The organism is Kitasatospora sp. NPDC093806 (assembly GCF_040683335.1).
Classification (GTDB): Bacteria; Actinomycetota; Actinomycetes; order Streptomycetales; family Streptomycetaceae; genus Kitasatospora.
Window position 1 is genome coordinate 1 of record NZ_JBFBDO010000030.1, and the last position, 57,196, is coordinate 57,196.

Below are 57,196 nucleotides of genomic sequence, written 5' to 3' on the forward strand. Positions count from 1 at the left end.
GGCGGCGCGGACGGGGCGGCGGAGGCCGGCCCGCCGGCCGGGACCGACGGCGGCCCGCGGATGCTCGGGGAGGTCCGATGATCTCCCCCTGGTCCGTGCTGGCCGGCGCCGCGGCGGCCGGCGGCCTCGCCCTGCTGATCTCCGAACTCCGGCCCTCGCCGCCCGACCTGGGCCAGGCCCTAGACCGGCTGCACCGCACCCCCGCCGACCGCGCCCCCGACCCGGACGAGCGGCCGCGCTGGTACGACCGGATCGGCGAGCGCTCGGTCACCCTGCGCGGGGTGCGCATCCCCGAGCGGGAACTCGCGCTGATCGGCCGCACCCCGGCCCGGTTCATGGCGCACAAGCTGCTCTTCGCCCTGCTCGGCCTCGTCCTGCCGCCCTACCTGGCGGTGACGGTGCTGCTGCTGGACATGAGCCTGCCGTTCGCGCTGCCGCTGGTGGCCGGACCGCTGCTGGCCGGCCTGCTCTTCTTCGTCCCGGACGCGATCGTGCGCGGCGAGGCCAAGGAGGCGCGGGTCGAGTACCTGCACGGCATCGCCGCCTACCTGGAGCTGGTCGCGCTGGAGCGGGCCGCCGACCTGGGCCCGGCCGAGGCGCTGCGCCGGGCCGCCGCGGTCGGGCGCGGCGCGGTCTTCCGCCGGATCCGGGACGCGCTGGACCGGGCGGCCACCGACCGGCTCCCGCCGTGGGCCGGACTGGACGCGCTGGCCGTGGAGCTGGGCCTGACCCCGCTCCAGGACGTGGCCGACATCATGCGGATCTCCGGGACGGACGGCGCCGCCGTCTACGACACGCTGCGGGCCCGGGCCAAGGGCCTGCGCGGCGAACTGCTGGCCGAGGACCTCGCCCGGGCCAACGCCGACAGCGAGCGGATGGTCGCCCCCGGCTCCGCGCTCACCCTGCTGATGACCGTCCTGATCATCTTCCCGGCGCTGCACAAGATGCTCAATTGAGGCACCCGTCGCGGAGGTCAGCTCCCTCCGTCACCACACCACTCCCCTGGAGCACCCGATGAAGAGTCACCTCAAATCCCTGGTCAACCTGGTGGCCGGCGCCACGCTGCTGCCGATCCAGTTCGCCCTGCTGCTGTTCCACTTCCGGATGGGCCGGGTCAAGGCCGCCCGGGCGCGCGGCGACAAGGGCGCCATCAGCATCGAACTCGCGCTCGCCATCATCGCGCTGGTGTTCGTCGCGGGCCTGGTGACGGTCGCGCTGGTCGGCCTGAAGGACAAGGTCGTCGAGAAGGTCAACCAGGACCCGCAGTACCCGGGGGCGGGTGGCGCGACCAAGTGACGCAGCGCCGCCACCGCCTCCGCCACCACCCCCGCACCGACCGGGGGTCGATGAGCCTGAGCCTGGCCATCGTGTTCCCGGTCGTGCTGATCCTGATCCTGACCGTCGCCCAGACCGGCCTGTGGTGGTACTACCGCCAACTCGCCCTCAGTGCCGCCCGGGAGGGCGCCGACGCCGGACGGCTGCAGGGCAACCAGATCGACGCGGTGAAGGACGCGGCGGCCCGCAGCCAGGCCGAGGCCTTCCTCGTGCGGCAGGGCAGCACGGGGCACGTGGTCAGCACCGACGGCAGCACGCCGGTGCTGGTCCGGGTGACGGTGGAGGTGGCGGCGCCGGTCGTCGTCCCGTTCATCACGCCGCCGACCGTCCGGCAGCACGCCGAGGCGCCGCGCGAGCGCTTCGTCCCGCCGCCGGTGGTGGGTCCGTGAGGGCGATCCGGGCGGCCGGGCGGCTGCCGCTGCGGCTGCGGCGGCTCGCCGGACGCCGGGTGGCCCGGTCGACGCACGGGCCGGACGGCGGCGGCGTGGCCGTCGAGATGGGCTTCCTCGCGCCCGCCATCGCCGCGCTGATCCTGGCCACCGTCGCGGTCGGCCGGGTGGAGACGGCGGCCGGCATGGTGGAGGCGGCGGCCCGGTCGTCCGCCCGGACGGCCTCGCTGGCCCGCAGCGTGGCCGGGATGGACGAGGCCGCGAAGAAGGCCGCGAAGGACTCCCTGGAGCAGCAGGGGGTCCGCTGCGCGAACGCGAACGTGGCCTCGGTGGCGCACGGCGAACTGGTCAGCCACGGCGTCGCGATGGCGACCGTCGAGGTGACGGTGCGGTGCGAGGTCGGCCTGAGCGACCTGGTCGGCGGGCCGGACGTGCCGCTGACCAAGACGCTCACCGGGCGGTTCGTCTCGGTCGTCGACCGCTACCGGAGCCGGTGAGGATCTCGTGAGGACGAGGTGGCCGAAAGGGGATTGGCGAGCCGTCGGGCGGGGGAGACGCAAGCGGAGAGCGCCCGGGGGAGGGCGGACGGACGGGCCGGCAGGGGGTGCCATGGTGCGGGTGCGGGGGGCGTCGCCGTTGCGTTCCCGGCTGCCCTACCGCCTGCGGACCCGCACCGACCGGGGCGCGCTCTCGATCTTCGTCGCGATCTGCGCGGCCTACGTGGTCCTGGTCATCGCGCTGGTCATCGACGCCGGCGGCAAACTGCGGTTCGCCGAGCGCCTCGACGGCTACGCGCAGGAGGCCGCCCGGGTGGGCGGCCAGCAGCTCGACGAGGCCGCCCTGTTGCAGGGCGCGGGGTACAAGGTCAGGCGGGACTACGTCGAGGAGGCCGCCAACGGCTACCTCAGGCTGTACGGCCTGACCGGCCACGTGGAGTTCTCGCTCGACGGGGCGTCCGTCGAGATCACGGTGCAGGGCACGTACACGCCGGTCCTGCTCGGTGAGCTCGGCGCAGGGATGGTGACGGGCCGGGGCAGCGCAGTCCTCGCCCACGGAGTCAAGGAAGCGGAGACCGACTGATGGCCGCGCCACGCGCCAAGGACCAGAGCACCCGGGCCGGGCGGCCGGCCCGGGGTGTGCCCGCCACCCCCGCGTCCGGCCGGCGGCCGGCGCCGCGACCGTCCCGCCGGGGCGGTGGCGGCCGACGAGGCCGCGGTGGCGCCGTGCTCGCCGCGATCGCGGCCCTGATCACCCTGCTCGGCCTGCTCGTCGGCGTCCCGGCGCTGCTGCTGTACGGCACCCGGGCGGTGCTCGACATGGGCCCGCTCGCGCCGGACGGCCTCGGCGCGCTGCTGACCAGCCCCGACGACGGGCGGCTGTTCCTCTGGCTGCTGGTGGTGGTCGGCTGGATCGGCTGGGCCTGCTTCGCGCTCTCCGTCCTGCTGGAGGTCCCGGCGCAGCTGCGCGGCCGGGTGGCCCGGCGGCTCCCGGCGTTCGGCTGGAGCCAGCGGGCCGCCGCCGGGCTGGTCGGCGCGGTCATCGCGCTGCTGCCGGTGGCCGGTTCGGCCTTCGCCGCCACCGCCGAGCACGCCCCGGCGGTCGCCGCGTCGGCCCAGTCGGTGGCCGGGGTGCAGCGGGCCGCGCTACCCGCCGCGCAGGCCGCGCCGGCCCTCGCCCCCGCCGCCGAGCAGCAGCCCGGCTACACCGTCCGGGACAGCCGGCCGGCGGACAGCCTCTGGTCCATCGCCGAGCGCCAACTCGGCTCGGGCGAGCGGTGGGTGGAGATCGCGAAGCTCAACGACGGCCGGGTGATGGACGATTCGGGCACCCGCTTCGACGCGGAGCGGCCGATCCACCCCGGCTGGCAGCTGCTGATGCCGGCCGACGCCAAGCCGGACGAGGCCAAGGCCCCCGCACCCGCCCCTGCGCCCGTGCCCGCTCCCACCCCGACGCCCGCCCCGGCCCCGGCTCCGGCCGGGACGCCGCAGGGCGCCGGCACCGTCACCGTGAAGCCCGGCGACAGCCTGTCGGCCATCGCCGAGCGGGAGTTGGGGGACGCCGAGGCCTGGCCGAAGCTGTTCGAGGCGAACAAGGGCGTGCAGGCGCCGGACGGCGAGCGGCTCACCGACCCGGACGTCGTGGTGCCCGGGATGGTGCTCAGCGTGCCGGGGGCTGCTGCCCCCGCCCCCGCGCCCGCCCCGACTCCGGAGCCCGCGCCCGCGCCCGCTCCGGCCCAGGAGCCCGCGCCCGCCCCGGCGCAGCCGGCCCCCGCGCAGCCCCCGGCCGCCCAGAGCCCGGCCCCGGCCCCCGCCCAGGCCCCGGCCCAGACCCCCGCGCCGCACGCCGACGCCCAGACCCCCGCCGCCCACGCCGAGCAGGCCCCGAGCGACGACTACACCGTCGCCCTCGCCGCCTCCACCGTCGGCGTGCTGCTCGCGGCGATCATGGTCGGCGCCGTCGCCCGCAAGCGCGGCGGCCAGCTGCGCGCCCGGCGCCCCCGGCACCGGATCGCGATGCCCGCCGCCCCCGCCGCCGCCTTCGAGGCCGAACTCCGGGCCCGCCAGGACGAGGCCGGCCTCGACCTGCTCGACCGCGCCCTGCGCAGCATGGCCCGCAACACCGTCCGCGGCGGCAAGCGGCTGCCCGCGATCGTCGCCGCCCGGATCACCCCCACCAAGACGATCGAGCTCCACCTCTCCGGCGCCGCCGAGCCGATCGCCCCGTTCCGCGCCGCGCACACCCCCGACATCTGGTGGTGCGCCGCCGACTCCGACGGCCTGCTCTCGCCCGGCCAGGCCCGCAAGACCGCCGCCCCCTACCCGGCGCTGGTCACCCTCGGCTCCTCGGCCGACGGCTCGGTGGTCCTCGCCGACCTGGAGACCGTCCGGCTGCTCCACCTGTCCGGCCACCCGGACGACGCCCGCGACGTCCTGCGTACGCTGGCCCTCGAACTCGCCCACAGCCCGCTCGCCGACCGCCTCCACCTGCACCTCGTCGACCTCGCCGAGGAGGTGCCGATCAGCGGCCCCGCCGCCGAGCGGGTCCACCGGCACCCCACCCTGGAGGCCGCGCTCACCGCCCTCGGCCCGCGCACCGCCAAGGCCCGCGCGACGCTCGTCGCCGCCGAGGCCGTCAGCCCCCGGGACGCCCGCAGCCGGGGCCAGGCCGACGAGTCCTGGACCCCCGAGATCGTGCTCTGCGCCCACCAGCCCGGCGGCGAGGTCCCGGCCGAACTCGGGCGGCTGCTCGACGCCCGGCCCCGGACCTGCGTCGCCGTGGTCACCCGCGCGCCCGAGCGCGGCACCGGCCCGGTCGCCCGCTGGACCCTCCCGGCCACCGGCCAGGCCACCATCCCCGGCCTGCACCTCACCCTGGAGCTCCAGCGCCTGACCACCGGTCAGTACGAGCAGGTCACCGAGCTGCTCCGGGCCGCCGACGACGGCACCCAGCTCCCCGCCCCCGCCTGGACCCTGGACGGCGAGGAGCTGGAACCGGCCGAACTCCAGGTCGCCGTCCCGGTCCTCGCCGCCGTCGGCGCGGCCGGGGGGCCGGGTGCGGACGGGCCGGCGGGCGGCTTCCCGTTCGCCACCCTGGACGCCGCGCTCGGCAGCGCGCTGGGCACCGGGGCGGACCGGGACGAGGACGACGCGGACGGCCCGGACGCGGCCGGTCCGCGGCTGCTCGCCCGGGTGATCGGCACGGGCGCCAGCCCGTTCGCGGGCACCGACCCGGCGGCGCCGGCCTCGGCCTCGGTGGCGCCGTCGCCGTCGGGTGCCGCCTCGCCGTCGGGGTCCGCCCCGGCCTCGGCGCCGGCCTCGATCGTGCCGGTCGGGCCCGCCGCGCTGCCCGGCCAGCGTCACCTGATCAACGGCCTCGGGCGGCAGGCCGGCGCGTCGCCCGCCGTACCGGTCGGCCCGGCGGTCCCGGCGGTCCCGGCCGGCCCGGCCGCGGGTTACCCGGTCGGGACGCCCGTGACCCCCGAGCCGGCCGGCGGTGCTTCCGACGGCTCCGGCGCTTCGGACGGCTCGGACGGCCCCGGCGCTTCGGACGGTTCGGACGGCGAGGAGACCACCCAGAACCTCGGGCTGCCCACCGCGGTCGCGCCCGTCCAGCCGGTGACCCCGGTCGCCCCGGCCACCCCGGCCCCCGTGCCAGCCGCCGAGCCCGCCCCCGTTCCCGCGCCCGTCCCCACCCCCGTCCCCGAACCGGCGCCGACGCACGACCCGGCCCCGGCCCCGGCCCCCGCCGCCCTCGCCCCGCGCGTCCCCGCCCGGCCCGAGCCCGGCCCGGCCGCCGCCCCGATGCCCCTCCCGGCCGCCCGCACCACCCCCGGCCGCAGCGACAGCGACGACCTGCTCGCCATCCTCCGCTCCCCGGAGGCGCACGCCACCCGCACCGCCCCCCGGATCCGCCTGCTCGGCCCGGTCGACGTGGCCGGCACCGGCGGCACCGCCGAACCCGGCGCCGTCACCCGGCTCACCGAGCTCGCCGCCTATCTGGCCCTGCGCCCCGGCGCCGACCACACCGCCCTCGACCACGACCTGCACCCCGGCGCGGCCCACCTCGACCCGCACCCCACCGCCGCCGACGGCCGCAGCCCGCTGCCCGACAAGCTCGCCGACCTGGCCGCCTGGCTGGGCACCTCCGCGGAGGGCCGGGCCTTCCTGGTCACCGACTCCACCGAGGGCTACGCCTTCGCCCCCACCGTCACCTGCGACTGGGACGAGTTCCGCAGCCTCTACCGGCGCGGCATGCGCAGCACCAGCGCCACCGCCGACGCCGCGCTCGCCCACGCCCTCGCCCTGGTCCGGGGCGCCCCGTTCGCGGAGGCCCCGCCCGCCGCGTACGGCTGGGCCGAGGCCGAGCGGCAGGACATGATCGCCGCGATCGTCGACACCGCCCACGAACTCGCCGCCCGCCGCCTCCAGTACGGCGACCACCGCAGCGCCGAGGCCGCCGTCTTCCGCGGCCTCGCCGTCGCCCCGGACGTCGAACTGCTGCACCGCGACCTGTTCTACGCCTACGCCTCCGCCGGCGCTCGCGACCAGCTGCTCCGCGCCGTCAACCGCCTCGACGCGCTCAGCCGCCGCACCGGCCGCGACCTCGACGCCGACACGGTCGCACTGCTGCGGGACCTGCTGGCGGGCTCCTGAAGTCCCGCCGGAAAGTATTGATGTGATGATCCCTTGAAGTTTCCGTGATGATCAGTAGCATCACCGCATGACCAACAGCCTGATCATCGTCGCCAGGTCCAACAACCCGCTCGGCCACCTCGCGTCGGCGGCACAGGCCCCGGGGGAGGAGTACGAATTCGGCCTGGGATGGCGGATGTTCGTGACGGAGACCGACATCCCGGGGACCCTCCCCGAGATCGCGAAGGCGGTGTACAAGGAGACCGGGTACCCGGCGATCATGGCCTTCGCCAACAGCGACCCCGGGTACCTGGGCATCGTGTTCTGCGAGAAGGGCAAGACCGACCTGACCTACGTCACGGGAGTGGACGAGGCCAAGGCCGACGGGTTCGTGGCGCCCAAGTTCAAGCACCACCCGATGTCCGCCATCGGGGCGGCCGCGAGCTGGTCCAAGAAGGCCGGTCTGAGCAGCGGTTACGACGCCCTGAAGGCCGCCGCCAACCGCTCCGGCGGCCCCGGCGCGCCGGGCATGGACCTGCTGCTGACCTGGCTGGTGGGCCTGGGCATACCGGGCTGCGCGGACGTCGACCCGTACTGGAACGAGATCGGCGACGCCGCGATCGCGCAGCGCCAGGCGTTCTGGCAGCCGAACGTGGAGGTCCGGATCGACCTCTGACCGGGGCCGCCGGCCGGTGGTCGCCGAGCCGCCGGCCGTGGTGCGCCCGGCCGGGAGGCCCCCGGCCGGGCGCACCCGCTCAGCCGCGCATCTCCGCGCGCTCGTACCACACGGTGAGCAGGGTCGGCACCAGCGCCACCCAGAACAGCACCTGGGGGACGGTCCGTTCGGTCCACGGCACGGTCACGATCACCACGGCGGTGAGCGTGCACCACGCCGACTGCCCGACGATCAGCCGCGCCCGGCCGACCCGCCGGACCAGCGACCACAGGCTCATCCGCACGCCGCCGCGCATCGCCCGGTAGCGGCGCCAGGCGCCGAAGCCCCAGACGGCGGCCATCAGCGCGAGCGCGTAGAGCCGGGTGCCGAGCGGTCCCGGCAGCGCCGTCGGGTCGTCGCCGGTCGGGAACACCCGCCCGGCCAGGGCCGCGAGCACCAGGCAGAGCAGGCCGAGCCAGCGGGTCCCGCGCAGCATCCGGAACACCGTCCGGTCCAGGCCCTGGCGCAGCCAGGTGCCCTGCGGGTCGACGGCGAGCGCGGTGGCGAACGCGTCGGCGGCGGCGGGCAGCTTGGCGCCCGCGCCGGTCAGCGGCGGGGAGGCGGCCTCCGCCGCGACGTACCCGGCCCACTCGGTGAGCGCCCAGGCGTTCTGCGGGTCGATCCGCAGGGTCTCCCGCACGGCCTGCCGGCTCACGTCCAGGCGGCCGTTGAACAGCGCGGCCTTCCACAGCGCGTAGTGCGCGCCGACCTCCTCCGGGCCGAGCCGCACGGCCGTCGCCGCCGCGTCGAGGGCCTCGGGCCAGCGCGGCTGCCAGGCGCCCAGCGCCTCCGAGAGGGCGATGAAGCCCCGGAAGCCGTTCGGGGCCAGCCGGATCGCCTCGTGCGCGGCGGCCAGCGCCTCGTCCGGCCGGCCGAGCCGGCGCAGTGAGATCGTCCGCACGTACTGGGCGTAGGAGGTCTCCGGGGAGAGGGCCGCCGCCTCGCCGGCGGCGGCGAGCGCCTCGTCGAAGTCCCGCAGCGTCAGATGGCAGGTGGCGAGGTGCAGCCAGGCGTTCGCGTCGGACGGGTCCTCGGCGATCCGCCGGGCGAGCAGCGCGCGGGCGTCGTCGTGGCGGTCGAGGTCCATCAGGGCGGACGCCTGCTCGACGAGCGGGTTGAGCACGGTCACAGCTTTCGCGCCTTCTTCAGGTAGGCGAGCAGTTCGTCGTACACGCCGCCCTCGTTGGCGAACATCGCCACGTTGCGGGCGGCCGCGAACCACGGCTCGGTGGACGGTCGGACCGCCTTCGCGGCGGCCAGCAGGTCCTTGGTGTTGATCATGCGGACGGTGCCGGTGCGGGCGGAGTCGAGCAGGGCCGACTCGGCCGCGCTCTCGCAGACGTGCGCCAGGTCGGCGCCCGAGAAGCCCTCGGTGACCTTGACGAGCTTGGCCAGGTCCACCGACTCGATCGGGCGGTCCCGCAGGTGGTAGCGGAGGATCGCGTCGCGGGCCGGGCCGTCGGGCGGCAGCACCAGCAGCGTGCGGTCGAGCCGGCCGGGGCGGCGCAGCGCGATGTCCACGTCCCAGGGGACGTTGGTGGCGGCGAGCACGAACACCCCGTCGTTGACGTCGCCCACGCCGTCCAGCTCGGTCAGCAGCTGGTTGACGGTGTTGCGCATGCCGGTGTGGGCGGTGCGGCTGCGCTTGGCGCCGAGCGCGTCCAGCTCGTCGAGGAAGACCACGCACGGCGCCTGCCGGCGGGCGGTCTGGAACACCTCGTGCAGGTTGCGCTCGGAGTTGCCGAGCCACATGTCGAGCACGTCGTTGATCGAGACCGAGATGAAGTTCGCGCCGAGCTCCCCGGCGACGGCCCGGGCGATGAACGTCTTGCCGCAGCCGGGCGGCCCGTACAGGAGCAGGCCGCCGCGCAGGCTCTTGCCGTACAGCTTGCGCAGTTCCGGGTTGCGCATGGGGGCGAGGAAGGCGGCCTCCAGACGGTCCTTCACCTCCCGCATTCCGCCGACGTCGGCCAGCCGCACCGCGCCGGGGCGGTCGGGGGCCTCCACGTCGTACGCGCTCGCGTCGCCGGGGTCGCCCGCCGCGCCGTCGACGGGGAGCGGGGCCTCCTGCGGGCCGTTGTTCCGGTAGCCGGCGGTGAACCGGGGCGGGAGGACATCCTCGACCTCCTGCGCGGCCGCCGCCCAGTCGAAGCCGCCGCCCTGCTGCGGGGGTTGCTCGGCGGGCTGTTCGGTGGGCTGCTCGGCGGGAGCGGGAGCGGGAGCGGGGATCGGGGCAGAGGGTGGGGGCGTCGGGCCGGCCAGGGCCCGCGCCATCAGGGCCTTCGCCTGCGCGTCCTGGGGCGCCCGGCTGAGCGCGACGGCCGCCTCCGCCACCGCCGCGTCACCGTGCCCGGCGGCGAGCAGCAGTTCGGCGAGGTGCAGCCGCAGCGGCACATCGCCGGGCGCCGCGGCGACGGCCGCGCGCAGGCTGCCGATCAGCGGGGACTCGGCGGCCGCCGGGCCGTCGGAGGTGTCAGGGGTTCCGTCGATCATGCCCTCACCCTACGAACCCGCCGCGCGCCGCCGGAAATCAAGTCCCGCCCGGGGTCAGGCCTCCTCGGGGTCCGCGGCCCGGGTGACGAGGCGTCCGGCGGCCTGGAGCCGGGCCAGGCGGTGGTGTTCCCGCTGCACCCAGCGCCGGACCCGCTCGGGCCGGAGCGGGACGCCGTGGCCGACGTGCAGCGTGGTGGGGTCGAGCGCGAGCATCGCCCGGAGGCTGGCGAGGTTGCGGACCGGATCGTCGTGGAACGGCGGGTTGGCGGGCTTGCCGGGGATGAAGCCCATGAAGGAGTTGGCGACCAGGTCGCCGGCCACCAGTTCGCCCTCGTCGGTGAGGACGGAGACCGAGCCCGCCGTGTGCCCGGGCGTGGGGATGACGCGCCCCTCGACCCCGAAGTCCGCCAGGCTCGTCTCGGCGCTGATCAGCACTTCGGGTTCGAACGGCTCGGTCCCGACGTGAAGCGCCGGGAGACGGTCCATGGCGCGGCCCATCGGACCGGTCGGCAGATGGGGTGCGCGGGCGCGCCCGGCGCGGTACGGCCCGAGGTCCGCGACGTGACCGGCGACGGGCGCGCCGGTCAGGCGGCTCAGCTCGGCCGCGGAGCCGAAGTGGTCGATGTGGCCGTGGGTGATGACGATCAGCGCGACGTCGGCGGGGTCCACCCCGTGCTCGGCGACCCGGTCGAGGATCAGCCGGCCGCTGCCGGGCGTCCCGGCGTCGACGATCACCGGCCGCCGGCCGAGCAGCAGGTAGGCGTTGACGGTGTGCCGGCCCACGACCGGGATCGGGACGACCTTCGTACGGGACATGGCGTGCTCCAGGGTGTCGGGGCGGCCGCTGGGTCGCGGGCACGCCGGAGGTCCGCCCGGCGGGGACCGGGGCGGGGTGGTGCGCGGGGGAGCCGGGGGGTTACCGGAAGCGGCGGCGGTACTCGGCGGGCGTGGTGCCCAGTCGGCGCTGGAAGGAGCGGTGCAGGGTCTCCACCGAGCCCAGGCCGCTGGTCCCGGCGACCACCGGCAGGCTGTGGTCGCTCTCCTCCAGCAGCCGCCGGGCCGCCTCCAGCCGGGCGGCCTCCACGTAGCCGGCCGGCGTGCTCCCGGTGCGCTGCCGGAACGTCCGGGAGAAGTGACGCACGCTCAGGTGCACGCGCGCGGCCAGGACGTCGACCGAGAGGTCGTCGGCCAGGTGGTCGGCGATCCACCGGCACAGCTCGTCGATCCGGTCGTCCACCGGCGCCTCGGCCTGGGCCTGCGCCTGCGCGGTGAGCGGCACGCTGAACTGGCTCTGCCCGCCCGAGCGTTTGACGTACATCACCAGCGTCCGGGCGGCGGCCAGTGCCACTTCCCGGCCGTGGTCCTCGGCGACCATCGCGAGCGCCATGTCCATCCCGGACGTACCGCCGGCGCCCGTCCACACCCGGCCGGAGCGGAGGAAGATCGGGTCCGGGTCGACGGTGACCAGCGGGTGGTCGGCGGCCAGCCGGGCCGCGCTCAGCCAGTGCGTCGTGGCGCAGCGCCCGTCGAGCAGCCCGGCCGCCGCCAGCAGGTGCGCGCCGGCGCAGACCGAACCGGTCCGGCCGGCCGCGGGCGCCGCCCGGCGCAGCCAGGCGGTCACCCGGGCGTCGACCACCGGCTCCGCCGCGCCGTCGACCAGGTTGATCGCGCCCGACACGAGCAGGGTGTCGACCCGGCCGGTCACCTCGTGGAGGGCCAGGTCGGACAGCAGGCGGACCCCGGCGGCCGTCGGCAGTTCGCCGCCGTCGGCCGTCGCGATCCGCACCCGGTAGCCGGGGCGGCCGGGGCCGAGCACCCGGGAGGCGACCGAGAACACCTCGGCCGGGCCGGTGACGTCCAACAGTTCCACTCCGGGAAAGGCCGCGATGACGACGTTGTGCGGTTCGGGCATGCCCCGATCATCGTGCCGGGGCCCGGACGGCCGCAATGACGGGGTTGTGGCAGATCCGGACACCGGCGGCGGGGGTCCCGTCGTCCGCCGCCGCAGCCCGGCGGCGCCCGGCGACGCAGCCCGCCCGCCTCCGCCGCCCCGTCACCCTCCGCCGGGCGTGGGCGGATCGCCCACCCGGCCTGGCTCGCCCGTGCCGGGATCTCGTAGGGTGGCGCCCACGGGTGTGGTGACCGGCACCACGCGGGGCAAGGCAGCAGACGCCGCTGAGCGGCGGGGCGGGGCGGGTGACCTGGAGATGGCGGAGACTACGGCGGTCCCCGGAGGTCCCGACCCCGCGACGGACGCGGGTCCCCGGGACGCCGTGCCGCCCCGGCCCCCGCGCAACCCCTACGAGGAGCACCCGCCCGGGCCGGCCGCGCTGTACGAGCCGCCGCCGGTCTCGGCCCCGCTCTCGGCCCCGCTCTCGGCCCCGGCCGCGGTCCCTGCCGCGGGGCCGGTGCCCGGACCGCCCGCGCCGTCCACCGGGTGGACCGTCACCGGGATGCCCGCCATGGGCGGTGCGGCGGGCGCGCCCGGTCTCCCCGGTCTCCCCGGTGCGCCCGGTGGGCCTGGTCTTCCGGGTGGGCCCGGTCTTCCCGGTGCGCCGCTCGCGCCCGGTGCGACGCCGCTGCCGTTCACCGTTCCCGGCCACCCCGGTGCCACCCCCGCGCACGGTCTGCCCGGCCTCGGCGGCGGCCTGGGCAGCGCCCCGCGCGGCCGGATCCTGGTCGTCGAGGGCGGCTACGGCACCTCCGGCCGCCGCACCTGGGGACGCGGCGGACCCGCCCAGGCCCCGGTGCTCTCCGCGATGCTCGCCGCCGTCTCCCCGCAGGTCCTGCTCGCCGCCGACGCCGTCGACGCCGTGCACCTTCCCGGCGCGAGCGACCCGCACACCGTCCTCGCCCACCTGCGGGCCGCCGCCCGCCACCCCGGACCGCTGCTCGTCCACCTCGGCGGCCACCTGCTCGCCGACAAGCGCGGCGGCCAACTCCACCTCACCCTGCGGGACTCCAAGCCCGGCAGCATCCGGCAGGACGGCCTCGCCTGGCAGGCGATCGCCACCGAACTGCGGCACCGCCCGGCCGACTGGCAGACCCTGGTCATCGCCGACCTGAGCGCCGACCAGAACGCCTGGCCGCTGCTCCAGGGCAACGGCGCGCCGCTCGCCGAAGGCCTGCCACTGTGGGCCGTGGTCAGCCCCGATCCGGAGCAGATCGGCACCTTCACCCGCGCCCTGATCGAGGCCCTGCACGGCGGCCGCCCGGGCGCGGACGCCGTCCTCGCCCCCGAGCAGCTGAGCGGGCAGGTCTACTCGGTGCTCCGCCCGGACGTGGTCGTCGTCGCCACGCACGCGCCCGACCGCCCGCTCTTCCGCAACACCGCGCGGCGCGGCGACAGCCCGTACGAGGGCCCGACCCCGGCCGCCCTCCTGCCCCGCCCGGCCGCGCCCGAGGACGTCGCCTGGGACGACGCGCCGTGGGGCGACGCGCCCCGGGACGCGGTGCCGCAGGAGGCCGTCCCGCAGGACGCGGTGCCGGACGTGGTGGCGGGCGCGGTGCCCCGGCCGAGGCCCGCCGTGACGCTGGACAAGCCGGCCGCCGACCTCGCGCCCGCGTCTGCGCTCGCGCCCGCGCCGGAGGCTGAGAGCGCGCCGGTGCCGTCGGCCGAGGGCCCGGTGGACCTGATCAAGCCCGGAGTCCCGGCCACGCCGCCGCTGCCGCCGAAGCCCGTCGACCTCGTGAAGCCCGACGCCTGGCAGCCCCCGGCCGACGAGCCCGCCGAGGTCGCCGAGGCTGCCGAGCTGCCCACCGAAGAGCCCGCGCCCGCGCCCGAGCCCGAGCCCGAGCCCGAGCCGGAACCGGAGCTCGCTGAGCCGGCCGAAGCCGAGGCCGACCCGGAACCCGCCCCCGAAAGCGCCCCCGAGCCGCCCGCCGACGAATCCCCCGTTTCCGAGCCGCCCGTCTCCGAGCCGTCCGCCTCCGAGTCGCCCGCCTCCGAACCTCGCGCCGACTACCGGGAGGTGATCGGCCGGATCGTCCGCAGCGCCGACGCCGGCGACCACGCGGCCGCGACCGACCTGGCCTTCGCCCTCGAACTGGAGGCGATCGCCGAGCATGGCGCCGTCTCCGCCCCGGTCTTGCAGGTCCGCCAGGTCCGCGCCCACGTCTCCCGCCTCGCCGGTCGGACGGCGGAGGCCGCCGACATCTACCGCGAGGTGGCCCTCTCGCTGCTCCGCTCCCAGGGACCCGAGCACCCCGAGACCCAGCACGCCGCGACCAACGCCGAAGCCTGCTGGCGCGCGATCCCGGACCGCGCCGAGGCCCTCCGCATCGCCCCCGAGATCATCGAACTGCGCGCCTACCTCCCCGGCCCCGACGGCCGCAAACTCCGCGCCGCCGAACGCCACCTGACCCAACTCGCCGCCACCCAGCCCGACCAGTCGTAGCCCCGGCCCGCAGTGGAAGCCGGCAGATCCGCCGTCCACCGCACCCACCCGCCTCGCCCCGCGCGCGAGCAACGGAGTAGGAAGTCGGCGGGCCCGACTTCTGGCGCACCCTCTGCTTCGGCCCGCCCTCGCCTGGGCGGGCCGTCCGGGCCTCGGGCGGCGATCGGCGGAGTAGGAAGTCGGCGGCGACTTCTACTGCGCCCACCTCTCCGGCCCGTCCCGTCCCGGGGGCGAACGGCGGAGTAGGAAGTCGGCGGGCCCGACTTCTGGTGCGCCCGCTGCTTCGGCGACTCGCTTGCCCATCCCATCCCTGGCAGCAAACGGCGGAGTGGGAAGTCGGCGGGGCCGACTTCCCACTCCACACGGAGGTGCCGGTCCGTCAGCGGCCGGCGAGGGCGTGGACGAAGCGGGCGGCGTCGATGGTGCCGAGGCCGCTGGCCAGGTCGTAGCCCTTGGTGGCCTGGTAGCCGGTCACCTTGTCCCAGGAGTTGTCGCCGGTGGTCACGTCGACCAGGCCGCTCCACTGCTTCGGGAGCAGGTCGAGGCCGTACAGGCGCCAGTTGAGCTGGCCGAGGCGGCGGCCGGCGAGCTGGTCGGCGAGCGCGACGACGCCGGAGAAGATCGGCGCCGCCTCACTGGTGCCGCCGGTGAGGTGCCAGCCGGCCCGGGCGGGGTCGTAGGACTCGTACGTCCAGGCGCCGCCGTCGACGGCCGCGCTCATGCTGATGTCCGGGGTGCCGCGGTGGTTGCCGGTGACCTTCGCGACGCCGGCCTGGTACCAGGGCCGCTCGAACACGCCGGAGACCCCGCCGCCGCCCGCGCCGTACTGGTCGTGCCAGACCTTGTCGGGCGCGGTCCGCTTGCCCGCGTCGTCGAGGGTGAGCTGGGTACCGCCGATCGAGGTGACCAGCGGGTCGGAGGACGGCCAGGAGTTCACCCGGTACGGGTAGAGGTCGCTGCCGTTCTCCTGGGCGTCGGTGGCGCCGTTGTCGCCGGAGGAGGCGAGCACGGTGACGTCGTGCGCGGCGGCCTCCTTGAAGGCGTAGCGCAGGTTGGTGAGCGAGCTGAAGTCGCCCTTGGCGAAGCCGGGGAAGGTGTTCTCGGTGGCGCCGAAGCTCTGCGAGATCACGTCGGCGCGGCCGGACCGGATGAGGGCCTGTTCGGCGTCCATCATCTCGGGCAGGCCGGTGGTGCCCTCGGTCTCGGCGACCCCGGTCTCGACCAGGATGATGTGGGCGTCGGGCGCGATGGCGTGCGCGTACTCGACGTCGAGGGTGGCCTCGCCGGCCCAGCCGGTGTGGTCGGGGTTGGTGGGGTCGAAGGGCGGGACGTCGCCCCACTTGACCACCTCGACCTGGGTGTCGGGCAGGCCCCACTGCTTGTCGAAGACCTCCAGGTCGTGCTGGATGGTCGGCGAGCCGAAGGAGTCGACGATGACGATGGTGCGGCCCTTGCCGGTGACGCCCTCCTGGTAGAGGGGGTTCAGGTTGTAGGCCTCGCGGTACTGGAGCGGGGAGTAGCAGTGGATGCCGAGTTCGCTGACGCACTGTGTGGTGGACAGCGGCGCGGTGCGGCCGACGGCGTTGACGTGGCCGGCCGAGGCGGGGCGGACGTGGACGCCGGTGCGCTGGCCGGCGGCGTTGGCGTTGGCACCGGCGGCGGTCGGCGCGGCGGAGGTGGAGCCGGTGGACACGGTGCCGGCCGCGAGGGCGGTGGCCCCGACGGCGAGCAGGGCCAGGGCGCGGCGGAGGGTGCGGGAGCTGCCCATGGGACTCCTTGGGACGCAGGGCCCGGCCGGGATCGGACGGGTCGGTCCGGCCATCCCATCGAGTGCCGCATGATCATGCCATAGTCATTTCATACTGGCGACATGGTCGTCTTCGGCCACCGGAAAAGGTCAAGACCGTCCCAGGTGAAAGTAACCCACCACCGGGGACGGTCATCTGACCATCCGTCAGAAACGCCGATCGTGTCAGCGCGCCCCGCCGTTGACGTACAGCGTCTGGCCGCTGACGTAGGAGGCCTCCTCGCTCGCCAGGAAGGCGACCACCGAGGCGATCTCCTCCGGCTGCCCGACCCGCCGCAGCGGCGTCCGGGCGGCCACCTCGGTCTGGTGGTCCTCGGCCGTGGCGCCGACCCGCTCGGCCGTCGCGGCGGTCATCGCGGTGGCGATGTAGCCGGGGGCGACCGCGTTGACGTTGATGTTGAACGGGCCGAGCTCGATCGCCAGGGTGGCGGTCAGGCCCTGGATGCCGGCCTTCGCGGCGGCGTAGTTGGCCTGGCCGCGGTTGCCGAGCGCGGAGCGCGAGCTGAGCGAGACGATCTTGCCGTACTTCTGCGCCACCATGTACTTCTGGGCCACGTGGCTGCAGTTGTAGGCGCTGGTCAGGTTGACCGTCAGCACCGCGTCCCAGTCGGCCTTGGGCATCTTGAAGAACAGGTTGTCCCGGGTGATCCCGGCGTTGTTGATCAGGATGTGCACCCCGCCGAGGTCCTCGGCGATCCGGGCGAACACCGCGTCGACGGCGTCGTAGTCGGCCACGTCGCAGCCGTACGCCCTGGCGGTGCCGCCCTTGGCGGTGATCTCCTCGACGGTTCCGGCGGCCCGCTCGGCGCTGAGGTCGACCACGGCCACCGCCGCGCCCTCCTCGGCCAGCCGGCGGGCGGTCGCCGCGCCGATGCCCTGCGCCCCGCCGGTGACGACGGCGACCTTGCCTGCGAAACGAGTCACGGTGGTACTGCTCCTTCTGAGTGCGGGCTGACGACTGACAGAATCCGTCATCTGAAATCTGTCATCCGTCAGCTGTCATCTGATATCTGTTCGCTGTTATCTGTCAGTTGTCAGTTGTCAGTTGTCAGTTGTCAGCTGTCAGCCGCCCGCCGTCAGGCCGACTCCACCAGGACCGCCGTGCCCTGGCCGACCCCCACGCACATGGTGGCGAGCCCGCGCCCGGCGCCGGTGCGGCGCATCCGGTGCAGCAGGGTGGTGAGGATGCGGGCGCCGGAGCCGCCGAGCGGGTGGCCGAGCGCGATCGCGCCGCCGGTCGGGTTGACCAGCTCGGGGTCGAGCCCCAACTGGTCGACGGACGCCAGCACCTGGGCGGCGAAGGCCTCGTTCAGCTCCGCCTCCTCCAGCTGGTCGAGCGACCAGCCGGCCCGGGCGAGCGCCTTGCGGGTGGCCGGGACCGGCCCGATGCCCATCACGTCCGGGTGCACGCCCGCCGAGGCGCCGGCCACGTACCGGCCGAGCGGCTGGAGGCCGAACTCCCGCAGCGCCTCCTCGCTGACCAGGACGAGCCCGGCCGCGCCGTCGTTCATCGGCGAGGCGTTGCCCGCCGTCACCGTGCCGTTCGGCCGGAAGGCGGGCTTGAGTCGGGCCAGCTTCTCCAAGCTGGTGTCCTCGCGGATCCCCTCGTCCTGGCTGACGGTCACCCCGTCCGGCCGCTCCACCGGGATCAGCTCGGCGTCGAAGTGGCCGTCCTTGCGGGCGGCGGCGGCCCGCTGGTGGCTGCGGAGCGCCCAGGCGTCCTGCCGTTCGCGGCCGACCCCGTACCGGCCGGCCACCTCCTCGGCGGTCTCGCCCATGGAGAGCACGCCGTGCAGCTCCGCCATCCGCGGGTTGGTGAGCCGCCAGCCGAGCCGGGTGTCGAAGGTCTCGATCCGGTGCGGCAGCGCCTCGTCGGGCCGGGGGAGGACGAACGGGGCGCGGGTCATCGACTCGCAGCCGCCGGCGAGCACGACGTCCGCCTCGCCGGAGCCGATCGCCCGGGCGGCCATGGTGACCGCCTCCAGGCCGGAGGCGCAGAGCCGGTTGACGGTGGCGCCGGGGACGCTGTCCGGAAGTCCGGCGAGCAGGACGGCCATCCGGGCGGCGTTGCGGTTGTCCTCGCCGGCCTGGTTGGCGGCGCCCCAGTAGACGTCGTCGATCCGGGCCGGGTCGAGGGTGGGCAGGTCGGCGAGCAGGGCGCGCAGCACGGTGGCCGAGAGGTCGTCCGGGCGGACCGCGGCGAGCGCTCCGCGCAGCCGGCCGATGGGTGTGCGGCGGGCTGCGGCGAAGTAGACAGGACGCACGACGTCGGGCTCCTTGTCGAGAGGGGTGGGTGAGAGGGGAGGAGACGCTCAGAAGGCGTTGACGCCGGTGAGCGCGCGTCCGATGAGCAGGTGGTGGATCTGGCTGGTGCCCTCGTAGAGGGTCATCACCCGCGCGTCGCGCAGGTACTTGCCGACGGGGTACTCGTCGATGAAGCCGTAGCCGCCGAAGACCTGGAGCGCGTTGTTGGCGGCCCGGACGGCGGCCTCGCTGGCGAACAGCTTGGCGATCGAGGACTCGGTGGCGAACGGCAGGCCGCGTTCGATGTGGTCGGCGACCTTCCAGGTGAGCAGCCGGGCCGCCTCGACGTCCACGGCGATCCCGGCGAGCAGTTCCTGCACCAGCTGGTGCGAGGCGATCGGCGCGCCGAACTGCTCGCGCTCGCCGGCGTACCGGACTGCGGCCTCCAGGCAGGCCCGGGCGATGCCGACGCAGCCGGCCGCGACCGACATCCGGCCCTTGGCGAGCGCGGCCATGGCGACGGTGAAGCCCTTGCCGAGCTCGCCGAGCCGGGCGCCGTCGGGCACCCGGACGGCGTCGAGGGCGAGTTCGGCGGTGGCCTGGCCGCGCAGGCCGAGCTTGCCGTGGATCTCGGTGCGGGTGAAGCCGGGCAGGTCGGTGGGGACGAGGAAGGCGGTGACGCCCCGGTGTCCGGCCTCGCCGGTGCGGGCGAAGACGAGGGCGACGTCGGCCCAGGTGCCGTTGGTGATGAACATCTTGGCGCCGCTGATCAGCCAGTCGTCGCCGTCGCGGACGGCCCGGGTGGTGAGGTTGGCGGCGTCGGAGCCGGTGCCGGGCTCGGTGAGGGCGAAGCAGCCGAGCGCCTCGCCGGAGGTGAGCCGGGGCAGCCAGTGCCGCTTCTGCTCCTCGGTGCCGAAGGCGTTGACCGACTTGGCGACCAGACCGAGCGAGACCGAGACGATGCCGCGCACGGCGGAGTCGCCCCGGCCCAGTTCCTCCAGGACGAGGCAGTAGGCGAGGTGGTCGCCGCCGCTGCCGCCGTACTCCTCGGGGATGGTCAGGCCGAGGAAGCCGAGCTTGCCGAGCTTGCCGATGATCGCGCGGTCGACGGACTCGGCCCGGTCCCAGGCGGCCGCGTGCGGCACGATCTCGCGGTCGGTGAAGGAGGCCGCGAGGTCGCGGACGGCGGCCTGCTCCGCGGAGAGTTCCAGGTCCATCGGGACGCCCCCAGCTAAACTAGCGCTGCAAGTTTTACGAGGGACTGTAGCCCCGACCGGCCGCTCTGGGAAGGGCCGCCTGCCAGAATCGGTCCCCGCCCCACCCGACTGGACGCACGTACCGGAGGAACCGCGCCGATGGCCCGCCCGCGCACCCCCCTGCTCAGCCGCGAGCGCATCGTCGCCGCCGCTCTGCGACTCGTCGACGAGGAGGGCCTGGCCGCCCTCTCCACCCGCCGGCTGGCCGGCGAGCTGTCGGTGAGCGGGCCGTCCCTCTACAACCACTTCGCCACCAAGGACGAGCTGCTGGACGCGGTGGTGGACGGGGTGATCGGCGAGGTCGACCTGTCGATGTTCGCGGCCGGCGGGCCCTGGCCGGAGGCGCTGCGCGGCTGGGCCCGCTCGTACCGGGCCGCGCTGGCCGCCCACCCCAACATCGTCCCGGTGCTGGCCCAGGGCCCCGGACGGCGGCCGAACGCGCTGCGGCTGGCCGACGCCGTGTTCGGCTGCCTGGTCGAGGCGGGCTGGCCGCGCGGGCAGGCGACCCGGATCGGCGCGCTGATGCGGTACTTCGTCACCGGCTCGGCCCTGGCCTCCTTCGCGGCCGGCTTCCCGGAGGACGCCGGGCTGTACGACGCGGCCGACTACCCGCACCTCGGCGAGGCGCACCGGCTGGCCGAGCACCGGGCGGCCGTCGACGAGGGCGCCTTCGAGACCGGACTGGAGGCGCTCCTCGACGGGCTGGTCCTACGCTTCGAACGACTCCCGGAGCGGCCGCCCGTCCACCGGGACCCGCGTCACCGGGACCCGCGTGACCAGGACCCGCGTGACCAGGACCCGCGTGACCAGGACCCGCGTGACCAGGACCCGCGTCACCAGGGCTCCCGGGCCACGAACGCGGGCCGCGCCGAGGGGTCCACCGGGTCGTAGTACCGGTGGTAGACGGGGGTCAGCCCGCCGGAGACCGGCGGCACGATCCAGCTCCAGTCGGCGGGCGTCGGCCGCCCGAGCCGCCGCTCCTGGGCGATGTGCCGCAGGAACCGCTCGGACTCGGTGTGGTGGTCGGCCATCGTCACCCCGGCCTCCTGGAACGAGTGCAGCACCGCCACGTTGAGCTCCACCAGCGCGCGGTCCCGCCAGAGCGTGCGCTCGCTGGAGGTGTCCAGCCCGAGCCGGCCGGCGACGGTCGCCAGCAGGTCGTAGCGGTCCGCGTCGGCGAGGTTGCGGGCGCCGATCTCGGTGCCCATGTACCAGCCGTTGAACGGCGCGGTGGGGTAGCGGACACCGCCGATCTCCAGCGTCATGTCGCTGATCGCGGGCACCGCGTACCAGCGCAGGCCGAGCTCGGCGAACCACGCGTGGTCGGGGTGGAGGAGCCGGACCTCCAGCGTGGTGTCCTCCGGCAGCTCGTACCACTCGGGCCGCTCGCCGGGCCGCTCCTGGACCAGCAGCGGCAGCACCTCGAACGGCTCCTCCGCGCACTTCCAGCCGAGGTCCCGGGCCCGCGCGGTGAGCTGGGCGCCCGCCGGGTCGCCGGTCCAGCCGCCGTCCGGCCCGGGGTGGCCGGCGTACCGGACCAGCTGCTGGTTGAGGATGCGGGCGGCCGGACGGCCGGGCCGGTCGGGGGCGAACACCGAGACCACCGGGCGGATCCGGCCGCCGTTGGTGGCGGTGCGCAGGTGGGCGAAGCACTCGGCGGCGATGTCGTCGGCGGAGCCGAGGTGCCGCAGGTCGCGCACCACCAGGCTGCGCCAGTAGAGCCGGCCGATGCAGCGGGCCGCGTTGCGCCAGGCCAGCTTGGCGCCGTAGGCGAGTTCGGCGGGGGTGTGCTCGTAGGTGCCGGTGCGGTCGATCTCGTCCAGGACGGCGCGGATCCGTTCGGCGGGGTCGCCGGTGCCGGGCTGCTCCAGGTGGAACTGGCGGACGAAGTCGGCGGCCTGCCGGGGGTCGGTGAAGTGGTCGGCGAACCGGTCGTCGAGGGCGGCCGGGGCCGGGCGGCCGGGCGGCTCCTCGGGGACCAGGTGGCCGTGGACGTGGGCGTGCGAGTACGGGCAGGCGCCGCCGGGCACGGCGGCGGGTCGGCGCGTGCTGCGGGCGCCGCGGGTGCGAAGCCGGTCGAAGATCAAGGACATCCCTCCTGCCGCCCAGGGATACCGGAGGTGTCGCCGCCGCCGCAGGGAGTGAACGATTCGGCCCCCGCACCCGGCGGGTTGGCGCTAGGGTGCGGGGGCCGAGAGGTCCGGCCGGGTGGGGCCGAGGCCCGACCGCGGGGGTCGGGGGGCTCGTCCGCGGGGCCGGGATCCGGCGGGGGACTCAGCCCATGTCCTCCAGCCGGACGCCCTTGGTCTCCTTCATGAACTTCGCCACGAAGAGGATCGACAGCGCGGCGAAGCCCGCGTAGGCGAGATAGGTCGCGGAGAGGTTCCAGCGCGAGAGCGCCGGGAACGAGACGGTGATCGCCCAGTTGGCGATCCACTGCGCGGAGGCGGCCACCGAGAGCGCGGCGGCGCGGATCCGGTTGGGGAACATCTCGCCGAGCATCACCCAGACCACCACGCCCCAGGAGAGCGCGAAGAACAGCACGAAGGCGTTGGCCGAGATCAGCGCCACGGTGCCCTGGAGGTCGGGCAGGGTGACCTGGTCGCCGCTGCCGGTGGCGGAGGAGAACGCCCAGGCGCAGGCGCCCAGCGCGAGCGCCATGCCGGCCGAGCCGATCAGCGCGAGCGGCTTGCGGCCGATCCGGTCGACCAGCAGGATCGCGATCGCGGTGCCGAGGATGTTGATGACCGAGCCGATGAAGCTGATCAGCAGCGAGTTGGACTGGTCGATGCCGACGGACTGCCAGAGGATCGACGAGTAGTAGAAGATCACGTTGATGCCGACGAGCTGCTGGAAGACCGACAGCCCGATGCCGACCCAGACGATCGGCAGCAGGCCGAACCGCCCGCCGAGCAGGTCGCGGAAGCGCGGCCGGTGGTCGGAGTCGATCAGCCCCTGGATCTCGGTGATCCGGGCGTCGGTGTCGGCGTGCTCGCCCTCGACGTCGGCGAGCACGGTGCGGGCCTCGTCGAGCCGGCCGGCCGCGATCAGGAAGCGCGGCGACTCGGGGATGGTCGAGGCGAGCACGAAGTAGACCGCGGCGGGCACGACGCAGATGCCGAGCATCCACTGCCAGGCCTCCAGGCCGAGCAGTCGGCCGCGGGTGTCACCGCCGGCGGCGTCCGCCAGTACCCAGTTGACCAGCTGCGAGATGGCGATGCCGAGCACGATGGCCGCCTGCTGGAACGAGGCCAGCCGGCCGCGGTACTTGGTCGGCGCCACCTCGGCGATGTAGGTCGGGGCGATCACCGAGGCGATGCCGATGGCCGCTCCGCCGAGGACGCGCCAGAGCGCGAGGTCCCAGGCGGAGAACGGCAGCATCGAGCCGATCGCGCTCACCGCGAAGAGCAGGGCGCCGGCCTTCATCACGGTGATCCGGCCGTACCGGTCGGCGAACCGGCCGGCCAGCGCGGCGCCGACCGCCGAGCCCAGCAGCGCGGAGGAGACGATCAGACCGGTCACGCCGTCGCCGACGCCGAACTTCTCCTGGATGCCGGAGACCGCGCCGTTGATCACGGAGCTGTCGTAGCCGAACAGGAACCCGCCGAGGGCCGCGGCGGCGGTGATGAAGACGACGAAGCCGAGCCGGCCGGACGGGGCCGGCCCGGACTCCGCCGCGGAGGGCCCCGCGGGCTGCTGGGTGACGCTCACGATCTTGACTCCTGATACTCAACGCTGAGCTTGGTAGCCGAGATCGTAACCCCTCAATGTTCAAGTGTTGTACGCGGGATGCCCGTCAAATCCCTTTGCCAATTAGTAAGGTGAACTATCAAATAGCTCCCTGCGGGCGGCTAGGCCGGCTGCGCCAAGGAGAGGCCGAAGCGGCCCTGGTCGTCCGTCCACCAGGCCGCGAGCCGCAGACCGGCGGTGGCCAGCTCCTCCGCCACCCGCTCCCGCCGGAACTTCGCCGACACCTCGGTGCGCAGCTCCTCGCCCGCTTCGAAGTGCACCGGCAGGTCCAGCGCCGGGATCTTCACGGTCTGCGCCTTCAGCGAGCGCAGCCGCATCTCGATCCACTCCTGCTCGGCGTCCCAGAGCGCCACGTGCTCGAACGACTCGGGCTCGAAGTCGGCGCCCAGCTCCCGGTTGAGCACGTCGAGGACGTTCCGGTTGAACGCGGCGGTCACCCCGGCCGCGTCGTCGTAGGCGGCGACCAGCACCGCCGGGTCCTTGACCAGGTCGGTGCCGAGCAGCAGGAAGTCGCCCGGGTCGAGGGCGGCGCGCAGCCCGCGCAGGAAGGCGGCCCGCTCGACCGGCAGCAGGTTGCCGAGGGTGCCGCCGAGGAAGGCGACCAGGCGCGGGCCGCCGACGGCCGGCAGGCCGAGCCCGGCGGTGAAGTCGGCCAGCACGCCGTGCACCGAGAGCCCCGGGTACTCGGTGGCGAGCGCCTCGCCGGCCGCGGTCAGCGCGCTCTCGCTGACGTCCACCGGCACGTAGGCGTCCAGGGTGCCGAGGTCGCGCAGCGCGTCCAGCAGCAGCCGGGTCTTCTCGGAGGAGCCCGAGCCGAGCTCGACCAGGGTGCCGGCCCGGGTGGCGGCGGCGATCTCGCCGGCCCGGGCGGTCAGGATGGCCCGCTCGGCGCGGGTCGGGTAGTACTCGGGCAGCCGGGTGATCTCCTCGAACAGCTCGCTGCCCCGCGCGTCGTAGAACCACTTGGGCGGCAGCGACTTGGGATCGGAGGTCAGGCCGGTCTGGACGTCCTGCCGCAGCGCGGTGCTGAAGTGGTCCTCGGGCAGCAGTCGGGTGAGATCAAAGGTGCTCATGACGGATGGATCCTCTGTTCAGGAAGTGAAGTGAAGGGGGAAGAGCTGCGGCTTCGGCGCGGCGTCCTCAGAGCGCTGTGACGACGACCCCGTCCGGTCCGGCCCGCAGCAGTGACCGGTCCGGCACCGCCGTCCAGTCCGGAGCGTCGTCCGAGGGCTCCGAGGCCACCAGCACGCCGAGCCCGGGCAGGGTCCGGTGGTGCAGGGTGTCGCCCCAGGTCGTCGCCGCGAGTTCGCGGCCGTCGGTGAGCAGCAGGTTCAGCCGGCCCCCGCCGTGCGCCTCGGCGTCCGCGACGGTCGCGGCCAGCGCCTCGCCGAGCCCGGCGCCCGCCCGCAGGCGGTGCAGGACGAGCGCCCAGAGCAGCGCCGAGTCGGTGCGCGCCGCCAGGTCGAGCAGCTCGGCCGGCGGCAGCAGTGCGGCGAGCCCGCCGGACTTCCCCGGCCAGCCGGACAGCATCCCGTTGTGGCTGAACAGCCAGCGGTCGGCGGCGAACGGCGCGGCCGCCTGCTCGCCCTCCGCGCAGCCGTCGGTGGCCGAGCGGACGGCCGCCAGCAGCGCCCGGGTGCGCAGGACCCGGGCGAGGTCGGCGAACGAGGGGTCGGCCCAGACCGCGCCGGCCCGCCGGTAGCGGGCCGGGACGTCGTCGCCGTCCGCGTACCAGCCGAGGCCGAAGCCGTCCACGTTGACCGTGCCGTAGCGCTGCAGGCGTGGCGCCCAGGACTGCCGGTAGAGCCCGAACGGCGGGTCGACCAGCAGCTTCCGGGGCGCCACCGGCTCACCCAGGTACGCGAGGTGACGGCACATCAGTTGCCCCCCGCGGTCCGGTCGGCGGCTCCGGCGGCAGCGGCGGGACCGGCGGTACCGGCACCGTCCTCGACGTCGGCGGCGGTGCGGAAGCCGGCGAAGATCTGCCGCCGGACCGGGTAGTCCCAGTTGCGGAAGGTGCCCCGGCAGGCGACCGGCGCCACCGCGAAGCAGCCGCCGCGCAGGACCTTGTACTCCGGCCCGAAGAACACCTCCGAGTACTCCCGGTACGGCCAGGCCCGGAAGCCCGGGTACGGCAGGAAGTCGCTGGCCGTCCACTCCCACACGTCGCCCATCAACTGCCGTACCCCGTACGGGGACCGGCCCTCCGGGTAGCTGCCGGCCGGGGCCGGGCGCAGGTGGCGCTGGCCCAGGTTGGCGTGCTCGGGGCCGGGCGTGCCGTCGCCCCACGGGTAGCGGCGCGAGCGGTCGGCGGCCGGGTCGTGCCGGGCGGCCTTCTCCCACTCGGCCTCGGTCGGCAGCCGGCGTCCGGCCCAGCGCGCGTAGGCGTCCGCCTCGTACCAGCTGACGTGCAGCACCGGTTCGTCGAGCGGGACCGGCTCCAGCACCCCGAACCGGCGGCGCAGCCACTGGCCGTCCTCCTGGCGCCAGAACAGCGGGGCGGTCAGCCCGGCCCGGCGCCGGTGCGCCCAGCCCTCGGGTGTCCACCAGTGCGGCTCGTCGTAGCCGCCGTCGGCGATGAACCGCAGGTAGGCGCCGTTGGTGACCGGGGTGGTGTCCAACCGGAAGGCGGGCAGGTCGACGCGGTGGGCGGGGCGTTCGTTGTCCAGCGCCCACGGCTCGGTGTCGGTGCCCATGGTGAACGGGCCGGCCGGGATCAGCACCTCGGCGGGCAGCGCGGCGGCGTCGGCCGGGGCGGGCGGCGGCGGGGGAGCGGCCAGGGCCGGTTCGCCGACCCGGAGCTGATGGGTGATCAGCATGGTCTCGTCGTGCTGCTGTTCGTGCTGGGCGATCATGCCGAAGGCGAAGCCGTCGGTCAGCAGCGGCGCTCCCTCCAGCGGGCTGGCGGCGAGCAGGTCGAGCACCCGGCCGCGGACCTCGTGCGCGTACGCGCGGGCCTCGGCGGGCGGCAGCAGCGGCAGGCTCGGCCGTTCGGCGCGCGGGTGCTCGAAGGCGTCGTAGAGCGGGTCGATCTCGGGGTGCATCGGGTCCCGGCCGCCGACGTTGCGCAGCAGCCAGAGCTCCTCCTGGTTGCCGATGTGCGCGAGGTCCCAGACCAGCGGGGACATCAGCGGGGAGTGCTGGGCGGTGAGGTCGCGGTCGTCGACGCAGTCGGTCAGCGCGGCGGTCCGGGCGCGGGCGGCCAGCAGCTCGGCGGCGATCGCCTCCCGGAGGGCCGCCGGGGCGAGGGCCTCCGGCGCGAGGGTCTGCGGTGCGAGGGTCTGTGGTGCGAGGGCGTCCGACGCGGGACGGCCGGCCGGTCGGACCGGGCGGGCCTCGCGGGTGCCGGGGGCGGTTCCGGCTGCGCGGGTGTCGTCGATCATGGTGCGGCCTCCTCCGGGGGAGTGCGTCGGGTGCCGGCGCGCAGGGCGTCCAGCTGGTCGTCGGCGGGGCAGCGGCCGCGCGCGGGGTAGCGCTCGGCGAACCCGGCGACGGCGGCGCGCAGCGGCTCGGCGCCGGGCAGTCGGCCCAGCGCGGCGTCGGCGGCGGCGAAACAGCCCAGGGTGGCGCGGCGCAGCTCGGGGTCGGCGACGGCCAGGGTGGCGGCCCGGCGCCAGACGTCGCTGCGCGGCGCGCGCGGCCGTCCGGGGGCGGGCGGGGACTCCAGCGGCTCCAGCGGCTCCAGGGGCTCCAGCGCGGCGAGCGCGGCCTCCGCGGCGACCGGGTCGTCCAGCAGCGCGGTGACCAGGGCGGCGGGCACGATCCAGCCGTCGCCGGGCTGGGCGTCGATCATCCGCAGTTCGAGGTGGCCGCGCGGGCGCACCGGCGGGAACAGCGTGGTGCGGTGGTAGTCGAGGTCGGCCAGGGTCGGCGGGCGCTCGCCGGCGCCGCGCAGCCAGTCACCGAAGGTCAGTCCGGCGGGCGCGGTCCACGGCAGGCTGTCGGCGCGGCGGACGCACAGCACCTCGGCGTCCAGCACGTACCGGGTCCAGGCCTCGCGCGGGTCGCCGTGGTCGGGCGCGGGGGCGAGCGTGCGGGTGGGGTCCATCCGGGACCAGACGGTCTGCCGGGTGGACCGGTGGCCGGTCGGGCGGCCGTCCAGCAGCGGCGAGTTGGCGAAGGCGGCGACCAGTACCGGGCCGAGCCGGTGGGCGAGGCGCCAGCGGCGGTCGAGCGCCTGCGGGCCGCTCTCGGTGCCGGCGTCCACGCAGACCTGGAGTGAGGCGGTGCCGGTCATCATGATCCGGCCCCAGGGGCCGGCCGAGTCGAAGAACCGTTCCATCGCCAGGTAGCGCGGGTGGTTCAGCACCATCTGCCGGGGGCGGGCCAGCGGGTCGGTCCCGGTGCCGGTGAGGCGCAGGCCCTGCGCCGCGAAGGCGGCCCGCAGGGCGGCGAGGTCGCGCCGGGTGTCGGCGACGCAGCCGGTGAGGCTGTCGGCGGGCGGGGAGCTGAGCTCGACCTGACCGCCGGGTTCGAGGGTGAGGCGGGCGCCGGAGGGGAGCGAGGTCCCGTCGGGGCCGCCGAGCGGTAGTGCGTCCAGTGCGGCGTGCAGCCGTTCAGGGGGGACGGGCCGGGTGGGACATCGGTCGTCGTGGACGAACCACTCGACCTCCACGCCGACCAGCCTGGGCGGGCCGATCTTGAAGCAGACGCCCGCCATGTGGCTGCGCGCCGCCGACTCGGTGAGCGGGGTGACCGCCTCGGGGGGCGGATCGGCGCTCTGCCGGTCGGTCGGGCTGGTCGGTCGTACGGGTATCACCGGACTCACCATCCTCGGGATCACGATTGCGGCCCGGTCTACCCTGCCCAGTCTGCTACGGACCATGCGGGGGCGCCCCGCAAACATCTGGTGAAGAGCCTCCGCCGCAGGTCAGGGGCGGTCCGGGCGGGTGAATCCGGGTGGCCGGCGGGGCTGCGGGGAGGCCTGTGGCGACGTTGGCGGGGGAGCCGTCGGGGGCGCGGTGGGAGGGGGAGGCGGGGGTGCCGCGGGAGAGGGAGACGGGGGCGTCGGCGGGAGCCCGGCCAGGTACGCCGCGAGGCCGCGCCGGCCGCGCCCCATCATCACCGCGTGGTTGGCCCGGAACAGCGGGCGGGCGGGCAGTGCCAGGCGGCGCAGCAGCGGCTTCGCCGGGCGGGTGTCCTCCTCGAACAGGGCCAGGGTGCCGCCCGCGCCGTCCGCCGCGACGGTCCAGCGGGACCAGCCGGTGAGGTCCCCGGACATGGCCGCCTCCAGCACCCCGGCGCCCGCGTCCCGGCGGACCTCGGTGAGCCCGATCACCAGGTGGTAGGGGAGCAGCGCGCGGACCAGCGCCTCGCCGGAGTCCGGCCCGGTCTGCCGCACGGCGAGGATCTCCGGCCACCAGCGCGGGTAGGCCGCCACGTCGGCGAGCGCCGCGTACACCGCCGCCGGCGGCGCGGCCAGCCGCCACACGCCGCGGAACCGGTAGTGGTTGGGATCCACCGGACGATTGTCGCCCACCGCCCACCGCCCACCGCCCACCGCCCACCGCCCACCGGCCGGTGTCGGGAGCGGGACAGTCCGCTTGCACGCGTTCGGCGTGCAGGAGAGGATCTTTTGTGCTTGTAGTCTCATCAGTCACAGCCGCCTCGGCAGGCGGCTGGTTCACCAGAACCGGAGTGAAGGAGTCCCGAGGATGCGGCGACCGAACTGGGTACCGGAGGGCACGGACCTGGACAAACCGAACGCCGCGCGGGTCTACGACTACTACCTCGGGGGATCGCACAACTTCGAGGTCGACCGCGAGATGGCCCGCAAGGCCATCGCCCTCTGGCCGGAACTGCCGCAGATCATGCGCTCCAACCGCGCCTTCCTGCGCCGCGCCGTGCAGTTCACCGCCGAACGCGGCATCACCCGCTTCCTGGACATCGGCTCCGGCATCCCCACCTTCGGCGCCGTCCACGAGGTCGCCCGCGCGATCCGCCCCGAGTCCCGCGTGGTGTACATCGACCGCGACCCGGTCGCCAGCGCGCACAGCCGGCTGCTGCTGGAGGACGACCCGGCCAGCTCCGTCGTCCAGGCCGACGTGCGCGACGTCGACGACCTGATGTCCCGCCCCGAGGTGACCGAGCTGCTCGCGGACGGCGAGCCGGTGGCCGTCCTGCTGGTCGCCGTCATGCACTTCGTCCAGGACGCCGAGGACCCGTGGAAGCTGATCGCGGTGATCCGCGACGCCCTCCCGCCCGGCAGCGCCCTCGTCCTGTCGCACGCCTCCCTGGAGGGCCGCCCCGACCAGGCCGAGGACCATCAGCGGCTGTACAAGATGACACCCACCCCGCTCACCATGCGCACCCACGAGCAGATCACCGCGATGTTCGCGGGCTTCGAACTGGTCGAACCCGGCGTCGTCTACCTGCCGCAGTGGCGCCCGGACCAGCCCGAGGCCGTCGGCGAGCACCCCGAGCGGATGACCGGGGTGGCGGGCGTGGGGTTCCGTCCGTGACCCGAGCACCGGAGCCGAGCATCAGCGCCGAACGGTTCCACGAGGACTGGGCGCGGCTGCTCTCCGGTGACCACGGCACGGCGGTGCACCCCGGCCTGCTCGGCCGGTTGGTCTCCCGGACCGCCGGGCTGCTCCACCGCGCCCAGGTGGAGCTGCCCTTCGAGCCGCGCCTCGCCGCCGAGGCCGGCGCCGAACTGGTCGAGGCCCACTTCACCGACCCGGCCGTGCTGGCCCGGGCGGTGGAACTGCTCCAGCAACAGCCCGCCGCCGACGGCCGCGGACCCGCCCTGTGCGGCGCGTTCGCGGCCGGCTGGGCGGCCGCCCTGCGCGAACGCACCCTGCGCGAGCAGGAGGCCATCCGCACCGCCGCCGACCTGGCCCGAAAGGAGGCCGAACGGGCCCTGCGGGCCTCCGAGGCCCGGTTCCGCGCGCTGTTCGAGAGCGCCGCGATCGGCATCGGCATCGGCGACACCGACGGCAACATCCTGGCCGTCAACAAGGCCCTCCAGGAACTCTTCGGCGCCGGACCGGAGGACATGATCGGCCGCCGGGTCGCCGACCTCGTCCACCCCGAGGACGGCGACGGCGTCTGGGAGACCTACGAGGACCTGATCAGCGGCAAGCGCGAGTACTTCCAGTTCGACAAGCCGTACTACCGGCAGGACGGCGAGGTGGTCTGGACCCACCTGACCGTCTCGCTGATCCGCGACGACGACGGCCGCCCGCAGTACCAGGTCGCGATGCTGGAGGACGTCACCGACCGCTACCGGCTCCAGGAGCGGCTGCGCCACCAGGCCACCCACGACCCGCTGACCGGCCTGCCCAACCGGGCCGCCTTCTTCGAACGGCTGGAGAAGCTCTTCGAAGCCCCCGACCCGGGCGCCCGGTTCGGCCTCTGCTACGTCGACCTCGACGGCTTCAAGGTCGTCAACGACAGCCTCGGCCACGACACCGGTGACCAGCTGCTGTCCGCCGTCGCGGCCCGGCTGAAGGCCGCGCTCACCCCGCTCGGCCACCTGGTCGCCCGGCTCGGCGGCGACGAGTTCGTGGTGCTGCTGGAGAACAGCCGCGGCGAACAGGAGGCCGTCGCCGCCGCCAAGACCGTCCTCAAGGCGCTCGCCGGACCGGTCCTGATCGGCGATCACAAGCTGGCCGTCGGCGCCAGCGTCGGCGTCCTGGAACGCCGGGTCTCCACCACCACCCCCGGCGCCGCCGTCCGCGCCGCCGACCTGACGCTCTACCGGGCCAAGGAGGCCGGGCGCGGCCGCTGGACCCTGTTCGACCCCAAGGAGAACGCCCGCGCGGTCTCCCGCTACGCCGTCTCGGTGCGGATGCCCGCCGCCCTCGACCGCGGCGAGTTCTTCATCGACTACCAGCCGCTGTACGCGCTCGGCGACGGCCGGCTCGCCGCCGTCGAGGCGCTGGTGCGCTGGCGCCACCCGCAGCTCGGCGTGCTCGGCCCGGACGAGTTCGTCACCACCGCCGAGGAGACCGGGCTGATCATGCCGCTCGGCCGCTGGGTGCTGGAGCAGGCCTGCGGCCAGGCCGCCGACTGGATCAAGCGGTTCGGCGACGCCGCGCCCCAGCTCAACGTCAACCTGGCGGTCCGTCAGGCGCGCAGCGCCGCCCTGGTCGGCGACCTCGGCCGGATCCTCGACACGACCGGCCTCGACCCGGCCCGGCTCCAGCTGGAGATCACCGAGTCCACCGTGGTCGGCCCGGAGGACGAGGCGCTGCGCACCCTGCACGGGCTGGTCGACCTCGGCGTCTCGCTCGCCGTCGACGACTTCGGCACCGGCTGGTCCAACCTCGCCTACCTGCGCGACCTGCCGGTCTCCGGACTGAAGATCGCCGGGTCGTTCGTCGGTGACCTGCACGACCCGGCCAAGGACGAGGAGACCGGCTGGCGGATCGTCAGCGGCCTGGTGTCGATGGCGCACGCGCTCGGACTGACCGTCACCGCCGAGGGCGTGGAGACCGGCCGGGACGCCGCGCGGCTGCGCGTCATCGGCTGCGACTGGGCGCAGGGCTGGCACTTCGGCCGCCCGGTGCGGCCGGCCGAGATCGCCCGCCGGATCGCGGAGGAGCCGGAGGGGCGCCCGGTCGCGGGGCCGGGGCCCGTCGTGGGGTGAAGTCGCGGGGTGAAGTCGCGGGGTGAAGCCGACCGGTGCCGGTGGGTGAAAGGTGAAAAAGTGGACAGAACACCCTTGACGTGACAGACCGTACGGGCGCACGATGAGGCCCTGGTAGTCCTCCCGCCCACGGTGCGGGGACGTGAATCCAGTTCGACGGACCGGCGCCTCCCCGGCGCCCGAGGACCGGCGGTGCGCACCCCCATCGGCCGCCCAGCGCCCTCCAGGGTCCGACCAGCCCCCACGGGGGCTTCCCTCCGGGGCCCGCGCCCTGCGTATCCCTCGCGCACCGGGTCCGCCCCGTCACACCAGGGGCCGCGCCGTTTCGCGCCGCTCCGCAGTCCACGCTGCGGTCCGCGCCGGGCGCCCGCCCACCGCCTCCTCCTCGTCGAGAGGTCGGCCCGCGATGAGCACCACCCTGTCCCCGGCCGAGGACGCCGGCCGCCTCCCCGGAGGCGCCACGGCGGATCCAGCGGCTGCTCGTGCCGTCCGGGTCGTCGACCTGGACCTGGACGAGTCGAGCGGGCTGCGCTCGCCCGGGGGCCTCGGGGTTGGCGGCCCTGCTGTCGGGGGCCTTGGGGCCGGAGGCCTCGCTGCCGGGGAGCCGGGCGGCCGGGTGCTGGCCTTGGTGCGGCTGCACGGGCACCCGCTCGGCCTGGTCACGGCCACCGGGGCGGCCGGTGACACCGCGGCGTTGCGCCGGGCGCTGGTCGCCGCCGCCCATCGGGAACTCGCCGTTCCCGCCCTGTCCACCGCGACACCCGCGGCGCGGCCTCGTCGGGTCGACCGCGCCCGGGTGCCTGCGGGCCCGAGCGACGCCGGGGTGGCCGCCGTCAGTGTGGTCATCGCGACCCGCGACCGGGTGGACGCGCTCCGGCGGTGCCTCGACTCCCTGCTGCGGAACGGCCATCCGCGGTACGAGGTGATCGTCGTGGACAGCGCCCCCGCCGATGACGCCGCCGAACGACTGCTCCACGACCGCTTCCCGGGCCGGGTCCGCTACCTGCGCGAGCCGGTCCCGGGCCTCGCGCGCGCCCGCAACCGCGGCCTCGCCGCCGCCCGCGGCGACCTCGTCGCCTTCACCGACGACGACACCCTGGCCGACCCCGGCTGGATCGCCGCCCTCGCCGACGTCTTCGCCGCCGACGACCGGATCGGCTGCGTCACCGGCCTCGTCCTGCCCGCCGAACTCGACTCCGCCGCCCTGGACGCCCTCGAACGCCACGGTGGCTCCGGCGGCCTCGGGGACTTCGGCGGTCTGGACTTCGCGGCCCGCACCTGGACCCTCGACGACCGGCACCCCGGTCCGCTCCTCCCGTTCGCCGCCGGCCGCCTCGGCTCCGGCGCCAACATGGCCTTCCGCGCCCGCCTGCTGCGCGACTTCGGCGGCTTCGACCCGGCCACCGGCGCGGGCACCCCCGCCCACGGCGGCGACGACCTGCTCGCCTTCCTCCGCGTCCTGCTCGCCGGTCACGCCCTGGCCTACGCCCCCGACGCGATCGTCTGGCACCGCCCTCGGCGTACGGCGGACGCCCCGCCCGCCCAGGCCTTCCGCTCCGGCGCGGGCTACGGCGCCTGCCTCGCCGCCGCGCTCGTCCACGAACCCGCGATGCTGCCCGCCCTGCTCCGCCGCCTCCCCGGCGGACTCCGATACGCGGCCCGCCGCGCCCGCACCTCGCCGGACCCGGGCGCGGCGGACTGCCTCGGACAGCTCCCTCCGCCGGTCGGCCGCCGGTCGGCCGACCCGGTCCGGGCACCACACCCGTCCGGCCCGCTGCGGTCCGTCCGGCTGCGGTCCGGACCGCGGCGGCTCGCCCGGCTCGAACTCTGCGGCCTGCTCTACGGTCCGTTCGGCTACCTGCGCGGTCGCCTCCGCCGCGTCGATTCCCCCGCCCGCCCCGGGGCGGCTCCCGGAGGGGGCGCACGATGACCGCGGTGCCCGTCTTCCTCTACCACTCCGTCTCCGACGACCCGCCCGACTGGATCGCGCCCTACACCGTCACCCCGCGCACCTTCGTCCGCCAGCTCGACCGACTCGCCGCCGCCGGCCGCGACGTCATCCCGCTGCGCCGCCTGCTCGCCGCCCAGCGCGGCGGCCCCCCGGTGCCCGACCGCTGCGCGGTGCTGACCTTCGACGACGGCTTCGCCGACTTCTACTGGACGGTGGCGCCGATCCTCGCCGAACGCGAGCTGCCCGCCACCCTGTTCGTCACCACCGGCGCCGTCACCACCCCGGGCCACCAGGGGGAGGGCAGCCTGCTGCCACCGGCCGAGATGCTCAACTGGCGGCAGGTCGCCGGCCTGGACGGCTACGGCGTCGAGATCGGCGGCCACTCGCACACCCACCCGCAGCTGGACACCGTCTCCGAGCGCCGCCTCGGTGCTGAACTCGACGGCTGTAAAAGGCGGTTGGAGGAGGTGCTCGGCCACCCGGTGACCGCCTTCGCCTACCCGCACGGCTACTCCAGCCCACAGGCCCGGCGCCGGGTGCAGCGGGCCGGCTTCAGCGCGGGCTGCTCGGCGCGCGACGCGTTCAGCTCCCCGGCGGACGACCCGTTCCAGCTCGCCCGGCTGACGGTCATGGCCGACACCCCGGCCGAGCGCTTCACGGCCTGGGCGAACGGCCGGGGCGCACCGGTCGCCCCGTTCCCGGAACACCTCCGCACCAAGGGCTGGCGCACCTACCGCCGCCTGCGCGCCACGGTCGGCCGCCCGGTGCGGCTGACGACCGGCGGCTGACAGCTGACAGCTGACAACTGACAGATTTCAGCTGACAGATAACAGAGAACAGATAACAGCTGACAGCTGACAGACATTGAAATCCGTCAGCCGTCCACCCGCGCCCGGGTGTGCTCGCCCCGGCCGCTCAGCCCACCAGCCTCGACAGCTCGATCGAGTGCCCCGTCCGCTCCACCTTCGCCCGCAGGTACCGGACGTTGCTCTCCGACAGGTGCACCCCCGTCGGCACCCGGCGCTCGACCGGGACGCCGAGGGCGGCCAGCTGCGCGGCCTTGTCCGGGTTGTTGCTCAGCAGGTCGATCCCGCCGACGCCCAGCGCGTCGAGCATCTGGGCGGCGGCCGTGTAGTCGCGCCCGTCCTCCGGCAGGCCCAGCGCGGTGTTCGCGTCATAGGTGTCCAGCCCGGAGTCCTGCAGGGCGTAGGCGTCGAGCTTGTTGTACAGGCCGATGCCGCGGCCCTCCTGGCGCAGGTAGAGCAGGTAGCCGCCGGCCGCGCCGATCCGCTCCACCGCCTCGCGCAGCTGCGGCCCGCAGTCGCACCGGTCCGAGCCGAACACGTCCCCGGTCAGGCACTCCGAGTGAAGCCGCACCAGCGGCGTGCCGCCCTCCGGCACCTCGCCCAGCGCCAGCGCGAGGTGCTCGGCCCCGTCCGCCAGCCCGTGGAAGGTGAACACCTCAGCCTCGGCCCGGTACCCGTCCGGGAAGGTCAGCGGAATCCGCACCCGGGCCCGCACGGAGGCGCCCCCACCTTCCTGCGGGGAAACGTTCTGCTGCGGCGGCAGGGGGAGCTGCGACATGGGCGGGGCCTCCGTGACGGACGGGTCTTACTGGTGCTCGGCTGTCGACGGTACTAGGTAGTTCCAATTTGAACAACACCGTTCCCCTTGCAATACGGGGATGGTTGGAAACAGAACCGTTCAGTTTCCGAAAACGGGCGGACAGGTCCGGTCGGCGCTGCAAGACTTGCCGCCGGTTGCCGACCCGGTCTCCCCGACCCCGGTCTCCCTGACAACGGAAGGTTCCGAAGCGATGCCGGCCACACCGTTCGCCACCACGTCCCATTCCAGCGGAAACCCTGCCATCGAGTCGCTCTACGCCGAGGTGCTGCGCCGCAATCCCGGCGAGCCGGAGTTCCACCAGGCCGTGCGGGAGGTGGTGGAGACGCTCGGGCCGGTGCTGGTACGGCGGCCGGAGCTGGTCGAGGCGCGGATCGTCGAGCGGATCGTCGAGCCCGAGCGGCAGGTGATCTTCCGGGTGCCGTGGACCGACGACGCCGGGCGGATCCACGTCAACCGGGGCTTCCGGGTGGAGTTCAACAGCGCGCTCGGGCCGTACAAGGGCGGGCTGCGGTTCCACCCCTCGGTGAACCTCGGGATCGTCAAGTTCCTCGGCTTCGAGCAGATCTTCAAGAACGCGCTCACCGGGCTCGGCATCGGTGGCGGCAAGGGCGGCTCGGACTTCGACCCCAAGGGGCGGTCGGACGCCGAGATCATGCGGTTCTGCCAGTCCTTCATGACCGAGCTGCACCGGCACCTGGGCGAGCAGACCGACGTGCCGGCCGGGGACATCGGGGTCGGCGGCCGGGAGATCGGCTACCTGTTCGGGCAGTACAAGCGGATCACCAACCGCTACGAGTCCGGGGTGCTCACCGGGAAGGGCATCGGCTGGGGCGGCTCGCAGGTGCGGACGGAGGCGACCGGCTACGGCTGCGTGCTGTTCACCGACGAGATGCTGCGGGCGCGCGGCGAGAGCCTGGACGGGCTGCGGGTCGCGGTCTCCGGCTCCGGGAACGTCGCCGTGTACGCGATCGAGAAGGCGCAGCAGCTCGGCGCCACGGTGGTCACGGCCTCCGACTCCTCCGGCTTCGTGGTCGACGAGAAGGGCATCGACCTCGCGCTGCTGAAGGAGGTCAAGGAGGTCCGGCGCGGCCGCCTCTCCGAGTACGCCGAGCTGCGCGGCAGCCACGTCCGGTACGCCGAGGGGACGGGCGTCTGGGCGGTGCCGGTCGACGTGGCGCTGCCGTGCGCGACCCAGAACGAGCTGGTCGAGGCGGACGCGCTGGCCCTGGTCCGCAACGGGGTCCGGGCGGTCGCCGAGGGCGCCAACATGCCGACCACGCCGGAGGCGGTCCGGGTGTTCCAGGAGGCCGGGGTGGCCTTCGGGCCGGGCAAGGCGGCCAACGCCGGCGGGGTCGCGACCAGCGCCCTGGAGATGCAGCAGAACGCCGCGCGCGACGCCTGGTCCTTCGAGCGGGCCGAGGAGCGACTGACCGAGATCATGCGGCACATCCACGACGCCAGCCACGCCACGGCGGAGAAGTACGGGCGCCCCGGCGACTACGTGCTCGGCGCCAACATCGCCGGCTTCGAGCCGGTGGCGGACGCGATGCTGGCGCAGGGCCTGATCTGATCCGTGGAGGCGGTCCCGACACCTCCCTGGCCTGCGGTGTTCCGGCTGGTCAGGGAGATGTCGGCTTGTCAGATCGGCAGTGCTGCGCCTACGTTCTGGTCTCATGACCATGTCACGCAGGACGATCATCAAGGGCCTGGCCGCCACGCCGCTCGCGGCCTTCGGCGGCGCCGTCGTCACCCCCGGGGCGGCCGAGGCGGCGACGCTGACGCCCGGCCGGTTCACGCTGGCCGAGCGCCTCGGCAACGGCCACGGCGGCTACGCCGAGCTCGCCACCGGGCTGGCCGGCAAGCTGCCGAAGGTCACGGTGGCCGATGTGCTGGCCAACGCCAACCGGGACGCCGTGCACCTGACCTCGGCCCCGGGCGGGGTCGGCGCCTTCCAGGAGGGCTTCGGCTGGAACCCCGGTGACCAGGGCGTCGCCGAGTGGATGCCGCAGGGCGTCACCACCAGCGCGGACGCGCTCGGCTCCGGCGTGTGGGGCGGAAAGCGGGTGGTCCTGGTCTCCTGGTACTTCGACACCGACCCGGACGGCGACGGCACCGACGACTTCCCGGTCAACAAGGGTGTCCGGGTGTCCTTCGTCGACTACACCGACCGGCTCGCGCCCAAGTACCGGCACGTGCTGCTGGTCGAGCCGGTGAAGACGGCGGGCGGCGCGTACTCGTACGCGCCCGTGCAGCGGCACGCGGGCGGCATCCTCTGGTACGGGAACCTGCTCTACATGGTGGACACCACCAAGGGCCTGCGGGTGTTCGACCTCGACACCGTCTTCGAGGTGGCGAGCGGCAAGTCCGACGTCTGCGGGCTGGACGCCGACGGCAAGTACTACGCCTACGACTACCGTTACGTGCTGCCGCAGAGCGCCGCGTACGACAACACCGGGACGCTGCTGCGGTTCTCCTGCCTCGGCCTGGACCGCGCCAGTACCCCCGACAGCCTCACCGTCAGCGAGTACGCGGTGGACCTCGCCGACCCGGTGGTGGACTACGCGGGCACCGGCTGGAACGGCAACGGGACCAAGATCACCACGCCCAAGGTGGTCCGCTGGAACCTCGACCACACCAACCGCAAGCTCGGCTCGACCACCGCGGCCGAGGCGGTCACCGTGAAGCAGGGCAAGATCCAGGGCGTGGTGTCGCAGCAGTCCAGGCACTACCTCTCGGCCAGCAACGGCTCCGCCAACGGCACGCTGCGCGCGGTGGGTTCGGGGGCCGACACGCCCGCCACGGTGACCCGGCTGGCCGTCGGCTGCGAGGACCTCAGCTTCCACAGCTCGGCGACCACGGAGTGGAAGTTCGCCGAGTCGGTGATCTGGAACCTGAGCGAGTACGCGGGCGGCCGGTACGTCTACGCGGTGCGCGCCGACGGTTCCTGACCGGACGGCGACGGTGGGCGGCCACCCGACCGGAGCGGGCACGGGATGTCGGGTCCGGGCGGCCGGCCGCTGCCTACGGTGAGGAGTGTCAAGGGAAGGACGGGGCAAGGATGCTGGACCGGCTGAACCAGGCCATGGAGCACATCGAGGAGCACCTCGACGGGACGGTCGACGTGGCCGAGCTCGCGCGGATCGCGACGACCTCGGAGTACCACTTCCGGCGGCTCTTCTCGGCGCTGGCCGGGATGCCGCTGTCGGAGTACCTCCGGCGCCGGCGGCTCACCCTCGCCGGGGCCGAAGTGCTGGCCGGCGAGCGGACGTTGCTCGATGTGGCGGTCCGGTACGGCTACGGCTCGGGGGAGGCGTTCGCCCGGGCGTTCCGGGCGATGCACGGGGTCGGGCCGGGGGAGGCCCGGCGCGACGGCTCGGTGCTCGTCTCCCAGCCCCGGATGTCCTTCCGGCTCGTCGTCGAAGGGAGCAGCAGTATGGAGTACCGCGTCGTGGAGAAGCCGGCGTTCCGGATCGTCGGCAGGCGGGCCCGCGTCCCGCTGGTGCACGAGGGGGTCAATCCGGCGATCGCCTCGTTCATCAAGGGGCTCGGGCGGGAGGCGATCGACCGGATCGCGGCCCTGTCGGAGCCGGGGCAGGAGCCGGACGGGATCGTCGCGGTCACCGAGTTCTTCTCGGACAGCCGGGAGGAGGGCGTCCCGCTCGACTACTACCACGCGGTGGCCGTCGGGGCGGACGGCGAGGTGCCGGCGGACCTGGACGTGCGCGAGATCCCGGCCGGCACCTGGGCGGTGTTCGCGAACACCGGGCCGTTCCCGCAGGCGTTGCAGGAGATGTGGCGGGACGTCTTCACCCAGTGGTTCCCGTCCAACCCGTACGAGTTCCGGCTCGGCCCGGAGATCCTGCGGACCCGCTTCCTCCCGGAGGGCGGGCAGGCCGAGGCGCAGCTCTGGATCCCGGTGGTGCGCGCGTCGGGGCGGTGACGGCTGACAGGTAACAGATAACAGATGACAGCTGACAGATTTTGAAATCTGTCAGCTGTCATCTGTCAGCCGCCCGGCCCGGCCCCGCCCCGCCCGTTCGGCCCACCAGCGGCCGCCCCCTCGCGCCCCTCGCCCGCATGCTGGGGCGGGGGACGTCGAGCGGGGCAGCGAGGAGTGGATCCGGGATGGTCAAGGCATTCGGGTTCGTCGACCACGGCGGGCCGGAGCAGCAGGAGTTCCTGGACCGCCCGGTGCTGGAGCCCGGGCCGGGCCAGCTGGCGATCACCGTCCGGGCCGCCGGGGTGAACCCGGCCGACTGGAAGTCCCGCCAGGGCTGGTTCGGCCGCAAGCGCGAGCTGCCCGCCGTCATGGGCTCGGAAGCGGCCGGCGTGGTCGACCGGGTCGGCCCCGGCGTCACCGGCTTCACCCCGGGCGACGAGGTGTTCGGCATCGCGCCGGCCGGCGCCTTCGCCGAGCAGACGCTGCTGAACGCCGAGCTGAGCGCCGTGAAACCCGGGAAGCTCGGCTTCGACGAGGCCGCCACCCTCCCCGTGGCGGCGGCGACCGCCGACGACGCCGTCCGCGACGTCGGCGTGGGTACCGGCGGCACCCTGCTGATCCTCGGCATCTCCGGCGGCGTCGGCAGCGCGGCCGCGCAGATCGCCCGCAGCCGCGGCATCCGCGTCATCGGCACCGCGAGCGACGCCAAGCGCGCCCATGTGGAGGCCCTCGGCGCGGTGCAGATCCGCTACGGCGACGGGGTCGCCGACCGGATCCGGGCCGCCGCGCCGGACGGCGTCGACGGCATCCTCGACCTGGTCGGCGGTGACGACGCCCGCGCCGCCGCCGTCACCCTGGCCGACCGTTCCCGGCTGGTCTCCACCGCCGACCCGACCACCGCGGCGGAGCTCGGCGGCCGCTTCGTCACCCGGTCCACCACCCCCGAGACCCTCGCCGCCCTGGCCGGACTCGTGGCCGCCGGCGAACTGGACCCGCACATCACCGCCCGCTACCCGCTGACCCACGCCGCCGAGGCGATCGCCCTGGTCGAGTCGGGGCACGCCCGCGGCAAGCTGGTCCTCGAAGTCGGCTGAAACCCGACCGAAGGCAGGAAAGCGATGAAGCAGCAGCAGGTCACCACCAACGGCCCGTGCTGGGTCGAGCACGGCAGCGCCGACCCCGAGGCGGCCCAGCGGTTCTACGGCGAGCTGTTCGGCTGGCAGCCGGAGCCCGACGAGCACCCCGAGGCCGCCGGCTACGCCTTCATGCGGCTGGACGGCAAGGTGGCCGCCTCCGTCACCCCGCTCTACGGCGACGAGCAGCCCACCGCCTGGACCGTCTCCTTCCTGGTCACCGACGTGGACGCGTCCGCCGCCCGGCTCACCGGGGCGGGCGGCAGCCTGATCGTCGAGCCGACCGACGCGCTGGACTACGGCCGGTTCGCGATCGCCGCCGACCCGTCCGGCGCGGTGCTCGGCCTCTGGCAGGCGAGCCGGCTGGTCGGTGCCGAGGTGCTGAACGTGCCCGGCGCGCTCGGCTGGGTGGAACTGCTCACCCGCGACCCGGACGGCGCCCGCGCCTTCTACCCGGCGGTGTTCGGGTGGACGGTCGCCGCGTCCGAGCAGTACACCCAGTGGGGCCTGGCCGACGGCGACTTCGGCGGCATGCTGACCATGGGCGAGAACTTCCCGCCGCAGGTGCCGCCGCACTGGCTGCCGTACTTCTCGGTGGCCGACGTGGACGTGACGGCCTTCCGGGCCGGCAACCTCGGCGCGCAGACGCTGATGGCGCCCACCGACGTCCCGGACGGCCCGCGGATCGCCGTACTGCGCGACCCGGTGGGCGCGGCGTTCGGCATCTACCTGGCCGGCGCCGAGGGCTGACCCCGGCGGCGGCCGCGCAGACCGCCGACCACCACGACCCCCGCCGTCACCGCCACCGCCGCCAGCGGCACCACGTCCCCGACCCGGTCGTACCAGGTCAGCCCGGTCGACGCGGTCAGCGGCAGCCGGACGACCAGCGCGCCGGCGCCGTCCGTACCGAGCCGCGCCAGCTCCCGCCCCTGCGCGTCGAACGCGGCCGACACCCCGGTCAGCGAGCCCTGGACGGCCGGCCGCCCGGTCTCGGCGGCCCGGATCGCGGCCAGCGAGACGTGCTGTTCGGGCGCCCAGGTGCGCTGGAAGGTCGAGGTCGAGGACTGGTAGACGAGCATCCGGGCGCCCGCCCGCGCCGCCGTCCGCGACATGTCCGGGAACGCCGACTCGAAGCAGATCAGCGCCCCGACCGGCAGCGCCCGCCCGGACCGGTCGACGGCCGGCAGCAGGTGCTGGTCCGCGCCGGGCGCCCGGTTCTCGCCCGCCGCCCGGCTGACCCCGGCGACCCAGCCGAGCACCGGCCGCAGCGGGATGTACTCGCCGAACGGCACCAGCCGGATCTTGCGGTACCGGTCGACCACGCCGTCCGGGGCGATCAGCACCGCGTCCTTGGAGATCCGCCCGTCCGCCTTGCGCGCGTCCTCGCCGGCCAGCACCTCGGCGCCGGTCGCGGCGGCCAGTTCACGCAGCCGGCCGAGCACCGCCGGGTCGCGGTCGAGGTCGGCGGTGGTGCTGGACTCGCCCCAGACGACCAGGTCCACCGGCCGCCCTCCCGGCAGCTCTCCCTGAGGCTCGCCCTGCCGCTCGCCCGGCCGCTGGCCGGCGAGCGCGGCGGTGACCCGGGCACTCGCCTCGAACCGGGCCGCCGGCTCCGCGACGATCCCCGGCTGCACCAGCGCCACCGTCACCTCCCCGGCCGGCCCGGGCGCCGGCCGCAGCGCGAACAGCAGCGGCCCGGCCGCCAGCACCCCGACGGTGAGCAGCGCGGCCGCCACCCGGGGCCGCCACTCGACGGCGGTGAGCAGCACCAGCACCCCGGTGTTGACCGCCACCACGGCGGCGCTGACCAGCCAGATCCCGCCGGCCGAGGCCAGCGCGAGGACGGTCGGGTGCCGCCACTGGGTGGCGCCGAGCAGCGCCCACGGCCCGCCGAGGGCGTGCCAGGAGCGCGCGTACTCGGTGGTCAGCCAGACCGCCGCGACGACCACCGGCGCGAGCAGCGCCCGGCGGACGGTCAGCCGCGGGTGCAGCAGCCGCCACACCGCGAGCCCCACCCCGGCCTGGAGCGACCCGAACACCACCGCGAGCAGTGGCAGTCCGGGGCCGATCGACGGCAGCAGCCAGTACATGCCGGTGAGGATGAACCCGGCGCCGAACCACCACCCCCGCACCGCCGCCTCGCGCGCCGTCGGCGCCCGCCGCATCAGCAGCAGGCCGGGGACGAGCGCGACCCAGGCGAGCGCCGCCACCCCGGGGGCGGGGAAGGCGAGCACCGGCACCGCCCCGGCGGCCAGCGCCGCCAGCCGGGGCCGGTACCGGGCGGCCAGGGCGGTCACGGCGGCCGGGGCGGCACCCCGGCCGGGCCGCCCGGCGACGACCGGAGGACCGACGGGGTCGGTGAGCGGGGAAGGGCGCGACATGCCCCGTATTGTCCGCTCGGCGCGGCCCGCTCACCAGCCCCGTGATCACTCCGATGGAGTACCGGTCGGCAGGAGGTTCAGCCCTCCTCGCCCTCCAGGTCGCCCTCGGTCTCCAGGAACGCGGCCTGCAGCTGCTCGATCAGCTCCGGGTCCGGCTGCTCCCACAGTCCGCGGCTCGCCGCCTCCAGCAGCCGCTCGCTGATCCCGTGCAGCGCCCACGGGTTGGCGCCCGCCAGGAACTCCCGGTTGACCGGGTCGAGCACGTACTCCTGGGTGAGCTTCTCGTACATCCAGTCGGCGACCACACCGGTCGTGGCGTCGTACCCGAACAGGTAGTCGACGGTGGCGGCCATCTCGAAGGCGCCCTTGTAGCCGTGCCGGCGCATGGCCTCGATCCAGCGCGGGTTGACCACCCGGGCGCGGAAGACCCGGGCCGCCTCCTCGGTCAGGGTGCGGGTGCGGACCGTCTCCGGGCGGGTCGAGTCGCCGATGTAGGCGGTCGGCGCCTTGCCGGTGAGCGCCCGCACGGTGGCCACCATGCCGCCGTGGTACTGGAAGTAGTCGTCCGAGTCGGCGATGTCGTGCTCGCGGGTGTCGGTGTTCTTCGCGGCGACGGTGATCCGCTTGTACGCGGTCTCCATCTCCTCGCGGGCCGGCCGCCCGTCCAGCCCACGCCCGTACGCGTAGCCGCCCCACACCGTGTACACCTCGGCGAGGTCGGCGTCGGTGCGCCAGTCGCGGCTGTCGATCAGCTGGAGCAGGCCCGCGCCGTAGGTGCCCGGGCGGGAGCCGAAGACGCGGACGGTGGCCTTGCGCTCGTCGCCGTGCACCGCGAGGTCGGCCTGGACGTGGGCCCGGACGAAGTTCTGCTCGTCGGCCTCCTCCTGGGCGGCGGCCAGCCGGACGGCGTCGTCGAGCAGCGCGACCACGTGCGGGAAGGCGTCCCGGAAGAAGCCGGAGATGCGCAGCGTGACGTCGATCCGCGGGCGGCCCAGCTCCTCCAGGCCGATCGCCTCCAGGCCGGTGACCCGGCGCGAGGCGTCGTCCCAGACCGGCCGGACGCCGAGCAGCGCGAAGGCCTCGGCGATGTCGTCGCCGGCGGTGCGCATCGCGCTGGTGCCCCAGAGCGACAGGCCCACCGACGGCGGGTAGGCGCCGTCGTTGTCGGCCCGGTAGCGCTCGACCAGCGAGGCGGCGAGCGCCTGCCCGGTCTCCCAGGCGAGCTTGCTGGGCACCGCCTTCGGGTCGACGGAGTAGAAGTTGCGGCCGGTCGGCAGCACGTTGACCAGCCCGCGCAGCGGCGAGCCGGACGGGCCGGCCGGGACGAAGCCGCCGCGCAGCGCGTGCAGCACGGCGTCCAGCTCGCCGGTGGTCGCGGCCAGCCGCGGCACCACCTGGAGGGCGGCGAAGTCCAGCACCTCGCGGACCGCGTCCGGGTGCCCGGCGGCGACCTTCTCGACCGCCTCGGGCGCCCAGTCGGCCGCCTCCATCGCCTCGACCAGCTCGCGCGCCTTGGCCTCGGCGGCGTCGGTGGCGCCCAGGCTCAGCGCGGCCTCGTCCAGGCCGAGCGCCTCGCGCAGGCCGGGCAGCGCGCTGACGCCGCCCCAGATCTGCCGGGCGCGCAGGATGGCGAGCACGATGTTGACCCGGTCGGTGCCGGCCGGCGCCTGGCCGAGGACGTGCAGGCCGTCGCGGATCTGGGCGTCCTTGATCTCGCAGAGCCAGCCGTCGACGTGCAGCAGGAAGTCGTCGAAGCCGTCGTCCTCGGGGCGCTCGTCCAGGCCGAGGTCGTGGTCGAGCTTGGCGGCCTGGATCAGCGTCCAGATCTGGGCGCGGATCGCGGGCAGCTTGGCCGGGTCCATCGCGGCGATGTTGGAGTGCTCGTCGAGCAGCTGCTCCAGGCGCGCGATGTCGCCGTAGGAGTCGGCGCGGGCCATCGGCGGCACCAGGTGGTCGACCAGGGTGGCGTGGGCGCGGCGCTTGGCCTGGGTGCCCTCGCCCGGGTCGTTGACCAGGAACGGGTAGATCAGCGGCAGGTCGCCGAGGACGGCGTCCGGGCCGCACTCGGCGGACAGCGCGGCGGTCTTGCCGGGCAGCCACTCCAGGTTGCCGTGCTTGCCGAGGTGGATCACCGCGTGGGCGCCGAAGCCGTTGTCGGCCTCGGCGGCGGCGATCCAGCGGTAGGCGGCCAGGTAGTGGTGGGACGGCGGCAGGTCCGGGTCGTGGTAGATCGCGACCGGGTTCTCGCCGAAGCCGCGCGGCGGCTGGATGAGCACCAGCAGGTTGCCGGACCGGATCGCGGCGAGCACGATGTCGCCGTCCGGGTTCTGCGAGCGGTCGACGTACAGCTCGCCGGGGGCCGGGCCCCAGTGCTCCTCGACCTGGGCGCGCAGCGCCTCGGGCAGGGTGGCGTACCAGCGGCGGTAGTCGGTGGCCGGGATGCGGACGGGGTTGCGGGCCAGCTGCTCCTCGGTGAGCCAGTCCTGGTCGTAGCCGCCGGCCGCGATCAGGGCGTGGATCAGGGCGTCGCCCTCGTGGCCGTCCTCGGTGTCGACGTCCAGACCCGGCAGGTCGGTCCCGAGGTCCATGCCCTCCGCGCGCAGGGCGGCCAGCAGCCGCATCGCGCTGGCCGGGGTGTCCAGGCCGACGGCGTTGCCGACCCGGGCGTGCTTGGTCGGGTACGCGGACAGCACCAGCGCGAGCCGGCGCTCGGCGGCCGGGATGTGCCGCAGCCGGGCGTGCGCGACGGCGACCCCGGCGACCCGGGTGGCGCGCTCCTCGTCGGCGGCGTAGACGGTGAGGCCGTCCTCGTCCAGCTCCTTGAAGGAGAACGGGACGGTGATCAGCCGGCCGTCGAACTCGGGCACGGCGATCTGGGTGGCGGTGTCCAGCGGGGACAGGCCGTCGTCGCTGGCCTCCCACTGGGCGCGCGACCAGGTCAGGCAGAGCGCCTGCAGGATCGGGCGGTCCAGGGCGGCCAGCGCGCCCGCGTCCCAGGCCTCCTCGTCGCCGCCGGCCTGGGCGTCGGCCGGGCGGGTGCCGCCGGCCGCGAGCACGGTGGTGACCAGCGCGTCGGCCTCGCCGAGGGCGGCCAGCAGCTCGGGCTCGGCACCGCGCAGCGAGGCGCAGTAGTAGGCGCGGGCCCGGGCGCCCTGGTCCTCGATCGCCCGGCAGAGGGTCTCCACGAAGGCGGTGTTGCCGCTCATGTGGTGGGCGCGGTAGTAGAGCACGGCGACGGTCGGGCCGCTGTCGGTGCGGGCGGTGCGCTCCAGCGGGCCCCAGGCCGGGGCGGAGGCGGGCGGGGCGAAGCCGTGGCCGGTGAGCAGCACGGTGTCGGAGAGGAAGGAGCCCAGCTCGGCGAGGTTGGCGGCGCCGCCGTGCGCGAGGTAGGCGTGGGCCTCGGCGGCGATGCCGGCCGGGACGGTGGACAGCTCCATCAGCTGGGCGTCGGGGGCCTGTTCGCCGGTCAGCACGACCACCGGGCGGGGGCCGGCGAGCAGCGCGTCCAGGCCCTCCTGCCAGGCGCGGCGGCCGCCGAGCAGGCGGACCACGACCAGGTCGGTGCCCTCGACCAGGGCGGGCAGGTCCTCGGGCGCGAGCCGGGCCGGGTTGCCGAGCCGGTAGCGCACCGGGCCCTCGGAGGCGCGGGCGCTGAGCAGGTCGGTGTCGGACGTGGACAGCAGCAGAATCATGCGAAGGCCCTCCCGGCCTTGAGACGAGTCATGGCGGGTACGGGCACAGGCATGCGACAGCGCATGGCTTTTCAAGCCTTCCTCGGGGTCCGCGCCCCGGGCCGGTGGAGGACGGCAGGAGTTCCTGGCTCCCGCGGCTCCCCGGCGTCGCGCTGGACGGCGCTCCGGTGAACCACGGTCACAGTGGCGGGACCGCACCGGGCTCGCACCGGCTTCCTCCCCTGCGCCGTCGCTGGCGTGTGGGCGGCCCGCGAGGACCGCCCGGCAGCATCGTACGGGGTGGGGCTGAGCTGGGGGAGTGCCGCCGGGACTGTGGCCGAAGCACGCGGTGCGTGCGACCGGGAGTGCGGCCGTGGTGTGAGCGGGAGCGCGGCCGTGGGGTGAGGGGGAGCGGGACCGGCAGTGTGGCAGGGAGTGTGACCGGGAGTACGGCGGCAACCGATCGGATCATCGGTATGCTCGCCGCCATGCCACCGACACCCGACGCCACCGCACCGGGCGCCGCCGCGCCCGACCGGGGCCGAGCGGACGTCTGCCCGGGGGCCCTTCGTCTGCACACCGCCGCCGACGGCGGCCTCGCGCGGGTCCGGCTGCCCGGCGGACTGCTGACGGAGGAGCAGGCGCTGGCGCTCGCCGACGCCGCGCTGGCGCTGGGCGACGGCAACCTGGAGATCACCTCGCGCGGCAACGTCCAACTGCGCGGCCTCGCTTCGGACTGCGGCGCCGAACTCGCCGCGCGGCTGCGGGCCGCCGGGCTGCTGCCCTCCGACACCCACGAGCGGGTGCGCAACATCGTCGCCTCGCCCGGCCTCACCACCGACCGCGCGGACGGCCGCGCCGACGTGCACGCCTGGGCGCGCGAGCTGGACGCGAAGCTCTGCGCGAGCCCGTGGGCGGCCGGTCTGTCCGGCAAGTTCCTGTTCGTCCTGGACGACGGCAGCGGCGACGTCGCCGCGCTGAACGCCGATGTGACATTGATCGCAGGTCCGGACGGCTCCGCGCTGGTCCGGCTGGCCCGGTCGGCCACCGGGGAACCGGTGTCCGCCGCGCGGGCCGTGGACGCGGCGCTGGCGGTGGCCCGGGACTTCCTGGCGGTGCTGCGCGCGACCGGCCGGGAGGCGTGGCACCTGCGGGAGGTGCCCGACCTGCTGCCGGTGGGCTCGGTGGCGCTGCCCGCGTTCACCGGCGCGCCGCCGGTGCTGGGCGCGCTGTCCGGCGGCCTGTCGGTCGCCCCGCGCTTCGGCTCGGCCTCCGCCGCGCAGTGGCGCGCGCTGGTCGACGCGGCCGAGGGCGAGCTGCGGCTCACCCCCTGGCGCGGCGCGGTGCTGCCCGGCGCGGCCGCCGAGCGGCTCGCCGACCTGGCGGCTGCCGGTTTCCGGACGGCGCCCGGCGCGGCCTGGGAACGGGCCACCGCCTGCACCGGGCTGCCGGGCTGCGCGAAGTCCCTGGCCGACGTCCGGGCGGACGCGACCCGCGCGCTCGACGCCGCCGAAGCGCTTGACGCGGCCGGGGCGCTCGACGTGGCCGGTGCGGGGGCCATCCCCGTGCACTGGTCCGGCTGTGAACGGCGCTGCGGCCATCCCACCGGCCGGTGGGTGGACGTGCTCGCCACCGGGCAGGGCTACCGGGTGACGCCGCGCACCCCGGAATCGACCGGGGCGGCAGCGGACCCGGCCGCAGTGGAAGTGACGAACGAGGAGACGGCCGAGGCGGTCGCCGAGGCCAGGAGGACCACCAAGTGATCGAGTACGAGAAGGACGGCGCGTCCATCTACCGCCAGTCCTTTGCCACCATCCGGGCCGAGGCCGAACTGGCCCCGCTGCCCGCGGACGTCGCCCAGGTCGCGGTGCGGATGATCCACGCCTGCGGCATGGTCGACCTGGTCGAGGACCTGGTGTACTCGCCCGGTGTGGTCGCCTCCGCCCGTGCCGCCCTGCAGGCCGGCGCGCCGATCCTGTGCGACGTCAACATGGTCGCCAGCGGCGTCACCCGCAAGCGGCTGCCCGCCGACAACGAGGTGATCTGCACGCTCACCGATCCGTCGGTGCCCGAGCTGGCCCGGGCGATGGGCAACACCCGCAGCGCCGCCGCGATGGAGCTGTGGCTGCCCCGTCTGGAGGGCGCGGTGGTCGCCGTCGGCAACGCCCCGACCTCGCTGTTCCGGCTGCTGGAGCTGATCGAGGCCGGCGCCCCGCGCCCGGCCGCGGTGATCGGCGTGCCGGTCGGCTTCATCGGCGCGGCCGAGTCCAAGGAGGCCCTGGCCGCCCACCCGGCCGGCCTGGAGCACCTGGTCGTCCGCGGCCGGCGCGGTGGCAGCGCGATGGCCGCCGCCGCGATCAACGCGATTGCGAGCGAAGAAGAGTGACGGACCGTCAGAACGAGACCAGCGGCACCGGCGGCACCGACGGCGGCACCGGCGACGGCGCCACCGGCCGGCTCTACGGGGTCGGCCTCGGCCCCGGCGACCCGTCCCTGGTGACCGTCCGGGCCGCCGAACTCATCGGCAAGGCCGACGTGGTGGCCTACCACAGCGCGCGGCACGGCCGGTCGATCGCCCGGTCCATCGCCGAACGCTATCTGACGGGTGGTCAGGTCGAGGAGAAGCTGGTCTACCCGATCACCGTCGAGACCACCGACCACCCCGGCGGCTACCGGGGCGCGCTGGACGACTTCTACGAGGAGGCCGCCGAGCGGCTGGCCGCCCACCTGGAGGCCGGCCGCGACGTCGTGGTGCTCGCCGAGGGGGACCCGTTCTTCTACGGCTCCTACCAGCACATGCACAAGCGCCTGGCGCACCGCTACCCGACCGAGGTGGTCCCCGGCGTCACCTCGGTGAGCGCCGCCGCCGCCCGGCTCGGACAGCCGCTGACCGAGGCCGAGGAGACGCTCACCGTCATCCCCGGCACGCTGCCCGAGGAGGAGCTGACCGCGCGCCTGGCCGCCGCCGACTCCGCCGTCGTCATGAAGCTCGGCCGGACCTTCCCGACCGTCCGCCGCGCCCTGGAGCGGGCGGGCCGGCTGGCCGACGCCCAGTACGTCGAGCGGGCGTTCATGGAGGGCGAGCGGACGGCGCCGCTGGCCTCGGTCGAGGCCGAGACCGTCCCGTACTTCTCGGTGGCCGTGCTGCCCAGCAAGGTCGCCCCGCTGGAGCCCGCCGCCCCCGACCTGAGCGGTCCGGGCAGCGTGACCGTGATCGGCACCGGCCCGGCCGGTCCGCTCTGGCTCACCCCCGAGGCGCGCGGCGCCCTCGCCAACGCCACCGACCTGGTCGGCTACACCACCTACCTGGACCGGGTGCCGGTCCGGCCGGGCCAGGTGCGGCACGGCTCCGACAACAAGGTGGAGTCCGAGCGCGCCGAGTTCGCCCTCGACCTGGCCCGCCGCGGCCACCGGGTCGCGGTGGTCTCCTCCGGTGACCCGGGCGTCTTCGCGATGGCCACCGCCGTCCTGGAGGTCGCCTGCGAGGAGTCCTACCGGGAGGTCCCGGTGCGGATCGTCCCCGGGATGACCGCCGCGCACGCGGCCGCCTCCCGGGCCGGCGCCCCGCTCGGCCACGACTACGCGGTGGTCTCGCTCTCCGACCGCCTCAAGCCCTGGGAGGTCGTCGCCAAGCGCCTGCGCGCCGCGGCCGAGGCCGACCTGGTGCTCGCCCTCTACAACCCCGGCTCGCAGTCCCGCACCACCCAGGTCGGCCGCGCCAAGGACCTGCTGCTGGAGTGCCGGGCCCCGGAGACCCCGGTCGTGATGGCGCGCGACGTCGGCGGCCCCACCGAGCGGGTCCGCACCGTCCGCCTCGCCGACCTCGACCCCACCGAGGTCGACATGCGGACCATCCTGCTGATCGGCTCCTCCCAGACCCAGCACGTCTCCCGTGCCCCGCACCCGGACGTGACCTGGACCCCCCGCCGGTACCCGGAGGCCTGACGCCCCCGTCTCCCACCGGCCGGGCGGGCCGGGCCCCCGAGTGGGTCCGGACCCGCCCGGCAGGGGACGATGGGGTGTCGGGCCCGGCCGGCCGGGGACCATGGGGTGCCGGACGGCGGTGAAGGGCCCGGCTGCGGGATCCGGTGCGAGGGAACGGTGCGGTGATGGGTGAGGTCGGTGGGCGGGCCGGGCAGCTGAAGAGCAGCGGGCTGCGGCACGGCTGGACGACCGGGGCGTGTGCGACGGCGGCGACCAAGGCCGCGTACACGGCGCTGCTGTCGGGCGACTTCCCGGACCCGGTGGAGATCACGCTGCCGAAGGGGCAGCGGCCGGCCTTCGCACTGGCGGCGGAGGCGCTCACCGATGAGACGGCGCCCGCCGATGCGGGGACGCTCACCGCCGAGGGGGCGGGCGCCGGGCGGCGGGCGATGGCGGGCGTGGTCAAGGACGCCGGCGACGACCCCGACGTGACGCACGGCGCGCTGATCCGCTCCACGGTGTGGGCGGGGGAGCCGGGCAGCGGTGTGGTGTTCCGGGCCGGGCCGGGCGTCGGGACGGTCACCAAGGCCGGGCTGCCGCTGCCGGTCGGCGAGCCGGCCGTCAACCCGGTGCCCCGGCAGATGATCCGGGACGCGGTCGCCGAGGTGGCGGCGGAGTTCGGCGGCGCCGGGGACGTGGTGGTGGAGATCTCCGTCGACCACGGCGAGGAGATCGCCCGGTCCACCTGGAACCCGCGGCTGGGCATCCTCGGCGGGCTCTCCATCCTCGGCACCACCGGGATCGTCGTCCCCTACTCCTGCTCCGCGTGGATCGACTCGATCCGGCGCGGGGTGGACGTGGCGCGGGCCGCCGGGCGCACGCACGTGGCCGGCTGCACGGGCTCGACCTCCGAGAAGGTGGCGGTCGCCGTGCACGGACTGCCCGAGGACGCGCTGCTCGACATGGGCGACTTCGCGGGCGCCGTGCTCAAGTACCTCAAGCGTCACCCGGTGCCGCGGCTGACCATCGCCGGCGGCTTCGCCAAGCTGTCCAAGCTCGCCGCCGGCCACCTCGACCTGCACTCGGCGCGCTCCCAGGTGGACAAGGGGTACCTGGCCGGGCTGGCCGAGGCGGGCGGCGCGGACGGGGAACTGACGGCGGCGGTGGCGTCCGCCAACACCGCGCTGGAGGCGATCCAGCTCTGCCGGGCGGCCGGTGTGCCGCTGGGCGACCTGGTCGCCGAGGCGGCCCGGGCGACCGCGCTCGGGGTGCTGACCGGTTCGCCGGTCGCGGTGGACGTCATCTGCATCGACCGGGCCGGGACGATCGTCGGGCGGGCGGAGCCGCTGGGGCCGTAGCCCTGCCGCTCCTTTCGTCTCAGGCGTGTCATAGGAAGTTCGCCATGATGTGAAGATCTGACGCTCATACGGGGTGAGAAACGGACAAAAGTGGCGCCACGCCCAGGGGGGATTCTGTCGCTATCTCAGCCATGAGATATGGTCTGCCGGGTGACAGGCGACTACCTCACCCGTATCGGCACCCTCATCCGCACCGCGCGTCAGCACCGTGGTTGGTCCCAGGCCCAGCTCGGCGAGGCCCTCGGCACCAGCCAGAGCGCGGTCAACCGCATCGAGCAGGGCAAGCAGAACGTCAGCCTTGAGATGATCGCCCGCATCGGCGAAGCGCTCGACAGCGAGATCGTCTCCCTCGGTTACGCCGGCCCGATGCACCTGCGGGTCGCCGGCGGCACCCGTCTCTCCGGCGCGATCGACGTCCGCAGCAGCAAGAACGCCTGCGTCGCCATCCTCTGCGCCTCGCTGCTGACCACCGGCCGCACCACCCTGCGCAGCGTCGCCCGCATCGAGGAGGTCTACCGCATCCTCGAAGTGCTCACCAGCATCGGCGTCAAGAGCCGCTGGACCAACGACGGCCGCGACCTCGAACTCACCCCGCCCGCCGAGCTCGACCTCGCCGGCATGGACGTCGAGGCCGCCCGCCGCACCCGCAGCGTGCTGATGTTCCTCGGCCCGCTGATGCACCGCGCCGACACCTTCGCCATCCCCTACGCCGGCGGCTGCGACCTCGGCACCCGCACCGTCCAGCCGCACCTCACCGCGCTGCGCCGGTTCGGCCTGGAGGTCGCCACCACCGGCGGCGCCTACCACGCCTCCGTCCAGCCCGGCACCCCGATGGACCGTCCGATCGTGCTGACCGAGCGCGGGGACACCGTCACCGAGAACGCCCTGCTCGCCGCCGCCCGGCACGACGGCGTCAGCGTCATCCGCAACGCCTCGCCCAACTACATGGTCCAGGACCTCTGCTTCTTCCTGGAGAAGCTGGGCGTCCGGATCGAGGGCGTCGGCACCACCACCCTCACCGTGCACGGCGTCCCCGAGATCACCTGCGACGTCGACTACACCCCCGCCGAGGACCCGGTGGAGGCGATGAGCCTGCTCGCCGCCGCCGTCGTCACCTCCTCCGAGCTGACCATCCGCCGGGTGCCGATCGAGTTCCTGGAGATCGAGCTCGCCGTCCTGGAGGGCATGGGCCTCGACTACGACCGCACCCCCGAGTACCCGGCCCACAACGGCCGCACCCGGCTGGTCGACCTCACCGTGCGCCCCTCCAAGCTGACCGCGCCGATCGACACCATCCACCCGATGCCGTTCCCCGGCATCAACATCGACAACGTGCCGTTCTTCGCCGCCATCGCCGCGGCCGCCCACGGCACCACGATGATCCACGACTGGGTGTACGACAACCGCGCCATCTACCTCACCGAACTCACCCGCCTCGGCGCGGACATCAAGCTGCTCGACCCGCACCGCGTCCTGGTCCAGGGCCCGACCCGCTGGCGCGCCGCCGAGATGGTCTGCCCGCCGGCCCTGCGCCCCGCCGTTGTCATCCTCCTCGCGATGCTCGCGGCCAAGGGCACCTCGGTGCTGCGCAACGTCTACGTGATCAACCGCGGTTACGAGGACCTCGCCGAGCGCCTCAACTCCATCGGGGCCCAGATCGAGACCTTCCGCGACATCTGATCCCCGTCGCCGGTCCATCCGTCGCCTGTCCACCCGCCGCCTGTCCGCCTGCTGCCCGGCCCCGGAACTCCGGTGCCGGGCAGCGGCGTTGGCGGTGGCGTTCTGGCGTCACTCGCCGGTGCGGCCGTCGAGGTGTTCGCGCAGGAGGTCGGCGTGGCCGTTGTGGCGGGCGTACTCCTCGATCATGTGGGTGAGGATCCAGCGCAGCGACCAGCTCTCCTCGGCGCCGTTCTCCCGGTGGTGCCCGAGGACGTCCAGCGACTCGGCGGCGGCGACGAGCTCCCGGGCGTGGTCGCACTCGCGGCGCCAGACCGCGAAGGCCTCCTCGGGGTCGGCCTCGTCGACGTCGAACTCGGCGAAGCTGCCGTCCGGGTGCTTCCAGAAGCCGCGCCGGGCCTCGGCGTTGAGGACGTTGCGGAACCAGCCGCGCTCGACCTCGGCCAGGTGACGGGTGAGGCCGAGCAGGGAGAGGTCGGAGGGGAGCAGCGGGCGGGCGCGGAGCTGCTCGGTGGTCAGCCCGGCGCACTTCATCGCGAAGGTGTCGCGCTGGAAGTCCAGGAAGGAGACCAGGGTGGCGCGTTCGTCGGCGGCGGGCAGGGTCGGGGTACGGGCGGCGTCGGCGAGGTCGTAGGCGTCCATCCGGCCATGGTGACAGGAGGGGCGCTCCCCGGTCCCGGGGTTATCGAGGGGTGAGACCGCGAGCGGCGAGCCAGGCCAGGGCGGCCGGGACGGTCTCCGCGACCGGGACGCCGGCCGGCAGCGGCGGGCGCGTCACCACCACCACGGGCAGGCCCAGTTCCCGGGCGGCGGTGAGCTTGGGCGCGGTGGCCGCGCCGCCGCTGTCCTTGGTGACCACGACGTCGATCCGGTGCTCGCGCAGCACCGCCCGCTCGCCGTCCAGGGTGAACGGGCCGCGGTCGAGCAGGACGTCGAGCGAGGCGGGCAGCGGCGGCTCGGGCGGGTCGACGGAGCGGGCCACGAAGTGCAGGCCGTCGAGGTGGGCGAAGGCGGCGATGCCCTGCCGGCCGCTGGTCAGCAGGACCCTCCGGCCGAGGGCGGGGAGCAACGCGGCGGCGTCGGCGAGGGAGGCGACGGGGTGCCAGTCGTCGCCCGGGACCGGGGCCCAGCCGGGGCGGCGCAGCGCGAGCAGCGGCACGCCGGTGGCCGCGGCGGCCGCGGCGGCGTTGCCGGACATGACGGCGGCGAACGGGTGGGTGGCGTCGACCACCGCGGCCACCCGCTCGGCGCGCAGCCAGGCGGCGAGGCCGTCCGGGCCGCCGAAGCCGCCGATCCGGACCTCGCCGGCGGGCAGCCGCGGTTCGGCGACCCGGCCGGCGAGCGAGCTGGTGGCCCGCAGGCCGGCCACCTCGGCGAGCGCGGCGGCCAGCGCCCGGGCCTCGGTCGTCCCGCCGAGGACCAGGACGTGCGGGTCGCCCGGAGCGTGCGCCATCAGGCGCCGCAGGGCTCGTGCGGGCGCTCGCGGTCCGCGGAGTAGAGGTGGCTGTCGCGGAACTGCTCGGCGGCCAGCGTCCGGCCGACGATGATCACCGCGGTGCGGACCACGCCGGCCGCCTTGACCTGCCCGGCGATGTCGCCGACGGTGCCGCGCAGCACCAGTTCGTCCGGCCGGCTGGCCATCGCGACCACGGCGGCGGGGCAGTCGGCGCCGTAGTGCGGCAGCAGCTGCTCGACCACGTCGTCCACGTACCCGGCGGCCAGGTGCAGGACGAGCAGGGCGCCGCTGCGGCCGAGGGTGGCGAGGTCCTCGCCCTCGGGCATGGGGGTGGCGCGCTTGGCGATCCGGGTGAGGATGACGGTCTGGCCGACGGTCGGGACGGTCAGTTCGCGCTTGAGCGCGGCCGCGGCGGCGGCGAAGGCCGGGACGCCGGGCACCACCTCGTACGGGACGCCGGCCGCGTCGAGCCGGCGCATCTGCTCGGCGACGGCGCTGAACACGGACGGGTCGCCGGAGTGCAGCCGGGCGACGTCCTGGCCGGCGGCGTGGGCGCGGACGAACTCCTCGACGATCTGGTCGAGGGTGAGGTTGGCGGTGTCGACCAGCCGGGCGCCGGGCGGGCACTCGTCCAGCAGTTCGCGCGGCACCAGGCTGCCGGCGTAGAGGCAGACCTCGGCGCGGGCCAGGAGCCGCTGGCCGCGCAGGGTGATCAGGTCGGCGGCGCCGGGGCCGGCTCCGATGAAGTGGACGGTCACGAGGCGTTCTCCTGGAGGGTGGGGGTGGCCGGCTCAAGGGTGGCGGGCTCGGTGGGCGGCTTGACGGCGGACCACTGGGTGACCGGCATGGCCTGGCGCCAGCCGGTGAAGCCGCCGACCGGCACGGCGTGCGCGACGGCGAGCCGCAGCAGTTCGCCGCCGTGCCGCCGGTAGCGGTCGGTGAGCAGCGCCTCGGACTCCAACGTCACGGTGTTGGCGACCAGTCGGCCGCCCGGGGCCAGCGCGGCCCAGCAGGTGTCCAGCAGGCCGGGCACGGTGAGTCCGCCGCCGATGAACACCGCGTCCGGGGTGGGCAGTCCGGCGAGCGCGGCGGGCGCCGGGCCGGTGACCACGCGCAGCCGGGGGACGCCGAGCGCGGCGGCGTTGCGGGCGATCCGCTCGGCGCGCACCGGGTCGCGCTCGACGGTGACGGCCCGGTTGTCGCGGTGGGCGCGCAGCCACTCGATCGCGATCGAGCCGGAGCCGCCGCCGACGTCCCAGAGCAGTTCGCCGGGGACGGGCGCCAGGGTGGCCAGGGTGGCGGCGCGGACGTGCCGCTTGGTCAGCTGGCCGTCGCTCTCGTAGGCGGCGTCGGGCAGGCCGGGGACGACGGGGACCCGGGGGCCGGCGGTGTCGAGCTCGATCGCGATGACGTTCAGCGGGTCGCCGGACGGGTGCGGCCAGCCGTCGGCGGGGCCGTCCAGGCGGCGTTCGCCGGGGCCGCCGAGCTGTTCGAGGACGTGCAGCCGGGCGGCGCCGTGGCCGCTCGCGGTGAGCAGCGCGGCGACGGCGGCCGGGGTGGCGGCGTCGGCGCTGAGGACGAGCAGCCGTCGGCCGGGGTTGAGGGCGAGGCGCAGGGTGTCCAGGGGGCGGCCGACCAGGCTGACCACCTCGGTGGACTCCAGCGGCCAGCCGAGCCGGGCGCAGGCGTACGCGACGGAGGAGGGGTGCGGCAGGACGCGCAGCCGGTCGGGGCCGGCGGTCTCGGCGAGGGTGCGGCCGATGCCGAAGAACATCGGGTCGCCGCTGGCGAGCACCACGAGCCGGCGGCCGGCGTGCCGGGCGAGCAGGCCGGGGACGGCGGGGCGCAGCGGGGACGGCCACGGCACGCGTTCGGCGGTCACCTCGTCGGCGGGCAGCAGGTCGAGCTGGCGGGGGCCGCCGATGACGGCCTCGGCGGTGCGCAGCGCGGCCCGCGCGGTGCCGGCGA

44 protein-coding genes, 1 pseudogene and 1 riboswitch (1 of these 46 cut by a window edge) are annotated in these 57,196 nt (G+C 75.1%); of the genes and pseudogenes, 23 read left to right on the plus strand and 22 right to left on the minus strand.

The window, feature by feature from the left end:
* Positions 1-77: 77 nt before the first annotated feature.
* The 7 genes from AB0N76_RS17140 to AB0N76_RS17170 all read left to right on the plus strand — a co-directional run bounded on the left by AB0N76_RS17140 (position 78) and on the right by AB0N76_RS17170 (position 7,532).
* Positions 78-956: a hypothetical protein gene (locus AB0N76_RS17140; RefSeq protein ID WP_363557843.1), complete on the plus strand. Its 879-nt coding sequence runs from the start codon at positions 78-80 to the stop codon at positions 954-956.
* Positions 957-1,014: 58 nt separating this feature from the next.
* Positions 1,015-1,296: a hypothetical protein gene (locus tag AB0N76_RS17145; RefSeq protein ID WP_363557845.1), complete on the plus strand. Its 282-nt coding sequence runs from the start codon at positions 1,015-1,017 to the stop codon at positions 1,294-1,296.
* A 50-nt stretch (positions 1,297-1,346) separates the two neighbouring features.
* Positions 1,347-1,724: a TadE family protein gene (locus AB0N76_RS17150; RefSeq protein WP_363557847.1), complete on the plus strand. Its 378-nt coding sequence runs from the start codon at positions 1,347-1,349 to the stop codon at positions 1,722-1,724.
* A complete protein-coding gene (locus AB0N76_RS17155; protein WP_363557849.1) occupies positions 1,721-2,221 on the plus strand; it encodes a pilus assembly protein in 501 nt (166 codons plus the stop codon). Before AB0N76_RS17150 ends, AB0N76_RS17155 begins: the two co-directional genes overlap by 4 nt.
* Before the next feature lie 112 nt (positions 2,222-2,333).
* Positions 2,334-2,804, plus strand: coding sequence for a hypothetical protein (locus AB0N76_RS17160; protein WP_363557851.1), 471 nt, complete (start codon positions 2,334-2,336; stop codon positions 2,802-2,804).
* Positions 2,804-6,877 (plus strand): LysM peptidoglycan-binding domain-containing protein, encoded by a 4,074-nt coding sequence (locus AB0N76_RS17165; protein ID WP_363557853.1) that lies wholly within the window; start codon positions 2,804-2,806, stop codon positions 6,875-6,877. The genes AB0N76_RS17160 and AB0N76_RS17165 overlap by 1 nt, the downstream gene beginning before the upstream one ends.
* A gap of 67 nt (positions 6,878-6,944) precedes the next feature.
* Entirely contained in the window at positions 6,945-7,532 is a 588-nt protein-coding gene (locus tag AB0N76_RS17170) for a hypothetical protein (protein WP_363557855.1), read from the plus strand.
* Between the two features lie 79 nt (positions 7,533-7,611).
* Here AB0N76_RS17170 and AB0N76_RS17175 read toward each other — a convergent pair whose 3' ends face one another.
* From AB0N76_RS17175 to AB0N76_RS17190, 4 genes are all read right to left on the minus strand, one after another.
* Entirely contained in the window at positions 7,612-8,700 is a 1,089-nt protein-coding gene (locus tag AB0N76_RS17175; RefSeq protein WP_363557857.1) for a tetratricopeptide repeat protein, read from the minus strand.
* The gene (locus tag AB0N76_RS17180) at positions 8,697-10,064 is read right to left on the minus strand and encodes an ATP-binding protein (protein ID WP_363557859.1); all 1,368 of its coding nucleotides are present in this window, start codon (positions 10,062-10,064) and stop codon (positions 8,697-8,699) included. The genes AB0N76_RS17175 and AB0N76_RS17180 overlap by 4 nt, the downstream gene beginning before the upstream one ends.
* Before the next feature lie 54 nt (positions 10,065-10,118).
* Positions 10,119-10,880 carry an MBL fold metallo-hydrolase gene (locus AB0N76_RS17185; RefSeq protein ID WP_363557861.1) on the minus strand — a complete coding sequence of 254 codons (762 nt, stop codon included), beginning with the start codon at positions 10,878-10,880 and terminating at the stop codon, positions 10,119-10,121.
* Positions 10,881-10,980: 100 nt separating this feature from the next.
* Positions 10,981-11,976 (minus strand): helix-turn-helix domain-containing protein, encoded by a 996-nt coding sequence (locus tag AB0N76_RS17190; protein WP_363557863.1) that lies wholly within the window; start codon positions 11,974-11,976, stop codon positions 10,981-10,983.
* 295 nt (positions 11,977-12,271) lie between these two features.
* Between AB0N76_RS17190 and AB0N76_RS17195 the strand changes: the two genes are divergently transcribed.
* The gene (locus AB0N76_RS17195) at positions 12,272-14,461 is read left to right on the plus strand and encodes a hypothetical protein (RefSeq protein ID WP_363557865.1); all 2,190 of its coding nucleotides are present in this window, start codon (positions 12,272-12,274) and stop codon (positions 14,459-14,461) included.
* A 379-nt stretch (positions 14,462-14,840) separates the two neighbouring features.
* On the opposite strand, the gene AB0N76_RS17200 is transcribed toward AB0N76_RS17195, so the two are convergent.
* The 4 genes from AB0N76_RS17200 to AB0N76_RS17215 form a co-directional block, all read right to left on the minus strand.
* On the minus strand, positions 14,841-16,229 hold the full coding sequence (locus AB0N76_RS17200) for a S53 family peptidase (RefSeq protein WP_363557867.1): 1,389 nt from the start codon (positions 16,227-16,229) through the stop codon (positions 14,841-14,843).
* Positions 16,230-16,433: 204 nt separating this feature from the next.
* Positions 16,434-17,192 carry a 3-oxoacyl-ACP reductase FabG gene (fabG, locus tag AB0N76_RS17205; protein ID WP_363557869.1) on the minus strand — a complete coding sequence of 253 codons (759 nt, stop codon included), beginning with the start codon at positions 17,190-17,192 and terminating at the stop codon, positions 16,434-16,436.
* A 152-nt stretch (positions 17,193-17,344) separates the two neighbouring features.
* On the minus strand, positions 17,345-18,532 hold the full coding sequence (locus tag AB0N76_RS17210; protein ID WP_363557871.1) for a thiolase family protein: 1,188 nt from the start codon (positions 18,530-18,532) through the stop codon (positions 17,345-17,347).
* A 48-nt stretch (positions 18,533-18,580) separates the two neighbouring features.
* Positions 18,581-19,729, minus strand: coding sequence for an acyl-CoA dehydrogenase family protein (locus tag AB0N76_RS17215; protein ID WP_363557873.1), 1,149 nt, complete (start codon positions 19,727-19,729; stop codon positions 18,581-18,583).
* A gap of 138 nt (positions 19,730-19,867) precedes the next feature.
* Between AB0N76_RS17215 and AB0N76_RS17220 the strand changes: the two are divergent.
* A pseudogene (locus AB0N76_RS17220) lies at positions 19,868-20,506 on the plus strand (TetR/AcrR family transcriptional regulator); the annotation flags it as partial.
* A gap of 95 nt (positions 20,507-20,601) precedes the next feature.
* Here the strand turns inward: AB0N76_RS17220 and AB0N76_RS17225 are convergent.
* The 7 genes from AB0N76_RS17225 to AB0N76_RS17255 form a co-directional block, all read right to left on the minus strand.
* A complete protein-coding gene (locus tag AB0N76_RS17225) occupies positions 20,602-21,861 on the minus strand; it encodes a nitric oxide synthase oxygenase (protein ID WP_363557875.1) in 1,260 nt (419 codons plus the stop codon).
* 181 nt (positions 21,862-22,042) lie between these two features.
* Complete coding sequence (locus AB0N76_RS17230; protein WP_363557877.1) at positions 22,043-23,479, minus strand: sugar porter family MFS transporter; 1,437 nt, start codon at positions 23,477-23,479, stop codon at positions 22,043-22,045.
* Positions 23,480-23,619: 140 nt separating this feature from the next.
* Positions 23,620-24,591, minus strand: a complete 972-nt coding sequence (egtD, locus tag AB0N76_RS17235) for an L-histidine N(alpha)-methyltransferase (protein ID WP_363557879.1) — start codon at positions 24,589-24,591, stop codon at positions 23,620-23,622.
* A 67-nt stretch (positions 24,592-24,658) separates the two neighbouring features.
* Positions 24,659-25,396, minus strand: a complete 738-nt coding sequence (egtC, locus tag AB0N76_RS17240; protein ID WP_363557881.1) for an ergothioneine biosynthesis protein EgtC — start codon at positions 25,394-25,396, stop codon at positions 24,659-24,661.
* Positions 25,396-26,901 carry an ergothioneine biosynthesis protein EgtB gene (egtB, locus tag AB0N76_RS17245; RefSeq protein ID WP_363557883.1) on the minus strand — a complete coding sequence of 502 codons (1,506 nt, stop codon included), beginning with the start codon at positions 26,899-26,901 and terminating at the stop codon, positions 25,396-25,398. Before egtB ends, egtC begins: the two co-directional genes overlap by 1 nt.
* Positions 26,898-28,277: an ergothioneine biosynthesis glutamate--cysteine ligase EgtA gene (gene egtA / locus AB0N76_RS17250; RefSeq protein ID WP_363557885.1), complete on the minus strand. Its 1,380-nt coding sequence runs from the start codon at positions 28,275-28,277 to the stop codon at positions 26,898-26,900. Before egtA ends, egtB begins: the two co-directional genes overlap by 4 nt.
* A gap of 111 nt (positions 28,278-28,388) precedes the next feature.
* The gene (locus tag AB0N76_RS17255) at positions 28,389-28,979 is read right to left on the minus strand and encodes an SRPBCC family protein (RefSeq protein ID WP_363557887.1); all 591 of its coding nucleotides are present in this window, start codon (positions 28,977-28,979) and stop codon (positions 28,389-28,391) included.
* Positions 28,980-29,172: 193 nt separating this feature from the next.
* Here AB0N76_RS17255 and AB0N76_RS17260 point away from each other — a divergent pair, with 193 nt between their 5' ends.
* The 4 genes from AB0N76_RS17260 (at position 29,173) to AB0N76_RS17275 (ending at position 34,850) form a co-directional block, all read left to right on the plus strand.
* Positions 29,173-29,979: an SAM-dependent methyltransferase gene (locus AB0N76_RS17260; RefSeq protein WP_363557889.1), complete on the plus strand. Its 807-nt coding sequence runs from the start codon at positions 29,173-29,175 to the stop codon at positions 29,977-29,979.
* Positions 29,976-32,111 (plus strand): EAL domain-containing protein, encoded by a 2,136-nt coding sequence (locus tag AB0N76_RS17265; RefSeq protein ID WP_363557891.1) that lies wholly within the window; start codon positions 29,976-29,978, stop codon positions 32,109-32,111. Before AB0N76_RS17260 ends, AB0N76_RS17265 begins: the two co-directional genes overlap by 4 nt.
* 406 nt (positions 32,112-32,517) lie before the next feature.
* Complete coding sequence (locus AB0N76_RS17270; protein WP_363557893.1) at positions 32,518-34,041, plus strand: glycosyltransferase; 1,524 nt, start codon at positions 32,518-32,520, stop codon at positions 34,039-34,041.
* Complete coding sequence (locus tag AB0N76_RS17275) at positions 34,038-34,850, plus strand: polysaccharide deacetylase family protein (RefSeq protein ID WP_363557895.1); 813 nt, start codon at positions 34,038-34,040, stop codon at positions 34,848-34,850. Before AB0N76_RS17270 ends, AB0N76_RS17275 begins: the two co-directional genes overlap by 4 nt.
* 127 nt (positions 34,851-34,977) lie before the next feature.
* On the opposite strand, the gene ribA is transcribed toward AB0N76_RS17275, so the two are convergent.
* On the minus strand, positions 34,978-35,646 hold the full coding sequence (gene ribA, locus AB0N76_RS17280) for a GTP cyclohydrolase II (protein ID WP_363557897.1): 669 nt from the start codon (positions 35,644-35,646) through the stop codon (positions 34,978-34,980).
* A 232-nt stretch (positions 35,647-35,878) separates the two neighbouring features.
* On the opposite strand from ribA, the gene gdhA reads away from it, so the two are divergent.
* From gdhA to AB0N76_RS17305, 5 genes are all read left to right on the plus strand, one after another.
* A complete protein-coding gene (gdhA, locus tag AB0N76_RS17285; protein WP_363557899.1) occupies positions 35,879-37,258 on the plus strand; it encodes an NADP-specific glutamate dehydrogenase in 1,380 nt (459 codons plus the stop codon).
* Between the two features lie 103 nt (positions 37,259-37,361).
* Complete coding sequence (locus AB0N76_RS17290) at positions 37,362-38,636, plus strand: hypothetical protein (protein WP_363557901.1); 1,275 nt, start codon at positions 37,362-37,364, stop codon at positions 38,634-38,636.
* Between the two features lie 110 nt (positions 38,637-38,746).
* Positions 38,747-39,628, plus strand: a complete 882-nt coding sequence (locus AB0N76_RS17295) for an AraC family transcriptional regulator (protein ID WP_363557903.1) — start codon at positions 38,747-38,749, stop codon at positions 39,626-39,628.
* Positions 39,629-39,813: 185 nt separating this feature from the next.
* The gene (locus AB0N76_RS17300) at positions 39,814-40,722 is read left to right on the plus strand and encodes an NADP-dependent oxidoreductase (RefSeq protein ID WP_363557905.1); all 909 of its coding nucleotides are present in this window, start codon (positions 39,814-39,816) and stop codon (positions 40,720-40,722) included.
* Between the two features lie 24 nt (positions 40,723-40,746).
* Complete coding sequence (locus AB0N76_RS17305) at positions 40,747-41,511, plus strand: VOC family protein (RefSeq protein WP_363557907.1); 765 nt, start codon at positions 40,747-40,749, stop codon at positions 41,509-41,511.
* Here the strand turns inward: AB0N76_RS17305 and lnt are convergent.
* Together lnt and cobN are read right to left on the minus strand one after the other, a co-directional pair.
* Positions 41,487-43,142 (minus strand): apolipoprotein N-acyltransferase, encoded by a 1,656-nt coding sequence (gene lnt / locus AB0N76_RS17310; protein ID WP_363557909.1) that lies wholly within the window; start codon positions 43,140-43,142, stop codon positions 41,487-41,489. The genes AB0N76_RS17305 and lnt overlap by 25 nt on opposite strands.
* A 77-nt stretch (positions 43,143-43,219) precedes the next feature.
* Positions 43,220-46,834: a cobaltochelatase subunit CobN gene (gene cobN / locus AB0N76_RS17315; protein WP_363557911.1), complete on the minus strand. Its 3,615-nt coding sequence runs from the start codon at positions 46,832-46,834 to the stop codon at positions 43,220-43,222.
* 118 nt (positions 46,835-46,952) lie between these two features.
* A riboswitch (cobalamin riboswitch) is annotated at positions 46,953-47,053 on the minus strand.
* 248 nt (positions 47,054-47,301) lie between these two features.
* On the opposite strand from cobN, the gene AB0N76_RS17320 reads away from it, so the two are divergent.
* The 5 genes from AB0N76_RS17320 (at position 47,302) to AB0N76_RS17340 (ending at position 53,775) form a co-directional block, all read left to right on the plus strand.
* Positions 47,302-48,576, plus strand: a complete 1,275-nt coding sequence (locus tag AB0N76_RS17320; protein ID WP_363557913.1) for a cobalamin biosynthesis protein CobG — start codon at positions 47,302-47,304, stop codon at positions 48,574-48,576.
* On the plus strand, positions 48,573-49,199 hold the full coding sequence (locus AB0N76_RS17325; RefSeq protein ID WP_363557915.1) for a precorrin-8X methylmutase: 627 nt from the start codon (positions 48,573-48,575) through the stop codon (positions 49,197-49,199). The genes AB0N76_RS17320 and AB0N76_RS17325 overlap by 4 nt, the downstream gene beginning before the upstream one ends.
* Positions 49,196-50,758 (plus strand): precorrin-2 C(20)-methyltransferase, encoded by a 1,563-nt coding sequence (locus AB0N76_RS17330; protein ID WP_363557917.1) that lies wholly within the window; start codon positions 49,196-49,198, stop codon positions 50,756-50,758. Before AB0N76_RS17325 ends, AB0N76_RS17330 begins: the two co-directional genes overlap by 4 nt.
* A gap of 164 nt (positions 50,759-50,922) precedes the next feature.
* Positions 50,923-52,095 (plus strand): cobalt-precorrin-5B (C(1))-methyltransferase, encoded by a 1,173-nt coding sequence (locus tag AB0N76_RS17335; protein WP_363557919.1) that lies wholly within the window; start codon positions 50,923-50,925, stop codon positions 52,093-52,095.
* 150 nt (positions 52,096-52,245) lie between these two features.
* On the plus strand, positions 52,246-53,775 hold the full coding sequence (locus tag AB0N76_RS17340) for a UDP-N-acetylglucosamine 1-carboxyvinyltransferase (protein ID WP_363557921.1): 1,530 nt from the start codon (positions 52,246-52,248) through the stop codon (positions 53,773-53,775).
* Between the two features lie 108 nt (positions 53,776-53,883).
* On the opposite strand, the gene AB0N76_RS17345 is transcribed toward AB0N76_RS17340, so the two are convergent.
* The 4 genes in view from AB0N76_RS17345 to cbiE are tightly spaced (at most 40 nt apart) and all read right to left on the minus strand, a layout consistent with a single transcriptional unit that may run on beyond the window.
* The gene (locus AB0N76_RS17345; RefSeq protein WP_363557923.1) at positions 53,884-54,414 is read right to left on the minus strand and encodes a DinB family protein; all 531 of its coding nucleotides are present in this window, start codon (positions 54,412-54,414) and stop codon (positions 53,884-53,886) included.
* Between the two features lie 40 nt (positions 54,415-54,454).
* Positions 54,455-55,225, minus strand: coding sequence for a cobalt-precorrin-6A reductase (locus AB0N76_RS17350; RefSeq protein WP_363557925.1), 771 nt, complete (start codon positions 55,223-55,225; stop codon positions 54,455-54,457).
* Positions 55,225-55,986, minus strand: a complete 762-nt coding sequence (gene cobM, locus AB0N76_RS17355) for a precorrin-4 C(11)-methyltransferase (protein WP_363557927.1) — start codon at positions 55,984-55,986, stop codon at positions 55,225-55,227. Before cobM ends, AB0N76_RS17350 begins: the two co-directional genes overlap by 1 nt.
* Positions 55,983-57,196: the 3' portion of a precorrin-6y C5,15-methyltransferase (decarboxylating) subunit CbiE gene (gene cbiE, locus AB0N76_RS17360; protein WP_363557929.1), read on the minus strand. It continues 61 nt past the right edge of the window; only the last 1,214 of its 1,275 coding nucleotides appear in the window; its start codon lies beyond the right edge, outside the window; it ends in the stop codon at positions 55,983-55,985. The genes cobM and cbiE overlap by 4 nt, the downstream gene beginning before the upstream one ends.

What these genes read in the sequence shown, in the direction of transcription:
- AB0N76_RS17140 (WP_363557843.1), top strand. Translation starts at nt 78, where the DNA reads ATGATCTCCCCCTGGTCCGTGCTGGCCGGCGCCGCGGCGGCCGGCGGC.
- AB0N76_RS17145 (WP_363557845.1), top strand. Translation starts at nt 1,015, where the DNA reads ATGAAGAGTCACCTCAAATCCCTGGTCAACCTGGTGGCCGGCGCCACG.
- AB0N76_RS17150 (WP_363557847.1), top strand. Translation starts at nt 1,347, where the DNA reads ATGAGCCTGAGCCTGGCCATCGTGTTCCCGGTCGTGCTGATCCTGATC.
- AB0N76_RS17160 (WP_363557851.1), top strand. Translation starts at nt 2,334, where the DNA reads ATGGTGCGGGTGCGGGGGGCGTCGCCGTTGCGTTCCCGGCTGCCCTAC.
- AB0N76_RS17165 (WP_363557853.1), top strand. Translation starts at nt 2,804, where the DNA reads ATGGCCGCGCCACGCGCCAAGGACCAGAGCACCCGGGCCGGGCGGCCG.
- AB0N76_RS17170 (WP_363557855.1), top strand. Translation starts at nt 6,945, where the DNA reads ATGACCAACAGCCTGATCATCGTCGCCAGGTCCAACAACCCGCTCGGC.
- AB0N76_RS17180 (WP_363557859.1), bottom strand. Translation starts at nt 10,064, where the DNA reads ATGATCGACGGAACCCCTGACACCTCCGACGGCCCGGCGGCCGCCGAG.
- AB0N76_RS17185 (WP_363557861.1), bottom strand. Translation starts at nt 10,880, where the DNA reads ATGTCCCGTACGAAGGTCGTCCCGATCCCGGTCGTGGGCCGGCACACC.
- AB0N76_RS17190 (WP_363557863.1), bottom strand. Translation starts at nt 11,976, where the DNA reads ATGCCCGAACCGCACAACGTCGTCATCGCGGCCTTTCCCGGAGTGGAA.
- AB0N76_RS17195 (WP_363557865.1), top strand. Translation starts at nt 12,272, where the DNA reads ATGGCGGAGACTACGGCGGTCCCCGGAGGTCCCGACCCCGCGACGGAC.
- AB0N76_RS17200 (WP_363557867.1), bottom strand. Translation starts at nt 16,229, where the DNA reads ATGGGCAGCTCCCGCACCCTCCGCCGCGCCCTGGCCCTGCTCGCCGTC.
- AB0N76_RS17215 (WP_363557873.1), bottom strand. Translation starts at nt 19,729, where the DNA reads ATGGACCTGGAACTCTCCGCGGAGCAGGCCGCCGTCCGCGACCTCGCG.
- AB0N76_RS17225 (WP_363557875.1), bottom strand. Translation starts at nt 21,861, where the DNA reads ATGTCCTTGATCTTCGACCGGCTTCGCACCCGCGGCGCCCGCAGCACG.
- egtD (WP_363557879.1), bottom strand. Translation starts at nt 24,591, where the DNA reads ATGAGCACCTTTGATCTCACCCGACTGCTGCCCGAGGACCACTTCAGC.
- egtC (WP_363557881.1), bottom strand. Translation starts at nt 25,396, where the DNA reads ATGTGCCGTCACCTCGCGTACCTGGGTGAGCCGGTGGCGCCCCGGAAG.
- egtB (WP_363557883.1), bottom strand. Translation starts at nt 26,901, where the DNA reads ATGATCGACGACACCCGCGCAGCCGGAACCGCCCCCGGCACCCGCGAG.
- AB0N76_RS17260 (WP_363557889.1), top strand. Translation starts at nt 29,173, where the DNA reads ATGCGGCGACCGAACTGGGTACCGGAGGGCACGGACCTGGACAAACCG.
- AB0N76_RS17270 (WP_363557893.1), top strand. Translation starts at nt 32,518, where the DNA reads ATGAGCACCACCCTGTCCCCGGCCGAGGACGCCGGCCGCCTCCCCGGA.
- AB0N76_RS17275 (WP_363557895.1), top strand. Translation starts at nt 34,038, where the DNA reads ATGACCGCGGTGCCCGTCTTCCTCTACCACTCCGTCTCCGACGACCCG.
- ribA (WP_363557897.1), bottom strand. Translation starts at nt 35,646, where the DNA reads ATGTCGCAGCTCCCCCTGCCGCCGCAGCAGAACGTTTCCCCGCAGGAA.
- gdhA (WP_363557899.1), top strand. Translation starts at nt 35,879, where the DNA reads ATGCCGGCCACACCGTTCGCCACCACGTCCCATTCCAGCGGAAACCCT.
- AB0N76_RS17290 (WP_363557901.1), top strand. Translation starts at nt 37,362, where the DNA reads ATGACCATGTCACGCAGGACGATCATCAAGGGCCTGGCCGCCACGCCG.
- AB0N76_RS17295 (WP_363557903.1), top strand. Translation starts at nt 38,747, where the DNA reads ATGCTGGACCGGCTGAACCAGGCCATGGAGCACATCGAGGAGCACCTC.
- AB0N76_RS17300 (WP_363557905.1), top strand. Translation starts at nt 39,814, where the DNA reads ATGGTCAAGGCATTCGGGTTCGTCGACCACGGCGGGCCGGAGCAGCAG.
- AB0N76_RS17305 (WP_363557907.1), top strand. Translation starts at nt 40,747, where the DNA reads ATGAAGCAGCAGCAGGTCACCACCAACGGCCCGTGCTGGGTCGAGCAC.
- lnt (WP_363557909.1), bottom strand. Translation starts at nt 43,142, where the DNA reads ATGTCGCGCCCTTCCCCGCTCACCGACCCCGTCGGTCCTCCGGTCGTC.
- cobN (WP_363557911.1), bottom strand. Translation starts at nt 46,834, where the DNA reads ATGATTCTGCTGCTGTCCACGTCCGACACCGACCTGCTCAGCGCCCGC.
- AB0N76_RS17320 (WP_363557913.1), top strand. Translation starts at nt 47,302, where the DNA reads ATGCCACCGACACCCGACGCCACCGCACCGGGCGCCGCCGCGCCCGAC.
- AB0N76_RS17335 (WP_363557919.1), top strand. Translation starts at nt 50,923, where the DNA reads ATGGGTGAGGTCGGTGGGCGGGCCGGGCAGCTGAAGAGCAGCGGGCTG.
- AB0N76_RS17345 (WP_363557923.1), bottom strand. Translation starts at nt 54,414, where the DNA reads ATGGACGCCTACGACCTCGCCGACGCCGCCCGTACCCCGACCCTGCCC.
- AB0N76_RS17350 (WP_363557925.1), bottom strand. Translation starts at nt 55,225, where the DNA reads ATGGCGCACGCTCCGGGCGACCCGCACGTCCTGGTCCTCGGCGGGACG.